The organism is Brevibacterium sp. CS2 (assembly GCF_005280295.1).
GTDB lineage: Bacteria > Actinomycetota > Actinomycetes > Actinomycetales > Brevibacteriaceae > Brevibacterium > Brevibacterium pityocampae.
In genome coordinates this window covers 172254-229660 of record NZ_CP040020.1, presented here as the reverse complement: position 1 = coordinate 229660, position 57407 = coordinate 172254, and the positions used below count along the sequence as shown (strand labels likewise).

50 protein-coding genes, 1 pseudogene and 1 riboswitch (2 of these 52 cut by a window edge) are annotated in these 57407 nt (G+C 71.4%); of the genes and pseudogenes, 40 read left to right on the top strand and 11 right to left on the bottom strand.

Annotation, left to right across the window (positions count from 1 at the left end):
• From FDF13_RS01065 to FDF13_RS01030, 9 genes and pseudogenes are all read left to right on the top strand, one after another.
• A protein-coding gene (locus tag FDF13_RS01065; protein WP_137318073.1) for a type III restriction-modification system endonuclease crosses the window boundary here: on the top strand, positions 1-1303 show its end. Its footprint begins 1775 nt before the window's first position; 1303 of the gene's 3078 nt are visible here — the last part of the coding sequence; its start codon lies off the left edge, out of view; it ends in the stop codon at positions 1301-1303.
• A gap of 188 nt (positions 1304-1491) precedes the next feature.
• Complete coding sequence (locus tag FDF13_RS01060; protein ID WP_175407007.1) at positions 1492-1947, top strand: MaoC family dehydratase; 456 nt, start codon at positions 1492-1494, stop codon at positions 1945-1947.
• Entirely contained in the window at positions 1944-2780 is an 837-nt protein-coding gene (locus tag FDF13_RS01055) for a CoA ester lyase (protein WP_137318071.1), read from the top strand. The genes FDF13_RS01060 and FDF13_RS01055 overlap by 4 nt, the downstream gene beginning before the upstream one ends.
• Positions 2781-2830: 50 nt before the next feature.
• Positions 2831-3352, top strand: coding sequence for a peptide-methionine (S)-S-oxide reductase MsrA (gene msrA / locus FDF13_RS01050; protein WP_137318070.1), 522 nt, complete (start codon positions 2831-2833; stop codon positions 3350-3352).
• Positions 3349-3936, top strand: a complete 588-nt coding sequence (locus FDF13_RS01045; RefSeq protein ID WP_254668847.1) for a nitroreductase family protein — start codon at positions 3349-3351, stop codon at positions 3934-3936. The genes msrA and FDF13_RS01045 overlap by 4 nt, the downstream gene beginning before the upstream one ends.
• Positions 3933-4736: pseudogene (locus FDF13_RS15065) on the top strand (MFS transporter); the annotation flags it as partial. The gene FDF13_RS01045 and the pseudogene FDF13_RS15065, both read left to right, overlap by 4 nt.
• Positions 4700-5401 (top strand): MFS transporter, encoded by a 702-nt coding sequence (locus FDF13_RS15060; protein ID WP_254668846.1) that lies wholly within the window; start codon positions 4700-4702, stop codon positions 5399-5401. The pseudogene FDF13_RS15065 and the gene FDF13_RS15060, both read left to right, overlap by 37 nt.
• Positions 5398-9183 (top strand): efflux RND transporter permease subunit, encoded by a 3786-nt coding sequence (locus FDF13_RS01035; RefSeq protein WP_137318069.1) that lies wholly within the window; start codon positions 5398-5400, stop codon positions 9181-9183. Before FDF13_RS15060 ends, FDF13_RS01035 begins: the two co-directional genes overlap by 4 nt.
• 5 nt (positions 9184-9188) lie before the next feature.
• Positions 9189-10091: a CPBP family intramembrane glutamic endopeptidase gene (locus FDF13_RS01030; protein WP_137318068.1), complete on the top strand. Its 903-nt coding sequence runs from the start codon at positions 9189-9191 to the stop codon at positions 10089-10091.
• 13 nt (positions 10092-10104) lie between these two features.
• Here the strand turns inward: FDF13_RS01030 and FDF13_RS01025 are convergent, their stop codons facing one another.
• Both FDF13_RS01025 and FDF13_RS01020 read right to left on the bottom strand, forming a co-directional pair.
• Entirely contained in the window at positions 10105-10746 is a 642-nt protein-coding gene (locus FDF13_RS01025; protein ID WP_137318067.1) for a VOC family protein, read from the bottom strand.
• Between the two features lie 205 nt (positions 10747-10951).
• Positions 10952-11488: an inorganic diphosphatase gene (locus tag FDF13_RS01020; protein ID WP_137318066.1), complete on the bottom strand. Its 537-nt coding sequence runs from the start codon at positions 11486-11488 to the stop codon at positions 10952-10954.
• A gap of 242 nt (positions 11489-11730) precedes the next feature.
• On the opposite strand from FDF13_RS01020, the gene dacB reads away from it, so the two are divergent.
• The 19 genes from dacB (at position 11731) to FDF13_RS00925 (ending at position 34297) form a co-directional block, all read left to right on the top strand.
• On the top strand, positions 11731-13182 hold the full coding sequence (dacB, locus tag FDF13_RS01015; RefSeq protein WP_175406792.1) for a D-alanyl-D-alanine carboxypeptidase/D-alanyl-D-alanine-endopeptidase: 1452 nt from the start codon (positions 11731-11733) through the stop codon (positions 13180-13182).
• Positions 13179-14396 carry a zinc-dependent metalloprotease gene (locus tag FDF13_RS01010; RefSeq protein ID WP_137318065.1) on the top strand — a complete coding sequence of 406 codons (1218 nt, stop codon included), beginning with the start codon at positions 13179-13181 and terminating at the stop codon, positions 14394-14396. Before dacB ends, FDF13_RS01010 begins: the two co-directional genes overlap by 4 nt.
• Before the next feature lie 56 nt (positions 14397-14452).
• Positions 14453-15622, top strand: a complete 1170-nt coding sequence (tilS, locus tag FDF13_RS01005; RefSeq protein ID WP_137318064.1) for a tRNA lysidine(34) synthetase TilS — start codon at positions 14453-14455, stop codon at positions 15620-15622.
• A 44-nt stretch (positions 15623-15666) separates the two neighbouring features.
• Positions 15667-16218 (top strand): hypoxanthine phosphoribosyltransferase, encoded by a 552-nt coding sequence (gene hpt, locus FDF13_RS01000; RefSeq protein ID WP_137318063.1) that lies wholly within the window; start codon positions 15667-15669, stop codon positions 16216-16218.
• A 209-nt stretch (positions 16219-16427) separates the two neighbouring features.
• Positions 16428-18761 (top strand): ATP-dependent zinc metalloprotease FtsH, encoded by a 2334-nt coding sequence (gene ftsH / locus FDF13_RS00995; RefSeq protein WP_137318062.1) that lies wholly within the window; start codon positions 16428-16430, stop codon positions 18759-18761.
• Between the two features lies 1 nt (position 18762).
• Entirely contained in the window at positions 18763-19326 is a 564-nt protein-coding gene (folE, locus tag FDF13_RS00990; protein WP_137318061.1) for a GTP cyclohydrolase I FolE, read from the top strand.
• A 4-nt stretch (positions 19327-19330) separates the two neighbouring features.
• Entirely contained in the window at positions 19331-20266 is a 936-nt protein-coding gene (gene folP, locus FDF13_RS00985; RefSeq protein ID WP_137318060.1) for a dihydropteroate synthase, read from the top strand.
• A complete protein-coding gene (folK, locus tag FDF13_RS14915) occupies positions 20266-21303 on the top strand; it encodes a 2-amino-4-hydroxy-6-hydroxymethyldihydropteridine diphosphokinase (protein WP_137318059.1) in 1038 nt (345 codons plus the stop codon). The genes folP and folK overlap by 1 nt, the downstream gene beginning before the upstream one ends.
• Positions 21300-21761: a DUF3180 domain-containing protein gene (locus tag FDF13_RS00975; protein WP_137318058.1), complete on the top strand. Its 462-nt coding sequence runs from the start codon at positions 21300-21302 to the stop codon at positions 21759-21761. Before folK ends, FDF13_RS00975 begins: the two co-directional genes overlap by 4 nt.
• Positions 21758-22231: a PH domain-containing protein gene (locus FDF13_RS00970; protein WP_137318057.1), complete on the top strand. Its 474-nt coding sequence runs from the start codon at positions 21758-21760 to the stop codon at positions 22229-22231. The genes FDF13_RS00975 and FDF13_RS00970 overlap by 4 nt, the downstream gene beginning before the upstream one ends.
• Before the next feature lie 6 nt (positions 22232-22237).
• Positions 22238-24367: a PH domain-containing protein gene (locus FDF13_RS00965; RefSeq protein ID WP_137318056.1), complete on the top strand. Its 2130-nt coding sequence runs from the start codon at positions 22238-22240 to the stop codon at positions 24365-24367.
• 37 nt (positions 24368-24404) lie between these two features.
• The gene (locus FDF13_RS00960) at positions 24405-24908 is read left to right on the top strand and encodes an Rrf2 family transcriptional regulator (RefSeq protein ID WP_137318055.1); all 504 of its coding nucleotides are present in this window, start codon (positions 24405-24407) and stop codon (positions 24906-24908) included.
• Between the two features lie 185 nt (positions 24909-25093).
• Positions 25094-26362: a globin domain-containing protein gene (locus tag FDF13_RS00955; RefSeq protein ID WP_137318054.1), complete on the top strand. Its 1269-nt coding sequence runs from the start codon at positions 25094-25096 to the stop codon at positions 26360-26362.
• Between the two features lie 87 nt (positions 26363-26449).
• A complete protein-coding gene (locus FDF13_RS00950) occupies positions 26450-27343 on the top strand; it encodes a Rossmann-like and DUF2520 domain-containing protein (RefSeq protein ID WP_137318053.1) in 894 nt (297 codons plus the stop codon).
• A 150-nt stretch (positions 27344-27493) separates the two neighbouring features.
• Positions 27494-29029, top strand: coding sequence for a lysine--tRNA ligase (gene lysS, locus FDF13_RS00945; protein ID WP_137318052.1), 1536 nt, complete (start codon positions 27494-27496; stop codon positions 29027-29029).
• A gap of 328 nt (positions 29030-29357) precedes the next feature.
• Entirely contained in the window at positions 29358-29651 is a 294-nt protein-coding gene (locus FDF13_RS00940; protein ID WP_137318051.1) for a hypothetical protein, read from the top strand.
• A 10-nt stretch (positions 29652-29661) separates the two neighbouring features.
• Positions 29662-29988 carry an Lsr2 family protein gene (locus tag FDF13_RS00935; RefSeq protein ID WP_302630562.1) on the top strand — a complete coding sequence of 109 codons (327 nt, stop codon included), beginning with the start codon at positions 29662-29664 and terminating at the stop codon, positions 29986-29988.
• A 403-nt stretch (positions 29989-30391) separates the two neighbouring features.
• Positions 30392-33016 (top strand): ATP-dependent Clp protease ATP-binding subunit, encoded by a 2625-nt coding sequence (locus tag FDF13_RS00930; RefSeq protein ID WP_137318049.1) that lies wholly within the window; start codon positions 30392-30394, stop codon positions 33014-33016.
• A gap of 747 nt (positions 33017-33763) precedes the next feature.
• Positions 33764-34297 (top strand): amino-acid N-acetyltransferase, encoded by a 534-nt coding sequence (locus tag FDF13_RS00925; protein WP_137320295.1) that lies wholly within the window; start codon positions 33764-33766, stop codon positions 34295-34297.
• Positions 34298-34346: 49 nt separating this feature from the next.
• On the opposite strand, the gene FDF13_RS00920 is transcribed toward FDF13_RS00925, so the two are convergent.
• A complete protein-coding gene (locus FDF13_RS00920) occupies positions 34347-35297 on the bottom strand; it encodes an A/G-specific adenine glycosylase (RefSeq protein ID WP_175406790.1) in 951 nt (316 codons plus the stop codon).
• Positions 35298-35775: 478 nt separating this feature from the next.
• Between FDF13_RS00920 and FDF13_RS00915 the strand changes: the two genes are divergently transcribed.
• Entirely contained in the window at positions 35776-36441 is a 666-nt protein-coding gene (locus FDF13_RS00915) for a hypothetical protein (protein ID WP_137318047.1), read from the top strand.
• Positions 36442-36459: 18 nt separating this feature from the next.
• Here the strand turns inward: FDF13_RS00915 and disA are convergent, their stop codons facing one another.
• The 4 genes from disA to FDF13_RS00895 form a co-directional block, all read right to left on the bottom strand.
• A complete protein-coding gene (gene disA / locus FDF13_RS00910) occupies positions 36460-37572 on the bottom strand; it encodes a DNA integrity scanning diadenylate cyclase DisA (protein WP_348983861.1) in 1113 nt (370 codons plus the stop codon).
• A 274-nt stretch (positions 37573-37846) separates the two neighbouring features.
• Positions 37847-39253 carry a DNA repair protein RadA gene (gene radA / locus FDF13_RS00905; RefSeq protein WP_137318046.1) on the bottom strand — a complete coding sequence of 469 codons (1407 nt, stop codon included), beginning with the start codon at positions 39251-39253 and terminating at the stop codon, positions 37847-37849.
• Between the two features lie 545 nt (positions 39254-39798).
• On the bottom strand, positions 39799-41361 hold the full coding sequence (locus tag FDF13_RS00900; protein WP_137318045.1) for an aldehyde dehydrogenase family protein: 1563 nt from the start codon (positions 41359-41361) through the stop codon (positions 39799-39801).
• Positions 41362-41529: 168 nt separating this feature from the next.
• Complete coding sequence (locus FDF13_RS00895) at positions 41530-42702, bottom strand: FAD-binding oxidoreductase (protein WP_137318044.1); 1173 nt, start codon at positions 42700-42702, stop codon at positions 41530-41532.
• A gap of 324 nt (positions 42703-43026) precedes the next feature.
• On the opposite strand from FDF13_RS00895, the gene FDF13_RS00890 reads away from it, so the two are divergent.
• The 4 genes from FDF13_RS00890 to FDF13_RS00875 all read left to right on the top strand — a co-directional run bounded on the left by FDF13_RS00890 (position 43027) and on the right by FDF13_RS00875 (position 46464).
• Positions 43027-43950 (top strand): LysR family transcriptional regulator, encoded by a 924-nt coding sequence (locus tag FDF13_RS00890; protein ID WP_247618257.1) that lies wholly within the window; start codon positions 43027-43029, stop codon positions 43948-43950.
• Positions 43951-44149: 199 nt separating this feature from the next.
• Positions 44150-44836, top strand: a complete 687-nt coding sequence (locus FDF13_RS00885) for a bifunctional 2-polyprenyl-6-hydroxyphenol methylase/3-demethylubiquinol 3-O-methyltransferase UbiG (protein WP_137318043.1) — start codon at positions 44150-44152, stop codon at positions 44834-44836.
• Positions 44837-45025: 189 nt separating this feature from the next.
• Positions 45026-45646, top strand: a complete 621-nt coding sequence (locus FDF13_RS00880) for a hypothetical protein (protein ID WP_137318042.1) — start codon at positions 45026-45028, stop codon at positions 45644-45646.
• Entirely contained in the window at positions 45643-46464 is an 822-nt protein-coding gene (locus FDF13_RS00875) for a class I SAM-dependent methyltransferase (protein ID WP_137318041.1), read from the top strand. Before FDF13_RS00880 ends, FDF13_RS00875 begins: the two co-directional genes overlap by 4 nt.
• A 187-nt stretch (positions 46465-46651) precedes the next feature.
• Here the strand turns inward: FDF13_RS00875 and FDF13_RS00870 are convergent, their stop codons facing one another.
• The 4 genes from FDF13_RS00870 to FDF13_RS00855 all read right to left on the bottom strand — a co-directional run bounded on the left by FDF13_RS00870 (position 46652) and on the right by FDF13_RS00855 (position 50712).
• Entirely contained in the window at positions 46652-47431 is a 780-nt protein-coding gene (locus FDF13_RS00870) for an energy-coupling factor transporter transmembrane protein EcfT (protein ID WP_137318040.1), read from the bottom strand.
• The gene (locus FDF13_RS00865) at positions 47428-48963 is read right to left on the bottom strand and encodes an ABC transporter ATP-binding protein (protein WP_137318039.1); all 1536 of its coding nucleotides are present in this window, start codon (positions 48961-48963) and stop codon (positions 47428-47430) included. The genes FDF13_RS00870 and FDF13_RS00865 overlap by 4 nt, the downstream gene beginning before the upstream one ends.
• Positions 48964-48971: 8 nt before the next feature.
• Positions 48972-49697 carry an ECF transporter S component gene (locus tag FDF13_RS00860; protein WP_137318038.1) on the bottom strand — a complete coding sequence of 242 codons (726 nt, stop codon included), beginning with the start codon at positions 49695-49697 and terminating at the stop codon, positions 48972-48974.
• 28 nt (positions 49698-49725) lie between these two features.
• Positions 49726-49830, bottom strand: a riboswitch (TPP riboswitch).
• A gap of 336 nt (positions 49831-50166) precedes the next feature.
• The gene (locus FDF13_RS00855; RefSeq protein ID WP_137318037.1) at positions 50167-50712 is read right to left on the bottom strand and encodes a DUF4916 domain-containing protein; all 546 of its coding nucleotides are present in this window, start codon (positions 50710-50712) and stop codon (positions 50167-50169) included.
• A gap of 224 nt (positions 50713-50936) precedes the next feature.
• Here FDF13_RS00855 and FDF13_RS00850 point away from each other — a divergent pair, with 224 nt between their 5' ends.
• From FDF13_RS00850 to FDF13_RS00820, 7 genes are all read left to right on the top strand, one after another.
• On the top strand, positions 50937-52433 hold the full coding sequence (locus tag FDF13_RS00850; RefSeq protein WP_137318036.1) for an MmgE/PrpD family protein: 1497 nt from the start codon (positions 50937-50939) through the stop codon (positions 52431-52433).
• 1 nt (position 52434) lies between these two features.
• Positions 52435-53340 carry a methylisocitrate lyase gene (prpB, locus tag FDF13_RS00845; RefSeq protein WP_137318035.1) on the top strand — a complete coding sequence of 302 codons (906 nt, stop codon included), beginning with the start codon at positions 52435-52437 and terminating at the stop codon, positions 53338-53340.
• Positions 53337-54461 (top strand): bifunctional 2-methylcitrate synthase/citrate synthase, encoded by a 1125-nt coding sequence (locus FDF13_RS00840; protein WP_137318034.1) that lies wholly within the window; start codon positions 53337-53339, stop codon positions 54459-54461. The genes prpB and FDF13_RS00840 overlap by 4 nt, the downstream gene beginning before the upstream one ends.
• Before the next feature lie 5 nt (positions 54462-54466).
• Positions 54467-55237 carry an enoyl-CoA hydratase/isomerase family protein gene (locus FDF13_RS00835; protein ID WP_247618266.1) on the top strand — a complete coding sequence of 257 codons (771 nt, stop codon included), beginning with the start codon at positions 54467-54469 and terminating at the stop codon, positions 55235-55237.
• 303 nt (positions 55238-55540) lie between these two features.
• Complete coding sequence (locus tag FDF13_RS00830) at positions 55541-56011, top strand: DUF3592 domain-containing protein (protein ID WP_137318033.1); 471 nt, start codon at positions 55541-55543, stop codon at positions 56009-56011.
• A 199-nt stretch (positions 56012-56210) separates the two neighbouring features.
• Complete coding sequence (locus FDF13_RS00825; protein ID WP_137318032.1) at positions 56211-57191, top strand: Ppx/GppA phosphatase family protein; 981 nt, start codon at positions 56211-56213, stop codon at positions 57189-57191.
• A gap of 148 nt (positions 57192-57339) precedes the next feature.
• Positions 57340-57407 carry the beginning of a sugar phosphate isomerase/epimerase gene (locus tag FDF13_RS00820; protein ID WP_137318031.1) on the top strand. It continues 907 nt past the right edge of the window, so 68 of the gene's 975 nt are visible here — the first part of the coding sequence; its start codon is at positions 57340-57342; its stop codon lies beyond the right edge, outside the window.

Below are 57407 nucleotides of genomic sequence, written 5' to 3'. Positions count from 1 at the left end.
CATCAACGAGTTGACCGTCGTCACTGACGAGTCCTACACCGACTTCGTGACCGGCCTCCAACGCGAAATCTCCGAGTCGCTCGCCGCCCGGCCGCGCAAGGCCAGCGTCAAGTTCTTCGTCGGCAAGACCATCCAGACCCTCTCGGGTGAGTCGGTCATCGAGGAAGCCGTCGCCCAGGCGCTCTACAAGTACCTGGTCAAGAACGACTACGTGAACGACGACGACACCATCTCCGACGCCTACAAGCAGGCCAAGGAAGACGGGACACTCGCCGCTCCGACCTCTGAGGTACTCAAGCCTGTCATCGACTTCGTGTGGCCGCTGATTGACGTTCTCTACCTGGACCTGCCGGTGCCCACCGATGACCGCAAGCCGAAGAAGGTACCGCTGAACGAGGCCAACTTTGCTCGCAAGGAGTTCCAGGCCCTGTGGGGCAGGATCAACCACCGCGCCGTCTACCAGGTTGAGTTCGACTCCGGTGAACTGATCCGCAAGGCGATCGACCACCTCGACAAGCACCTCAATGTCGCCGCGCTGCAATACGTCGCGCAAGCCGGCCAGCAGCGCGAGCAGTTGGAGGCGGACGACCTGACCAGCGGCTCCGGCTTCGCGGTGCAGACCACGCAGACGCACACCGAAACCGTCAGCGCAGGCTCGCAGGTGAAGTACGACCTGCTGGGTGAGATCACCGAGAAGACCCAGCTCACCCGTCGCACGGTCGCAGCGATCCTCCGCGGCGTCACGCCAGGAACGTTCGCCAAGTTCCGTCTCAACCCCGAGCAGTTCATCACCGAGGCAGCCCGGCTCATCAACGAACAGAAGGCCACCGTCATCGTCGAGCACCTCGCATATGACGCTCTCGAAGACCGCTTCGACTCCGCGATCTTCACCGAGAACCAGACGGCCCAAGACTTCTCGAAGGCCGGGTCGAAGCTCAAGAAGCACGTCTACGACTACGTGGTCACCGACTCCAAGATTGAACGCGAGTTCGTCACCGAACTCGACACCAGCCACGAGGTCGCCGTCTACGCGAAACTCCCGCGAGGGTTCTTCATCCCCACGCCCGTTGGCGACTACAACCCGGACTGGGCCATCGCGTTCACCGAGGGCAGCGTCAAGCACGTCTACTTCGTCGCAGAGACCAAGGGCTCGCTGTCCACGCTCCAGCTCAAGGGCGTCGAGGACGCCAAGATCGAATGTGCCCGCAAGTTCTTCGCTTCCCTCAGCGAGAAGAACGGCAACGACGTCACCTACGACGTGGTGACCGATTACACCGAGCTAATGCAGCTTGTTACGGCGTGATGCGAATCGCGGCTTCTGATCTTCCTTACCTCGATGATCAGAATGGGGGATGTGTTTCGTGACCGGGACTGCTTCTTGACTTCGTCCCGATACGATCGACCTAAGTGGTAGGACCCGGTTCGAGGAGGAACCCTGAAGTGAGCGACACCCCCAAGACCATCACCCAACGCGGGCTCTGGTTCGACGAGATGGAGGTCGGCACGGTCTACAAGCACGCGCCGGGCCGCACCATCACCGAGGCGGACAACACGTGGTTCACCGCGGTGACCATGAACACTCAGGCGCTGCACCTCGACGCGGCCTTCGCGGAGACCGAGCCGTTCGGCCAGCGGCTGGTCAACTCGATGTTCACGCTCGCCACGCTCGTCGGGCTCTCGGTCTCCCAGCTCACGCAGGGCACGATCGTCGGCAACCTCGGCTTCTCCGAGGTCTCATTCCCCAAGCCCCTGTTCCACGGTGACACCCTCTACGCGGAGACGACGATCCTCGACAAGCGCGAATCGAAGTCCCGCCCCAACCAGGGCATCGTCACCCTCGAACACATCGGCCGCAACCAGCGCGGCGAGGTCGTCGCCAAGGCCGTCCGCCAGACCATGGTCTTCACCTCCGCGCACGATCCGCAGAACCCGGAGGTTACCGCATGAGCGCCGCCGACACCCCGAACACCGGCCCCGCCGACTTCGACTTCGCACCGGCCTGGCTGTTCGTCCCCGCCGACCGCCCCGACCGCTACGCCAAGGCGGCCGAGCGCGCCGACATCGTCATCATCGACCTCGAGGACGCCGTCGCCCCCGCGGACAAGGCCGCCGCCCGCCAGTCGGTCGCAGAGAACCTCCTCGACCCAGCCCGCACGGTGGTGCGCATCAACCCGCGCGACACTCAGGAGTTCGCCGCCGACCTCGAACTCCTCGCCTCCCTGCCCTACACCCACGTCATGCTGCCCAAGGCGGAATCCGCCGCGGACTCCGCACCCCTGTCCGACTACCGCGTCGTCGCGCTCATCGAGACCGCCCGCGGCGCCGTCAACCTCTCCGAAATCGCCGCCGCCCCCGAGGTCGCCGGCCTCATGTGGGGCTCCGAGGACCTCATCGCCGACCTCGGCGGCGGCTCCTCCCGGCTGCCCTCCGGCGGGTACCGCGACGTCGCGCTCCATGTCCGCTCGCAGACCCTGCTCACCGGGCGCGCCCACGGCAAGTGGGTGCTCGATTCGATCTGGGCCGATATCCATGACCTCGACGGGCTCGCCGCCGAGGCGCTCGACGCGGTGGAGAGCGGCTTCGCCGGCAAGGTCTCCATCCACCCCAAGCACATCCCCGTGGTCCGCGACGCCTACCGCCCCACCCCGGAGCAGCTCGCCTGGGCGCGCGCCGCGCTCGAACTCGCGGAGACCTCGGCCGGGGCCTTCAGCTACGAGGGCAAGATGATCGACGCCCCGCTGCTCAAGCACGCCAGCCACATCGTCGCCCGCGACCGCTGACGCACAGCCGCCCACGGAATAATCACCGGGCCGCGGGTGTCCTACACGGTATGCAGACTCTCACTCTGGCCGCCGGGTGCTTCTGGTGCCTCGACGCGGTCTACCGCCGCACCCGCGGCGTGACCGAGGTGATCTCCGGATACACCGGGGGAGAGGTCCCCAACCCGGACTACTACTCCGTGTGTGCCGGCATCACCGGCCACGCCGAGGCGCTCCAGGTCACCTTCGACGAGACCGTCGTCCCCACCGAAGTCGTCCTGGGCATGTTCTTCACCGGCCACGACCCCACCTCGCTCAACCGCCAGGGCAACGACGTCGGCACCCAGTACCGCTCCGCGATGTTCTACCGCGACGAGGACGAGAAGCAGCGCTTCGCCGCCGCTATCGAACAGGCGCAGGAGCTCTTCGACCAGCCCATCGTCACCACTCTCGAACCCCTCGGCACCTTCTACCCCGCCGAGGAGGTCCACCAGGACTTCTACTCGCGCAACCCGTACAACGGCTACTGCACGTACATCATCGACCCCAAGCTCGCCCGGGCCCGCGCCGGCTTCGCGGAGTGGATGTCGTGAAGCACTTCGAGGACCCCGTCCTGCAGGCCATGGCCTCCCGCCGCTCGGTGTCGAAGGTCGGACCCGCCACCCCCACCGACGCGGAGATCGCCGACCTCCTCGCCGCCGTCACCCCCGTCGCCGACCACAAGGCGCTGCGCCCCTGGCGGCTCCTCCTGCTCCGCGGCGACGACCGGTTGCGCCTCGGCGAGGCCCTCGACACCGCCTCCGGCACCGAGCGCGCTCCCGGCGAGCACAACCCCAAGCCGCTGCGCGCCGAGCTCCTCATCGCCGTCGTCTCCTCGCCGACCGAGAACCGCAAGGTCCCCGCGTGGGAGCAGCACGCGACCGCCGCCGGTGCCGCCCACCTCCTCGAGCTCGCCCTGTTCCAGGCCGGGTGGGGCGTGATGTGGCGCTCCGGCGTCCAGGCGAACGCGCCGGCCGTCCGCGCCCTTCACGGGCTCACCGAGGACGAGCTCCTCATGGGGTGGCTCTACGTCGGCGACATCGACCCCGCCTTCCGCGAGAAGCTCGCCGCTTCCAACCGCCCGCCGCTCGATCCGGCACCGTTCCTCGGCCGCCTTCCGGACCCGACGCCGAGGTGACCCGCACCCGCCCGGACTCCGCCGTCGACGAAGCGAAGCTCCCCACCGACATCTGGGTGCTCGTCGCTGGGGCGTTCATCGTCGCGATCGGCTACGGGATCATCGCGCCCGTCCTCCCGCAGTTCGCCGAATCCTTCGGCCTCGGGGTGACCGCCGCGACGATCGTCGTGAGCTCCTTCGCGTTCTTCCGGCTCGTGTCCGCACCGGCCGGCGGCAGGCTCGTCAACCGGCTGGGCGAACGGCCCGTCTACGTCACCGGCCTCCTCATCGTCGCCGCCTCGACCTTCGCCGTCGCCCTCGCCCAGACGTACTGGCAGCTCCTCCTCTTCCGTGCCCTCGGCGGGCTCGGCTCGACGATGTTCACCGTGTCCGCGATGGCGCTCATCATCCGCCTCGCCCCGCCCACCGCCCGGGCGCGCGCCGCCGGCCGCTACGCCACCGCCTTCCTGCTCGGCAACATCGCCGGCCCCGTGGTCGGCGGCCTCATGGCCGGCTGGGGCATGCGCGTGCCCTTCCTCGTCTACGCCGCCGCCCTCGTCGCCGCCGCGGCCGTCGTGTACTTCCGGCTCGGCCGCAACGAACGCCTCCTCGCCGCCGAACAGGCCGCCCAGGACCAGGACGACCGCGAGCCGGCAGGCCGGGACCAGGCCACTGACGGCGGGGACACCGGGACCTCTGCCGCGGCGCCCGCAGCACCCCAGCCCGCCCCCCCAGCGCCGCCGAGCCCACCGCACCGGCCGAGCCCGCATCCGACCGCTCGGTCATGCGGTTCCGCGAGGCCTGGCGGGACTCCGCCTACCGGGCAGCACTTGTCTCCGGGGCCGCGCACGGCTGGACGTCCATGGGCATCCGGGTGGCGATCTACCCGCTGTTCGCCCTCCACGTGCTCGGCGCGGGTGCGGCCGTGTCCGGGCTCGCGCTCACCGTGTTCGCGCTCGGCAACACCTTCGCGGTGGCCGCGGTGGGCCGCTGGGCCGACCGCCTGGGTCGCCGCCCCTTCATCCTCACCGGCCTCCTCATCCTCGGGATCAGCACCCTCGCGCTCGGCTTCTCCGCCTCGATCACGATGTTCTTCGTGCTCTCCGTCATCGCCGGGATCGGCGCCGGGCTGCTCAACCCCTCCCAGCAGGCCGCTGTCGCCGACGTCGTCGGCTCCCACCGCGCCGGCGGCGTCGTGCTCTCCCGCTACCAGATGGCGATCGACACCGGCGCGATCTTCGGCCCGATCATCGCCGGCCTGCTCGCCGAATCGATGGGGTACTCCGCGGCGTTCATCGCCTCCGGCGTCGTCGTCCTCATCGCCTTCGCCGTCTGGCTCGGCGGCCGCGAGACGCTGCCCGCCCGCAACCCCCGCCCACCAGTAGGGAAACCCCGACCCGGAACCGGGGAGAACCCTGAGCGCGCGCCGAGCGCCCGACCCCTAGACTTGAGTGCGATCATCCCCGCCGGCGAAGGGCTCCCGTGAACCAGCTGACCCGCATCAGTCTCAAGAACCGGGCCCTCATCGCCCTCATCTCCCTGTGCGCCGTGATCTTCGGCGTGATCGGGGCCGGTGCGCTCAAGCAGGAGCTGTTCCCCTCCTTCGAGCTCCCGCAGTCGTTCATCTCCGCCCAGTACGAGGGCGCCTCGCCCGAGGCCGTGGAATCCGAGGTCGTCGAACCCCTCGAGGCCGCGCTCAACGGCGTCGAGGAGGTCGAATCGGTGTCCTCGGTGTCCTCGACCGGCTCCGCCCAGATCACCGTCGAGACCGCCTATGGCACGAGCTCCGACGACATCGTCCGCTCCCTCCAGCGCGCCGTGTCCCAGGTCGAGTCCCAGCTGCCCGACGGGGTCGAGCCCACGGTGATGTCCGGTGGGCTCGACGACTTCCCGATCATCGTCTTCTCCGTCGCCGGCGGGGAGGACACCGACCAGCTCGCCGCCGACCTCGAGGACATCGCGGTCCCGGAGCTGCGCGACATCGAGGGCGTCCGGCAGGTCGAGGTCGCTGGTGACCTCCCGCAGGAGGTCGCGATCACCGTCCGCGAGGACGACCTCGAGGACGAGGGCGTGTCCGTCGACCAGCTCGCCTCGATCCTCCAGGCCAACGGCGTGCCCACCTCGGCCGGTGCGCTCGAGACCGGCGAGGGGTCCGCCCCCGTGGAGATCGGCACCCGGATCCGCAGCGTCGAGGCGATCGCCGACATCGCTCTCGCCGGACCCGACGGCCCCGTGCTCGTCCGCGACGTCGCTGACGTCGAGCTCCGCGACGAGGAGGCCACCTCGATCTCCCGCACGAACGGCGAGCCCTCGCTCACCCTCTCGGTGTCGAAGAAGCCGGACGCGAACACCGTGGAGATCTCCAACGCCGTGATCGCCGCGCTGCCGGAGATCACCGACACCATGGGCGGCGACGTCGAGTTCGTCACGGTGTTCGACCAGGCGCCGTTCATCGAGCAGTCCATCGAGGACCTCATGACCGAGGGTCTGCTGGGCCTCGTGTTCGCCGTCGTCGTCATCCTCGTCTTCCTCTTCAGCGTCCGCGCGACGATCATCACCGCGATCTCCATCCCCCTCTCGCTGCTCGTCACCCTCATCGGCCTGTGGCTGGGCGGGTACACGCTCAACATGCTCACCCTCGGAGCGCTGACGATCTCGATCGGCCGCGTCGTCGACGACTCGATCGTCGTCATCGAATCGATCCGCCGCCGCCACTCCCTGGGCGGCTCGAAGTTCTCCAACATCCTCGCCGCCGTCGGCGAGGTCGCCGGCGCCATCACCGCCTCGACCCTCACCGCGGTCGCCGTGTTCCTCCCGCTCGTCTTCGTCTCCGGGCAGACCGGCGAGCTGTTCCGGCCGTTCGCGATGACCGCGACGATCGCGCTGCTGAGCTCGCTGCTCGTCGCGCTCACCATCGTCCCCGTCCTCGCCTACTGGTTCCTCCGGGCCCGCGAGAGCCGGGTCAGGCTCACCCGGGAGCAGAAGGCCCGCGTGAAGTCCGACCGGAAGTCCGCGCTCGCGGAATGGAAGGCCGAGCGGAAGGCCGCCCGCTCCCGTGAGGTCGACGTCGAGAACCCATCGGGTCGGCACTCGACGTCCGAGCTGCCCATCGTCGGCCCGCGGACCGACGACGAGGCCGCCGAGGTCGACGAGCTCGCGAGCCTCAAGTCGCCGGTCACCCGTCTGCAGAAGACGTACCTCCCGGTCATCGGGTTCACCACCCGGCACCCGGTGATCACCGTCGTCGCCTCGCTCCTCGTCCTCGTCGCGACCTTCGCGATGACCCCGCTGCTCAAGACCGAGCTGTTCGGCGACACCGGAGAGGACAGCGTCCAGGTCATGCAGACCTTCGAGCCGGGCACCGAGCTCGAACAGGCGGGCAGGGACGCCGAACCGGTCGAGCAGGTCATCGCCGACCACCCCGACGTCGAGTCCTACCAGCTCTCGATCGGCGGCGACCTCGCGTTCGGCGGCGGTGCGACGACCGGCAACTACTTCGTCAACATCGCCCCCGGCACCGACACCGGTGCGTTCGGCACCGAGCTCCAGGAGCAGCTCGACGAGCTCACCGATGTGGGCGACGTCGAGGTGCTCGCCGGCGGCACCATGCCCGGTGGCTCGACGATCGACGTCACCCTCACCGCGAACGACCCCGACGAGCTCGAAGCCGGCGCCGAGGCGCTCACCACGGAGCTCGAGGACCTCGCCGAGGTGCAGTCGGTGTCGACCGACCTCGAGGCCGTGCAGCCGATCATCGAGGTCGACATCGACCGCGAGGAGGCCGCGGACAACGGCCTGTCGGAGTCCGAGATCGGCAGCCTCGTCGCACGGGCGATGCGCGGCCAGCAGCTCGGCGACGTCGTGCTCGACAACATCTCCCACCGCGTGCTCCTCTACGACGGGAACGTCGAGACGGTCGAGGAGCTCCGCGACTTCGAGATCACCTTGCCTGCGCAGCCGGCCGCAGCTCCCGCTCCGGCAGCCCCCGCCCCCGGCGGTCCCGAGGGTGGGGCCGGCGGCCAGGCACCGGGGGGTCAGGCTCCCGGCGGCGGGGCGCAGGCACCCGGCGGTGCTCCCGCTGTGCCGGCCCCGGAACCGGAGCCGGAGACGATCACCCTCGACGAGGTTGCCGACGTCAACGAGGTCATGACCGCGCCGACGATCACCCACTCCGACGGTCTGCGCTCGGTCACGGTGAGCGTCACCCCGGCCGGCGACGACCTCGGCGCGGCGAGCACCGCGGTCACCGGTGCTCTCGACTCCGCCGAACTGCCCGACGCGGTGAGCGCAGACATCGGCGGTGCGACCGCGGAGCAGACCGAGGCGTTCACCCAGCTGGGCCTCGCGATGCTCGCCGCCGTGCTCATCGTGTTCGTCATCCTCGTCGCGACCTTCAAGTCGCTGCTCCAGCCGCTCATCCTCCTCGTGTCGATCCCGTTCGCCGCGACCGGGTCGATCGGGCTGCTGCTGCTCACCGACACCCCGCTCGGCCTCACCGCGATGATCGGTCTGCTCATGCTCATCGGCATCGTCGTGACGAACGCGATCGTCCTCATCGACCTCATCAACCACTTCCGCGCCCGCGGGGTGCCGCTGCGCACCGCGGTGGTCCAGGGGTCGCGCCTGCGCTACCGGCCGATCCTCATGACGGCGGCGGCGACGATCTTCGCGCTCGTCCCCATGGCGCTCGGCCTCACCGGCGGCGGCGTGTTCATCTCGAAGCCGCTCGCGATCACCGTGATCGGCGGCCTGGTGAGCTCGACGATCCTCACGCTCGTCCTCGTCCCCGTGCTCTACCAGCTCCTCGAGGGCATCAAGGAGCGCCGGGCGGAGAAGCGGGCGATCCGCGACCTCACCCGTGGGCAGGTCATCGACGAGGCCGAGGCCGCCGAGGACGCCCGCCGCGAGCAGGCGCGCTCCGAGCGGATCCGCGCCGAGGCCGCCGCGAGTGGCGGGGCTGGTGCGGGTACCGGGGCTGGCGCTGGTGCGGGGGTTGACGGTGCTGCGGGCGGCGCCGGCGACGATGGCACCGCCGGTGCGAGCACCGCGGCTGCTGGTGCCGGGGCGACCGGAGCACTCGGCGATGCAGGGAGGGCCGACGACTCCGGGTCCGCTGGAACGACGGATTCCGATGCCGCCGCCGGGCATGCGGACGACGGTCCTGTGACCCGGGATCGCACGGACGGGCCCGCAGCTCGGGATCGCACGGACGGCCCCGGCCACGACGGCGGGCGCGGCACCACCGGCGGCGGTTCGACCGCCCGGTGACCCCGATGGCCGACGAGACCGCTCACCCCGAGGTGGGAGGCCAGGCGGGCCCCCGCCTCGGGCGGCCGCGGTGGGGGTGGGAGCTCACTCTCGTCGCCGCGCTCGCCCTCGGCCAGTCGGCGGTGTACGCGCTCGTCCGGCTCATCGACATCTCCACCCGCGGACCGCTCACCGAGGCCCAGGCCCGGCTCAACGTCGAGGCATCCCCGCGGCCGTGGTTCGACCTCGTGTACCAGCTCCTCGGCATCGGGTTCGCGCTCGTGCCGGTGCTCCTCGTCCTGTTCCTCCTCAACCGCGACCGGGTGTGGGCGGCCACCGGTGCCGACCTCGGCGGCGGGCCAGTTGCCCTGCGGGGGCTCGGCTTCCGAGGGAGCCGGAAGGCGGACGCCGTGCGCGGTGAAGGCGCGGCGGACATCCGGCCGGCGACCACCCGCATGGGATTCGATCTGCGGCGTCCCGGCTGGGACCTCGGGACGGGCACTGCGCTGTTCCTCGTCATCGGGATCGGCACCCTCGGCGTGTACGCGGCCGGCCGGGCGGCCGGGCTGACCGCGGAGATCCTCCCGAACAACCTCTCCGCCTACTGGTGGACGGTGCCGGTGCTCCTGCTGTCGGCGGCGAAGAACGGGATCCTCGAGGAGGTGCTCCTCCTGGGCTACGGCGTCGACCGGCTCGAGAAGCTGCGCGTGCGCCCGTGGACGATCATCGTCGGCCTCGCGCTGTTCCGCGCCTCCTACCACCTGTACCAGGGGGTGGGGCCGTTCGTCGGGAACGTCCTCATGGGGCTGCTGTTCGGCTGGCTCTACCTGCGGTGGCGGCGTGTCATGCCGTTCGTCGTCGCCCACACCCTCATCGACGCCGTGGGCTTCCTCGCGCCGGGCATCCTCGCCGCCGTCGACCCGCTCTGAGAGCGCCGGCCGCTCAGAGGGTGATGGGGCCCCGGGGGGTCTCGAAGGTCACCGACATCAGCCCCGGGGTGCCGTGCGGGGCGGTCCAGGCGATGCTGATCTCCGGGATCGGCTTGGGCTCGTCGGTTCCCAGCCACTCGCGCAGCCGGTCGCGGTCGCCGGCGATCTCGAGTGCGGAGATCGTCACGCCGGACTCCGCGCCACGCGCCGAGGGGTGCTGGGTTGCGGGGGAGAGCCAGTGGATGAAGAACGGCAGCTGAGGGTCGGCGATGAGGCCCTTGACGCCGATCTGCTTCCACAGCAGCTCGACCCCGTCGTCGGGGGTGCGGTTGCCGTCGACGGCCTTGCGCTCGAGGCGGTCCTCGACCGGAGCGAGGTCGCTCACCGACACGCACCAACCCATCCAGCCGCCGCCGAGCTCGCTGCGGGCGCGCACGGCCTGGCCGAACGGGGTGCTCAGTGCGGCGGGGTGCTCGAGGGCTTCGACGACCTCGAGGTAGTGCCCGTCGGCGAGCGGGAAGATGAGGTTGCGGGTGCCGAACCGCGGATGGACTCCGCCGTCGTACGGTTCGATCCCGAGCTTCTCGGAGATCCGGGCCGCGGTGGCCTGCAGACCGTCGTGTTCGCTGGCGAAGGAGACATGATCGAGATGCATGCCACGAGAATCGCATATCGCGGACCGGACCGTGAGTTAGGTCACCCTAACTCGCTTTCTGTGGCGCGCGTCACTCTCTCGTGCGTGCCCGGCTGAGCACCTGCGCCCGGTTGATCCCTGAATGCGACTGAGGTGCCGATCCAGTGCGGATTCCCGTGGGAAACCGCACTGGATCGACACCTCAGCGGAGGAGCGGAAGCTCAGCTCACTCGACGTCGCGGCCCTGGCGGCCTTCGCGGTCGTCGGGCTCGGAGGGCTCGCCGGCGGCCTGGAAGCGCTCGAGCGAGGCCTTGACCTCCGCCTCGGCCTCCTCGCGGCCCACCCAGTTCGAGCCCTTGACGAACTTGTTCGGCTCGAGGTCCTTGTAGTGGACGAAGAAGTGCTCGATCGCGTCGCGGGTGAAGGAGTCGACGTCGTCGATGTCCTGGATCGCGTCCCAGCGGGGATCACCGGCGACCACGGCGAGGACCTTGTCGTCGCCCCCGGCCTCGTCGGTCATCTTGAACATGCCGATCGGGCGGACGTCCACGCCGCAGCCCGGGAACACCGACTCGGTGAGCAGCACCATGACGTCGAGCGGGTCGCCGTCGAGGCCGAGGGTGTCCTCGAAGTACCCGTAGTCCGTGGGGTAGGCCATCGAGGTGTAGAGGTAGCGGTCGAGCTTGACGTGACCGGTCTCGTGGTCGACCTCGTACTTGTTGCGCGAACCCTTGGGGATTTCGACGGTGGCGAGCAGTTCCATGCGGACTCCTAGAAATGATGTGCGAACGGGGTGCACGACGTGCTGTGTGCGGCGCCACGAGCATTGTGCGACTCCACTAGCATAATGAAGGGCGAGCCGCGGCCCGCAATCGGTCCACGCGCCGCGCACCGCGTCATCACAGCGGCGCAGGACCGGTGCCGCTCCCCGAGGTGCCCGCCGGGACCGCCCGGCCCGCACCACCGCACAGCACGCCAGCGCACACGACAGGACAGGACGGTCACGTGGAGGACACCCGAGGCAGCCGCCGCGACGCCCGGCGCCGCGACCGGCGCCGTTCGCGTGCCCTGCCGCTCACCGCCGGCGCCCTGGCTCTGGCGCTGGTGGGCTACGGGACCGCCGACGCCTTCGACGTGGCCCCCGGAATCCTCACCCTCGACCCGCCGATCACCGTCCAGGCGCTGCCGCAGCCCCAGGCCGACGCGGCCCCCGCCGAACCGGTGAGCACCCTGCCGGAGTCCGCCCCGATCCCGCAGGACCTCGCCTCGCGCATCGATCCGATCCTCGACCAGGACGGGATGACCGGCGGGTTGAGCATCGACATCCGCGACGCGATGACCGACGAGGTGCTCTACACGGCGGATGAGAACAGCGCCAAGACCCCGGCCTCCGTCACCAAGGTCCTCACCGCCGCCGCCGCGCTCGGCACGATCGGCGCCGACACCCGCTTCCGCACCGAGACCCGCCTCTCCGGCCAGTCCGACGCCGGCGCCACGGTGCACCTCGTGGGCGGGGGAGACGTGCTGCTGGGCACCGGGGAGTCGAAGCCCGACGGCGTCATGGGCCACGCCGGGCTCGGCACGCTCGCCGCGGACACCGCCGCCGCTCTCACCGAGGCCGGCATCGACACCGTCACCGTCGCCGCCGACCTCTCCCGCTACTCCGGGCCCGCGTTCAACCCCGGCTGGGACCGCGCGGACATCGGCAACGGCTACATCTCACCCATCGAACCCCTCATGACCGACTCCGGGCTCACCTCCACCCAGCGCGGCACCCCCCGCCAGGAGGACCCCGCCCAGGTCGCGCTCGACGCCTTCGCCGCAGCCCTCGAAGGCCACGGCATCGCCGTCGACACGGCCGAACCCGCTCCTGCACCCGAGGGCGCCACGGACCTCGCGTTCGTCGAGTCCGCGCCCGTCGCCGGGGTGGTGCGCCACCTCATGCTCGCCAGCGACAACGTCGTGTCCGAGGCGATCGGCCGGGAGGTCGCGCTCGCCCTCGGCCGCCATGGGGCCGCCGCCGAGGCGCCCGCCGCGGTCATCGACGCGCTCGCCGCCCAGCAGCTCGACACCGGCTCGATCGAGCTCTCCGACACCTCCGGACTCGACTACGCGAACCGCATCTCCGCGCACGACCTCACGACGATCCTCCAGGCCGCCGCGGCCACCGATGGCGACCTCTCCCTCCTCCTGCCGAGCATGCCGGTGGGCGGACTGTCCGGCACCCTGTTCGACCGCTACCTCGACGAGGACACCCGGGACGCCGCCGGGAAGGTGTCGGCGAAGACCGGCACCCTGCGCACAGTGACCTCGCTCGCCGGCGCCGTGCTCACCGCCGACGGCCGGCTCATCGTGTTCTCGATCCTCGCCGACGACCTCGACCCCGGCACCGCCGGCCGCGCCCGGCAGGTCGTCGACGAGGCGGTCACCGCGATCGCCGACTGCGGGTGCCCGTGAACCTCATCTCCGTCCCCGCCGTCACCGCTGCCGCCCGCGAGCTCATGCCGCCCGGCGCGCTGCCGGACCCCGCCGAGGCGCGCGCCCTCGTCCACGACCTCCGCGAGGCGGCGGAGACCTCGACCGACCTCGTCCTCGACGCGATGCGCCTGGCGCCCGCGGTCGAGGACGCCGCCCGGGTGCGCCTGGCCGCCGGGGAGACCCGCGTGGTCGACCGGCTCGGCTGGGTGCAGGCCAACGCGGAGACCTTCGCGAGCCTTCTCTCCGGCGCGCAGCCGGGCGAGTCCGGCGGGGCGCGGGAGCGCGGCACGGCGCGCGGAGGAGTGCCCACGCCGGGCGGCACCGCCGGGACCGGACCCAGCGGCTCGCGTGGAACCGGGCCCGAGGGTTCGCGCGGGACCGTGCCCCAGGGTTCGCGCGGGACCGTGCCCCAGGGTTCGCGCGGCCCCGGCATGCTCCGGCGGCTGCGGGACCGCTCGGCGCGCACTACGGCCTCGGTGGAGCTCGGCGGGGCGCTCGCGCTCGTCGGCTCCCGGGTGCTCGGCCAGTTCGACCCCTTCGCCGGGGAAGCTGGGGTGCTCTACCTCGTCGCCCCGAGCGTGTGGGAAGTCGAGCACGCCCTCGACGTCCCGCCGCGCGACTTCCGGCTCTGGGTCGCCCTCCACGAGCGCACCCACCACGTCCAGTTCGCCGCCGCGCCCTGGCTCGCCGATCACCTGCGCTCCCGGATCGACGGACTGCTGAACCCGCTGCTCGGCGCCGAGGCCGGCGACGAGTTCCTTGACAGCCTGCGCGCCCTGCCCGATGCGCTGCGCGAGGGCGAGAGCCTCCTCGATGCGGTCGTCGGACCGGAGCAGGCCGCCGCGGTCGAGGAGATCGGCGCCCTCATGAGCCTCCTCGAAGGCCACGCCGACGTCCTCATGGACACCGTCGGCCGGAAGGTCATCCCGCGCGTGGGCCGGATCCGCCGGGCCTTCGACGCGCGGAGGCGTTCGGCCACCGGGATCCGCGCGATCGTCTCCACGCTGCTCGGCATCGACGAGAAGATCGCCCAGTACGCCCGCGGTGCCGCGTTCGTCCGCGCCGTCGTCCGCGATCGCGGCCACGACGGGCTCGCCGCCGTGTGGGAGGCCCCCGAGCTCCTGCCGAGCGCGGCGGAGATCGCCGAGCCCGCACTCTGGCTCGCCCGCGTGCCCCGCCCCGGCGACGCCTGAGGCTGCTCCGATGGCAGGACCACGGCCGAGGCGGCGGCGATGACGGGACCGGCAGGATGACCGGGTCGGCAGGAAGTCGACTGCCGCGCCTGGACAGGGCCACCGCGGAGATCCGCAACGCGGTGCGCGCCCTGCTCGCCGAGGCGCCCGCCGACTCACCGGATCACCCCGCCGTCGCGGCCCCGGCCCCGCCGCACGAGCAGGAGCCCGCACCGGAGTTCGTCCTCGCGGTGTCCGGGGGAGCGGACTCGATGGCGCTCGCCGCCGCCTGCGCCCACCTCGGCACCCGCCCGGACCCGGGACCGAGCCTCCGCTCAGGAGCTGGCACCGCTGTCGGCACCCGCCCGGACCCGGGACCGAACTCCGCACCAGCAGCACCCGCTCCCCGCTTCCACGCCGTCGTCGTCGACCACGGCCTCCAGGACGGCTCCGCCGCGACCGCCGCCGCAGTCGTCGAGCGCCTCACCGCCCTCGGCCTGTCCGCCGAGTCCATGCGCGTCGCCGTCGACCCCGCTCACGGCGGCATCGAGGCCGCCGCCCGCACCGCCCGCTACTCCGCCCTCGAACGCATCCGCGCCACCCGGGGAGCAGCGGCGATCCTCACCGGGCACACCCGCGACGACCAGGCCGAGACCGTGCTCCTCGGGCTGCTGCGCGGCTCCGGTGCCCGGTCCCTGGCCGGCATGCGGTCCCGCTCCGGGTACCTGTGGCGGCCGCTCCTCGACATCACCCGCGCACAGACCCGGGCCTCCTGCGCCGCCTCCGGCATCCCCGTATGGGAGGACCCGATGAACGCCGACCCCCGGTTCGCGCGGGTCCGCGCCCGCACCCGCGTCCTGCCCGTGCTCGAGGCCGAGCTCGGCCCCGGCGCCGCCCGCGCGCTCGCCCGCACCGCCGCCCTCCTCGCCGCCGACTCCGACGCACTCGAGGCGCAGGCGGCGGCCGCCCGCCCGGCCCATACCTCGGGCCCGGAGGTGCACGCGAGCGCTTCCGGACTCCCGCAGGCGGTGCGCACCCGGGTGCTGCGCGACTGGCTGCGCGAGCACGCCGGCACCGCGCAGGAGGTCGGCGCCCACCACGTCGAGGCGGTCGACGATCTGCTCACCGGGCGGCGCCGCGGCGCGGTCTCGGTGCCCGGCGCCGCGGAGGTGCGGCGGACCGCCGGCGGAGGGCTGATCTTCACCCTGCTCGGCCTGCCGGCCCCCACCGGTTCTGGGATACGCTGAGACCGGACCCCGAGCATCGCGCACAGCACCGAGGAGCTGACACAGTGGATCAGAACGACCTGGGCACCGACATCGAGAAGGTGCTGGTGACCGAAGCGCAGATCGCGCACCGCCTCACCGAGATGGCCTCCGACATCGACCGCGATTACCAGGGCAGGGACGTGCTCCTCGTCGGCGTGCTCAAGGGTGCCGTCATGGTCATGGCCGACCTCGCCCGCGCACTCCACTCCCGGGTCCGGATGGACTGGATGGCCGTGTCCTCCTACGGCTCGGGCACCAAGTCCTCCGGCGTCGTGCGGATCCTCAAGGACCTCGACACCGACCTCAAGGACCAGCACGTGCTCATCGTCGAGGACATCATCGACTCCGGCCTCACCCTGTCGTGGCTGCTGTCGAACCTCCGCTCCCGCGGCGCGGCCTCGGTGGAGATCTGCACGCTGCTGCGCAAGCCGGAGGCCGTCAAGGTCGAGCTCGACGTGCGCTACGTGGGCTTCGACGTGCCCAACGAGTTCGTCATCGGCTACGGCCTCGACTACGCCGAGCGCTACCGCAACGTCCCCTTCGTCGCGACGCTCGCCCCGCACGTCTACCAGTGACCCGCCGCGGCCGCGAGCCGCGGCACGAGGCCGAGGCGCGAGGCCGAGGCACGGTGCCGAGGCGCGGGCGCCTCGGCACCGGTGGCCCACCGGCGCTGCGGTCCGCCGCCACCTGGCGGCTCCAGCCCTTCCGCTCCGTCACAGGGATTCCCAACCCACTCGGGTAGGCTGACCGTGCTCCGAACCGATCCGTCTGCCTGAGAGGACCCATGGCCGAGACCAAGAAGAGCGGCACCGACGTCAAGAAGCTGGCGCGCGGGCCGCTGATATGGATCATCCTGGCCATCATCATCGTGTCCTTCGGCACCATGCTGCTGTCCGGTGGCGGGTTCCAGCGGATCGACACCGATCAGGGGCTCAAGCTGCTCTCCGACGGCAAGGTCGAGCAGGCGAAGATCGTCGACAACGACCAGCGCGTCGACCTTGTTCTCACCGAGGACTTCACCGTCGACGACCGCGAGTACGGCACGCAGGTGCAGTTCTACTACGTCGAACCCCGCGGCGAGGCCGTCGTCGAAGCCGTGGAGCAGGCCGCCCCGGAGCAGGGCTACACCGACGAGGTGCCCCGCCAGTCGTGGCTCACCACCCTGCTGCTCAACATCGTCCCCTTCATCATCATCATCGCGATCTTCTGGTTCCTCCTGTCCCAGATGGGCGGCGGCGGCAAGATCATGAGCTTCGGGAAGTCCCGCGCCAAGCTCGTCAACAAGGAGAACCCGGACGTCACCTTCGCCGACGTCGCCGGCGTCGACGAGGCCCTCGAGGAGCTCGAGGAGATCAAGGAGTTCCTCGCCGAGCCGAAGAAGTTCCAGGACGTCGGGGCGAAGATCCCCAAGGGCGTCCTCCTCTACGGCTCCCCGGGCACCGGCAAGACCCTGCTCGCGCGCGCCGTCGCCGGCGAGGCCGGGGTCCCGTTCTACTCGATCTCCGGCTCCGACTTCGTCGAGATGTACGTCGGTGTGGGCGCCTCCCGCGTGCGCGACCTGTTCGAGCAGGCGAAGAACAACTCGCCGTGCATCATCTTCATCGACGAGATCGACGCCGTCGGCCGCCAGCGCGGCGCCGGCATGGGCGGCGGGCACGACGAGCGCGAGCAGACCCTCAACCAGCTCCTCGTCGAGATGGACGGCTTCGACGCGACGAGCAACGTCATCCTCATCGCCGCGACCAACCGCCCCGACGTCCTCGACCCCGCGCTGCTGCGCCCGGGCCGTTTCGACCGCCAGATCTCCGTCGAGGCCCCGGACATGAAGGGCCGCCAGCACATCCTCGAGGTCCACTCCCGCGGCAAGCCGCTGGCCCCCGACGTCGACCTCGCGATGGTCGCCAAGCGCACGCCCGGGTTCTCCGGCGCGGACCTGGCCAACGTCCTCAACGAGGCCGCGCTGCTCACCGCGCGGATGAACAGGACCGTCATCGACAAGTACGCCGTGGACGAGGCGATCGACCGCGTCATCGCCGGCCCGCAGAAGCGCACCCGGCTGATGAACGACAAGGAGCGGCTCGTCACCGCCTACCACGAGGGCGGGCACGCGCTCGTCGCCGCGGCGATGAACCAGACCGACCCCGTCACCAAGGTCACGATCCTGCCGCGCGGCCGGGCCCTGGGCTACACCATGGTCATGCCGACGGAGGACAAGTACTCGACCACCCGCAACGAGCTGCTCGACCAGCTCGCCTACGCGATGGGCGGCCGTGTGGCCGAGGAGATCGTCTTCCACGACCCGACCACTGGGGCGAGCAACGACATCGAGAAGGCGACCGGGATCGCGCGGAAGATGGTCACGCAGTACGGCATGAGCGAGAAGGTCGGCATGGTCAAGGTCGGCGAGGACAACTCCGAGCCGTTCGCCGGCAAGGGCTACGGCCACGGCGTCGACTACTCCGAGGACACCATCAGGGTCATCGACTCCGAGGTCCGCAGCCTCATCGACGAAGCCCACGCCGACGCCTACTGGGCGCTGACGACCAACCGCGACGTCCTCGACGCGCTCGCCCACGAGCTGCTCGAGAAGGAGACGCTCGACCAGCACGAGCTCGCCGCGATCTTCGCCCCCGTCACCAAACGCCCCGTGCGCGAGGTGTGGCTCGCCAACGACGACCGCCCGGTGTCCGAGCGCGGCCCCATCCCGATCCCGGAGCGCCGCCTCAACCCCTTCGAGCCCGAGGTCATGGCCGGCGGCTCGCACGCGCCGGGTGCCGGTGGTCAGGGCGGCCCCGGTCCCGACGGGCCGGGCGCCCCGGGTGCCGGCGGTCAGCCGCCGGTGCAGCCGGGCCCGACCCCGCCGGGCGCCGACCCGCAGCCCCCGCACGAGGGCCACGGCGGCGTGCCCCCGCAGGGCCCGACCCAGCCCCCGGCCGGACCCGCAGGCCCCGGCACCGTGCCGCCGCACGGCGGGCCCACGCCTCCGGACACCCAGGGACCCGTGCCGCCGCAGGGCCCGGTGCCCCCGCAGGCCGGGCCGCAGGGACCGGACGCCGGGCCGCAGGGACCCCAGGGCCCCGTGCCCCCGGAGAGCGGACCCCAGGGCCCGGTGCACTGACATGGTCGACCAGCCGCGCATCGAGGCCGCCGTGAGGGAGATCCTCGCCGCGATCGGCGAGGATCCCGACCGCGACGGCCTCAAGGGCACCCCGGCCCGCGTCGCCCGCGCCTACGAGGAGATCTTCTCCGGCCTCGGCCGCGACGCCGCCGAGGTGCTCGGCGTGTACTTCGACGTCGGCTACGACGAGATGGTGCTCGTCCGCAACATCGAGATGTACTCCACCTGCGAGCACCACCTCGTGCCCTTCCACGGTGTGGCCCACATCGGCTACATCCCGGGCACCGACGGGTACGTCACCGGGCTGTCCAAGCTCGCCCGGCTCGTCGACATCTACGCCCGCCGCCCGCAGGTGCAGGAGCGGCTCACCGCGCAGATCGCCGACGCGATGGTCACCCACCTCAACCCCGCCGGCGTCATCGTCGTCGTCGAGGCCGAGCACCTGTGCATGTCGATGCGCGGCGTGCAGCGCCCCGGCGCCTCGACGATCACCTCCGCGGTGCGCGGCCAGCTGCGCGACGGGGCCTCCCGCGCCGAGGCCATGAGCCTGATCCTTGGGAAGTGAGCCGATGCGGACGCAGATCATGGGCGTGCTCAACGTCACCGCGGACTCGTTCTCCGACGGCGGCCGCTGGCTCGACTTCGATCAGGCGGTCGGCCACGGCATCGCGCTGCTCGAGGCCGGTGCGGACATCATCGACATCGGCGGGGAGTCCACCCGCCCCGGCTCCGTCCGGGTGCCCGAGGACGAGGAGCTCGCCCGCGTCGTCCCCGTCACCCGCGAGCTCGCCCGGCAGGGTGCGGTGATCAGCGTCGACACCATGCGCGCCGCCGTCGCCCGGGCCGCACTCGACGCCGGCGCCCGCATCATCAACGACGTCTCCGCCGGGCTCGCCGACCCCGCGATGCTCGGCGTGGCCGCCGAATCCGGCGCCCCCATCGTTCTCATGCACTGGCGCGGCCTCCTCACCGACGCCCACGCGGAGTACACCTACGACGACGTCGTCGCCGAGGTGCGCACCGAGCTCAGCGAGCGGATCGACGCCGCGCTCGCCGCCGGGATCGCCGAATCCGACATCATCCTCGACCCCGGCCTGGGGTTCTCGAAGAACGCCGAGCACAACTGGCAGCTCCTCGCCGGCCTCGACGCCTTCACCCGGATGGGCTTCCGGCTGCTCGTCGCCGGCTCCCGCAAGCGCTTCCTCGCCTCCCTGCTCGACCCGCAGGACCCGGCCGGCGTGACGAACACCGACCGGGACTCAGCGACCGCCGCGATCAGCGCCTACTGCGCCCGCGCCGGGGCCTGGGCGGTGCGCGTCCACGAACCGCGCAGCTCCCTCATCGCCGTGCAGGTCGCCGAGGCGCTCGCCGAGCACGCCGCCCGCGCACCCGAGCTGCCGCTCGACCCGGCCGGGGCGGAGGACTCCCCGCGCCCGGAGGCGGCAGTCGGGCCGGGGACCTCCCGCCCGGCCCCCGGCACCCGACCGGACTCCGAGGTCCCCTGATGGACCGGATCCGGCTCACCGGGCTGCGCGCGTTCGGACACCACGGGGTGTTCGACCATGAGCGCACGGACGGGCAGGAGTTCCTCGTCGACCTCGAGGTGCCCGGAGACCTCTCCACGGCCGGGCGCGGCGACGCGCTCGCCGACACCGTCGACTACGGGGTGCTCGCCGAGGAGGCCGTCGCGGTGATCACCGGGGAGCCCTTCGACCTCATCGAGAGCGTGGCGGAGGAGATCGCCCGCCGCTGCCTGGCCCACTGCGCGCAGATCACCGTCACCGTCCACAAGCCGCAGGCCCCGATCCCGCACGCCTTCGCCGACGTGTCCGTCACCGTCACCCGCTCCCGAGGTGCGAGCAGCGCCGGCAGCCGGCCCGCCGGGACCGGTGAGGCGCAGGCCGGGATCGCGCGCGGCGGAGACGCGGCGGGGGAGGGATCGGCGCGCGCTGTCCTCGCCCTCGGGGCGAACCTCGGCGAGCCGCTCACCGCGCTCCGCACCGCGGTCGCTGCGCTCGAAAGACACCCGCACATCACCGTCACCGCGGCCTCCCACGTGTACCGCACCGCACCCGTCGGCGGGGTCGAGCAGCCCGACTTCCTCAATGCCGCCGTCCTCGTCGACACCGCACTCACCCCGCTCGAACTCCTCGGCGTCGCCCAGGGGATCGAGGTCGCCGCCCACCGCACCCGCGACGTCCGCTGGGGCCCGCGCACCCTCGACATCGACCTCATCCGGTATGCCGCACCGGGTGCCGAGCTCGACGACCCGGCGCAGCAGACGCGCCTCGCGCTGCCCCGCCTCGACCTGCCCCACCCGCGGGCCGCCGAGCGCGCCTTCGTCCTCGCCCCCTGGGAGGAGATCGCCCCCGGCGCTCGGGTGGAGGTCGCCGGTGCGGCCGTCGGCCTCGCCGAGGCGATCGCCCGTGCCGCCGACGCCGGCGGGGTCGAGCGCACCGCGGACACCCTGGGGCCTGCGGTTCCGGAACCGCCCACCTCCCCGGCACCGCAGCCGGCTCCCGGGAGTGAGGAGGCGCGATGAAGCAGACCACCTCGACGCAGCTCTTCAGCTGGGGGTTCGTCGGACTCCTCGCCTCGCTCGCGTTCCACTACGTGTGGGAGTCGCTCGGCCAGGCGCTGCCCGGCCTGCCGTGGCCGGCGATCCTCGGGATGATCGTGCTCTCCCTCGTCCTCCTCGTCCTCGGCTGGCCGATCAAGAAGTGGAACGACGGCGACCGCAGCCGCGACATCGACCACGTCGCCGCCGCTCGCACGGCGATGCTCGCCAAGGCCGCCTCGCTCACCGGGAGCCTGCTCACCGGCTGGTACCTCGGCGCCGCCGCCTACCTGTTCATCAGCGCCGCCGGGGTGCGGGCGAGCGCCGCACTCGGCATGCTGCTCGCCGTCGCCGCCTCGGCGATCCTCATGATCGTAGGGCTCATCGTCGAGTCCTACTGCACCCTGCCACCCGACGACACCGCAGGAGCCGATCCCGCATGACCGACATCGAGTTCGTCCCCGTCAGCCGCAAGCTCATCTGGGTCCACCTCATCGGCCTGCTCATCGGGATGCTCCCCTTCCTCGTGCCGATGGTCGTGCTCGGCGTGATCTTCGAGGCCGTGCGTCCGTGGATGTGGGCCGCCGCCGCGGTGTGGCTCGTCATCCTCGTGTGGAGCGCGATCGTCCTCATCCGCCAGGTCGGGCGGCTCGGGTACGCCGAGCGCCCCGACGACCTGCTCATCCGCCGCGGCATCCTCTTCCGCTCGACCACCGTGGTGCCGTTCGGGCGGATGCAGTTCGTCGACGTCAAGTCCGGGCCGATCGAGCGGCTGTTCGGGCTCGCCACCGTCGAGCTCCACACCGCCTCCGCCGCCACCGACGCCTCGATCCCCGGACTGCCCGCGGCGGAGGCCGAGCGCCTCCGCGATGCGCTCGCCGCCCGCGGCGAGGCCCGGCTCGCAGGGCTGTGATCGCCGATGACCGGAACGCCTGAACCCGGACTGCCCGAACCGCGTGTGCCCGAGCCCGGAGCGCCCGCCCGCGAGGTGCCCGCCTCCGGAACGCCTGAACCGGGGTCCTCGGCCCCCGACTTCACCGAGTGGCGGCGCGTCCATCCCCTGACCCCGGCACTCAAGAGCTGGCTGTTCATCCTCGCCGCGATCGGCGTGCTCCTGGCGCAGAGCCAGCAGTTCCTCCAGGAGCTCGTCACCGGCCGGTTCACCGGGACCAGCGGGCTCCTCGAGTGGCTGTTCGCCCACCCGCTCGCGGTGCTCGGCATCCTCGGCGGCCTCATCCTGCTCCTCGCACTCATCGGGTTCCTCAACTGGCTCGTGTGGCGGCGCACCGGCTACCACATCGACGACGAGGCGATCTACCTGCGCAAGGGCCTGCTCAACCGGCAGCTGCGCACCGCCCGGCTCGACCGGGTGCAGTCGATCGACATCAACCAGCCCCTCGTGCCGCGCCTGTTCGGGCTCGCGAAGCTGCGCTTCGACGTCGCCGGCGGCAAGGACTCCTCCGTCGACCTCGAATACCTCGGCCGCGACCGCGCCGAGGCGCTCCGGGACGCGCTCCTCGAACGTGTGCGGGCGCTCCGTGCGGCCGAGGACAGCCGCCTCGCCGGCGGCCCGGCCGGTGCCGGTCCTGGTGCTGGACATGGCGTCGGTCCCGGCACCGCTTCCGGCGCCGGCCCCGGAGGAACGTATCCCGGCGGTGCCGACCGCCCCGACGCCGTGAGTGCCGGGGGCGGGGTCCCCGGCGGCCCGGGAGCCGGCCCACCGGCCGCCGGGGCACCGACCGACCCGCACCTCGGCCCCGGTGGCGGCCCCGGTGGCGGTCCCGGAGCCCATCCGGGAGGCCACGCGGCGGGTGCTACGGGCAGCGCGCATGCGCCGGGTGCCGGACACGGCCGGGCGAGTGCCGCCTCGGCGCCGGGGGCGAACCTCGGCAGCCGGCTCATGGCGCGGATCGAACCGACCGCGGCCGGAGTGATCGGCGACATCGGCGGCACCCTCACCGACGTGCTCAGCCCGTACCGGGTGCGGGCGGGCGCCGACGACGACGGCCGGATCCTCCGCATCCCCGCCCACACCGTGCTGCTCTCCGGGCTGCTGTCGACCGGCACCCTCGTGACGCTCCTGTTCGTCCTCGCGGTGCTCGCCGGGTTCGTCGTCCTCGCCGTGCTCGGCCGCTGGGAGGCGATCACCGGAAGCGTGGTCGCGATCATCCCGCTCTTCGCGGCCGCCTACGGCATCGTGAAGAAGTCCTTCGACGAATCGAACTTCTCCGTCGCCGTCACCCGCGACGGGCTCGCCGTGACGCACGGGCTCACCACGACCACGCGCCGCATCATCCCGCTCGACCGGATCCAGGCGGTGCGGCTCTCGCAGCCGCTGCTGTGGCGCGGCCCCGGCTGGTGGCGCGCCGAGTACACGATCGCCGGGCAGGAGGGGGAGAAGAACTCGACGACCCTGCTGCCCGTCGGCTCGCTCGACCAGAGCCTCATGATGCTCGGGCTCGTCCTCCCGCACCCGGACGTGCCCGACGGCGTGAGCGGCCGCGAGCTCATGGTCGAGGCGATGTACGCCGGCCCCGCGCCGGGCGCGGATGCCGAACCGTCGGATGCCGACGGTCCGGGTGCCGAGAAGCCGGACGTCGAGGGGCCGCATGCCGAGCAGGGGAATGCCGGGGCGCGCGCCGCCGCCGCGCTGTTCCACCACCAGGACCGGGCCTCGCGCTGGCTCGACCCGCTGACCTTCCGGCGCAACGGCTGGGTCCGCACCGGCAGCATGCTCGTCATCCGCTCCGGCCGCTTCGACCGGCGCGTCGACTGCGTGCCGCATGCCCGCGTGCAGTCGATGCGGATGTTCGCCGGGCCCATCCAGCGAGCGCTCGGACTCGCGAGCGTCGATCTCCACTCCACCGCCGGCCCGGTCAAGCCGCAGGTGAGCCACCAGACGGCGGCGACGGCGGAGGAGTTCTTCTTCGAGCACGCGGAGATCACCCGGCAGGCCCGCGCCGCGCTCGACGCGCACACGGGCGGGCCGGATGTCATGGAGCCGCATAGCGGAGGGCCGAATGCTGTGGAGCACGGCCCGCTCCGTTAATTGGAGTTACAGACTCCGAATTAGGTACGGTGGAGCCATGCAGGTATCCCGGTTCACCGACCTCGGCCTCCGCGCACTCATGATGCTCGCCACGGCCGAGGCCGGGACGCGCATGACCACCGCCGAGCTCGCCCTGCGCCTCGAGGCCTCGGAGACGCACCTGGCGAAGGCGATCTCCCGACTGTCCGGGACCGGCGTCATCGCCTCACGGCGCGGGCGCACCGGAGGGCTCACACTCACCGAGGAGGGCCGCACCCGCCCGATCGGCTCGATCGTCCGCGAGCTCGAAGGGGTCGGCGCCGTCGTCGACTGCTCGACCTGCCCGCTGCGGGGGAACTGCCGGCTCAAGAGCGTTCTCGACCGCGCGGAGCAGGCGTTCCTCGCCGTCCTCGACGAGGTCTGCCTCAGCGATCTCGTCGACTCCCCGACCGGACCCGTGCTGCTGACCCTGCTCACCGGCTCGCCGGGCGACCCCGGGCCTGCGGTGCCTCCCTCCGAGCGTGCCGGCCCGGACTGCGGAAGACCGGCAGCGGTGTCGTGATCCCGGCCCTGCCCTGCCTTGCCCGACCCGATGCCCGCGCACCGACCGCCTCGGGCCCGGCCCGGTCCGATGCCCGGGCACTGACCGCCTCGGGCCCGGTGCCCGCGCGCTCCCCACAGATGTTCCACCAGCTCAGGCATGCCGCCGGCGGCGGTGTGTGAATCCGCAACAGTTCAGGAGAATCCATGAGCACGTCCGACCTCTACCTCGACGAGAAGGAACTCGACTCCATCGGCCTCACCCCGGAGCACGAGGAGATCATCAAGGCGACCCTGCCGCTCGTCGGGTCGAAGATCAACGAGATCACCCCGATCTTCTACTCCCGCATGTTCGAGGCCCACCCCGAGCTCATCGCCGACACCTTCAACCGCGGCAACCAGAAGCAGGGTGCCCAGCAGCGTGCGCTCGCCGCCTCCGTGGCGACCTTCGCCACCATGCTCGTCGACCCCGAGGCCCCGGCCCCGGTCAACCTGCTCTCGCGGATCGGGCACAAGCACGTGTCCCTGGGCATCACCAAGGACCAGTACCAGATCGTCCACGACAACCTCTTCGCCGCGATCGTCGAGGTGCTCGGCGAGGACGTCGTCACCCCGGACGTCGCCGCGGCCTGGGACTCCGTGTACTGGCTCATGGCCGACGTCCTCACCGACTTCGAGTACGACCTCTACCGCTCGGCCCGGGTGGAGCCCGGCGACGTGTTCCGTGCGACCACTGTGGTCGATCGCCGGGACCTGCCCGGCGACATCGTCCACTTCACCGTGCGCGCCGCCGAGGGCTCGGCGGACCTGCCCGGGCACCTCCCGGGGCAGTACGTGTCCGTCGGCGCACGCCTGCCCGACGGTGCCCGCCAGCTGCGCCAGTACTCCCTGGTGCGCGGCGGCAGCGCGGCCGGCGAGCTGTCCTTCGCCGTCAAGCGGATCCGTGCCACGGAGAGCGCCCCCGAGGGCGAGGTGTCCAACTGGCTCGGCGAGAACGTCCAGGTGGGCGACTCCCTCGAGGTCACCCTGCCCGCCGGCGACCTCGTGCTCGACGCGCAGGCGACGAACCCGGTCGTGCTGATCTCCGCCGGGATCGGCGTGACCCCGATGCTCGGGATGCTCGACAGCCTGGCCGCGAGCGGTTCCGCCCGCACCGTGGTCGCGCTCCACGCCGACGACTCCGCCGAGGTCGACGCGTTCGGTGCCGCCCGCACCGGGTACGCCGCCGGTCTGGCCGAGGGCTCCGCGATCACCTGGTACGGCACCGGGACCCCCGACGCCGAGCTCCAGGGCGAGGTCCGCGAAGGCCTCATGGACCTCAGTGCGGTCGAGCTGCCGGAGGGCGCGAGCGTCTACATCTGCGGCTCCAACGGGTTCCTCCAGTTCATCAGGACGCAGCTGGACGAGCGCGGCGTCGCCGCCGCCGACGTCCACTACGAGCTGTTCGCTCCGAACGACTGGCTGCTCGACGCCTGAGTCGCACCACGGCGACTGCGTCCGTCGGCGCCCGGTAGCCTGTGTGGACTGGGCCCGGCGGACGCTCCGGGCAGGGGAGGGAGTGCGATGAATCTCGAGGATCAGACCCGGCTCGGGGTCGGCATCGTCGGCTGCGGGAAGGTCGGTGCGGTCATCGGCCGGGCGCTGCGGGCCGCCGGTCACGCCGTCGTCGGCGTCACCGCCACCTCCGAGGCGAGCCGCGACCGCGCCGAGGCGATGCTCCCCGGTGTGCCCGTCCTCGACATCGAGACCGTCGTCGAGCGCGCCGAGCTCGTCCTCTTCACCGTCTCCGACGACGTGCTCGGCGAGCTCGTGTCCGGGCTCGCCGCACTCGGCCGCTTCAAGCCCGGGCAGATCATCATGCACTGCGCCGGCCGGTTCGGCACCGAGGTGCTCGAGCCCGCCGCCCGGGCCGGTGCCATCACCATCGCCCTGCACCCCTCGCTGTCCTTCACCGGTACGAGCATGGACCTGCCGCGACTGCAGGAGGCGACGATCGCCGTCACCGCCGCCCGCACCGTGCTGCCGATCGGGCAGGCGCTCGTCGTCGAGATGGGCGCGGAGCCGATCGTCGTCGCCGAGGCCGACCGCCCGCTCTACCACGCCGCGATCGCGCACGCCTCGAACCACACCGTCGCGGTCGTCGGCCAGGCGCTCGAGGTGCTCGCCGGGCTCGGCATCGACGACGCCCCGCGGGTGCTCGCATCGCTGCTCCGCGCGAGCGTCGACAACACGCTGCAGTCCGGGCCGGGTGCGCTCACCGGGCCCGTGAGCCGCGGCGACGTCGACACCGTGCGCGCTCACCTCGAGGCGCTCTCCGAGCAGGCCGTCGAGGCCGGCTCCACCGAGGTGGGGGACACGTACCGGGCGCTCGCCCGGGCGACCGTGGCCCGTGCCCTGCGCAATGGCACGATCGACGACGCCAAGGCCCTGCAGATCATCGAGCTCCTCGAGAGCTGAGAAGCTCTGATTCCGGCCGGGCGGCCGGGACTGCGCGTGGTCTGCCGGGCCGGCGGGCGCCTCGGGACCCGCGGATTCCTGCCAGGCCGGCGGGCGCCTCGGGAACCGCGGATTCCTGCCGGGCGCACCGCACGCGGTAGCCTTGGAGCCATGCCAGAACTCGATCCCGCCCAGGCCGGTGCTGCCCCGGCCGACGCCCCGGACCACCTCGACCCCGAACAGCTGCGGATCCGCAAGGACAAGCGCGTCCGGCTGCTCGAGGAGGGGCAGGAGCCCTACCCGGTCCACGTGCCCCGCACCCACACCCTGGCCGAGGTGCGCGAGGCGTACCCCGCGCTCGAGGACGGGGAGGAGACCGAGGACGTCGTCGCCGTCGCCGGCCGCGTCGTGTTCTTCCGCAATACCGGCAAGCTCTGCTTCGTCACCCTGCAGGCCGGGGACGGCACCCGCCTCCAAGGCATGCTGTCGCAGAAGGAGGTCGGCAAGGAGCGGCTCGACGCCTGGAAGTCCGACGTCGACCTCGGCGACCACGTGTTCCTCCGCGGCCGGGTCATCAAGTCCAAGCGCGGCGAGCTCTCCGTCATGGCTTCGGAATGGCAGCTTGCGGCCAAGGCCCTGCGTCCGCTGCCCGCGCTCCACACCGAGCTCACCGACGAGACCCGGGTGCGCCAGCGCTACATCGACCTCATCACCCGCGACGCCGCGCGCCAGGCGGTCAAGCTCCGCTCCGACGTCATGATCTCCCTGCGCCGCACCTTCGCGGACACCGGCTTCATGGAGATCGAGACGCCCATGCTCCAGACCCTCCACGGCGGCGCCGCCGCCCGGCCGTTCTCCACCCACATGAACGCCTACGACATGGAGCTGTTCCTGCGGATCGCCCCGGAGCTGTTCCTCAAGCGGGCGGTGGTCGGCGGCCTCGACAACGTGTTCGAGATCAACCGCAATTTCCGCAATGAGGGCGCGGATTCCACGCATTCCCCGGAATTCGCGATGCTCGAGGCCTATCAGGCATATGGCGATTATCATTCGATCGCGGATCTCACGAAGACGCTCATCCAGAATGCCGCCCGCGATGCCACCGGTTCGCTCCAGGTCACCCTGTCCGACGGCACGGAATACGATTTCGGCGGCGAATGGGCCGTCGTGAGCATGTACGATTCGCTGTCCGAGGAGGTCGGTGAGAAGATCACCGCGGAGACCACCGTGGAGCGGCTCGCGGAGATTGCGCAGAAATACGATATCGATCTCGAAGGAGTGTTCCGCAGCCACGGCAAATACGTCGAGGAGATGTGGGAGCACTTCTATTCCGACCGGCTGTGGGCGCCGACATTCGTCGTCGATTTCCCGCTCGACACCTCGCCGCTCACCCGTGAGCACCGCTCGAAGCCGGGCGTGGTGGAGAAATGGGATCTCTATGTGCGCGGATTCGAGCTCGCCACCGGCTATTCGGAGCTCATCGACCCGGTGATCCAGCGCGAGCGCTTCGAATCGCAGGCCCGCGACGCCGCGCGCGGCGACGACGAGGCGATGGCGGTGGACGAGGAGTTCCTCATGGCCATGGAGTACGGCATGCCGCCCAGCGGCGGCATGGGCATGGGGATCGACCGTCTGCTCATGGCGCTCACCGGGCTGGGGATCCGGGAGACGGTGCTCTTCCCGCTCGTCAAGCCGCTCGAGAAGTGAGCGGACTCCGCTTCATCGTCAGATGGATCGCCCTGTGGTCAGCGACACTGCGAATTCCGGTTATCCGGTTCTGCGTTCTGCGGTGACCCGCACAACTGCGAGGTGATCGATGGTGGCGGCCGATATCCCGCGCAGAGTGCATTCGCCTCAGGTGCGGTTTATCGGCGCGATCCGGGCCGGATGCGGCGTTCCATGATATGCACATTCGAGCATATGCGGCGCGCGGTCACATGAAGTGCTCATCACGCGGTGGGAGAATAACCGTGTTGTCCAGATCATATTTCAGCTCTCTATTCGCCGCGGCGGTATTCGTCGGTTAGGATTCATTATGGAATACGTCAAAGTCCTCCTTCCTTCGATCTGTGTCGGACTGCTCTTCTGGTACGTCATCCGTTCCGTGGTCCGCGCCGACAGCATCGAACGGAGGGAGATGGACCGTTTCTATTCGGAGAACGAAGATTCCGCGGGTGAGTCCCCGGAATCCACGGGTGATCCGAATGATCTCCGTTCGTCCGGAGCGGATCCGACTCACGACGCACTGAATGCATCCGATTCGCCTGCGCACGACTCCACCGTGCCGGTCGAATCGACCTCCCGAAAGGACCCCGAACATGGCTCGTGAAATGAAACTCATGCTGACTGACGACATCGATGGCAGCGAGGCCGCGGAGACCGTGAGCTTCTCGCTCGACCAGCACAGCTACGAGATCGAACTCTCCAGCGCCAACGCCGCCAAGCTGCGCGAGGCCCTCGCCCCGTACATCGAGAAGGCGCGCCGCGTGGCCTCCCGCCAGCGTTCCACCGGTCGTCACCGCACCGGCGGCGGTGCAGGTGCCTCCTCGCGCACCGGCGCGGACACCTCGACGGTGCGCGCCTGGGCCAAGGCCAACGGCCACGACGTCTCCGACCGCGGCCGCATCCCGGCCGAGGTGTTCGAGGCCTACGACGCCGCGCACTGAATTACGCGCAGTACTTGAACCGCAGCGCCACCGCGGACGGTTCATCGAACGGGTCGGTCCTCCTCGCGAGGGCCGGCCCGTTCGTCGCCCCTCCCTGCGCAGTGCCTCGTCGAACTGCGGAGTATCCGAAACGGAACGCGCAATTGCGCGTCGATCCTCGGATACTCCGCAGTACGGCGGGTTGCGGTCTGTGCCCGAGCCGGCCCGCGCCTCGGGAACGGCGGATCACCCACGCCCACTTCGCGCTCATCCCACGATCACCCCGCGCGGTCATGCGGATTCCCGCCGCCGCACCCGGCGATTACGCCGTGAGCCGAATCCCTTTCGGCTGACCGCGAAACCGCAATAAATCGCCGCGAGCGGTGGTTAGAGTCGAAGGAATCAACAGACCGAGGAGGGGCAAATGTTCGAACGGTTCACAGATCGTGCCCGTCGCGTAGTGGTCTTGGCGCAGGAAGAGGCCAAGCTGCTCAAACACAACTACATCGGCACCGAGCACATCCTGCTCGGCCTCATCCACGAGGGCGAGGGCGTCGCCGCCAAGGCGCTCGAAGGCATGGGCATCTCGCTCGACCAGGTCCGTGAACAGGTCACCGAGATCATCGGCCAGGGACAGCAGGCCCCGAGCGGCCACATCCCGTTCACCCCGCGTGCCAAGAAGGTGCTCGAGCTCAGCCTCCGCGAGGCACTCCAGCTCGGCCACACCTACATCGGCACCGAGCACATCCTCCTCGGCCTCATCCGCGAGGGCGAGGGCGTCGCCGCCCAGGTGCTCGTCAAGCTCGGCGCGGACCTCGGGCGCGTGCGCCAGGAGGTCATCAAGCTGATCTCCGGCTACCAGGGCAAGGAGCCGGTGGCCGCCGGCGGTCGCGAGGAGGGCACGCCCTCGGGTTCGCTCGTCCTCGACCAGTTCGGTCGCAACCTCACCGCCGCCGCCCGCGAGGGCAAGCTCGACCCGGTCATCGGCCGCAAGGAGCAGATGCAGCGGGTCATGCAGGTGCTGTCGCGCCGGACCAAGAACAACCCGGTGCTCATCGGCGAGCCCGGCGTCGGCAAGACCGCCGTCGTCGAAGGCCTCGCCGCCGCGATCGTCAACGACGAGGTGCCGGAGACGCTCAAGGACAAGCAGCTCTACACGCTCGACCTGGGCTCGCTCGTCGCCGGATCCCGCTACCGCGGTGACTTCGAGGAGCGCCTGAAGAAGGTCCTCAAGGAGATCCGCACCCGCGGCGACATCATCCTGTTCATCGATGAGATCCACACCCTCGTGGGTGCCGGCGCGGCCGAGGGCGCGATCGACGCCGCCTCGATCCTCAAGCCGATGCTCGCCCGCGGTGAGCTCCAGACGATCGGTGCGACCACCCTCGACGAGTACCGGAAGAACATCGAGAAGGACGCCGCGCTCGAGCGCCGGTTCCAGCCGATCCAGGTCCCGGAGCCCTCGCTGTCGGACGCGATCAAGATCCTCGAGGGTCTGCGCGACCGCTACGAGTCGCACCACAAGGTGACGATCACCGACGGTGCGCTCGCCGCAGCCGTCAACCTCTCCGACCGCTACGTCAACGACCGGTTCCTGCCGGACAAGGCGATCGATCTCATCGACGAGGCCGGCGCGAAGCTGCGGATCTCGCGGCTGTCGACCCCGCCGGAGATCAAGGAGCTCGAGGAGCAGATCGTCGAGGCCCGCCATCGCAAGGAGGCGGCGATCGACGCGCAGGACTTCGAGCTCGCCGCCAACGAGCGCGATGCGGAGATGAAGCTCCAGACCAAGCACGACGAGGCGGAGAAGGAATGGCGCTCCGGCGCCAAGAACGGCTCCGCGATCGTCGACGAGGAGCTCATCGCCGACGTGCTCGCTTCGGCGACCGGGATCCCGATCTTCAAGCTCACCGAGGAGGAGTCCGCGCGGCTGCTCCGCATGGAGGACGAGCTGCACAAGCGGATCATCGGTCAGCAGGACGCCATCAAGTCGGTGTCCCGGGCGATCCGCCGTACCCGCGCCGGCCTCAAGGACCCCAAGCGGCCTTCGGGCTCGTTCATCTTCGCCGGGCCCACGGGCGTCGGCAAGACCGAGCTCGCCAAGGCGCTCGCGGAGTTCCTGTTCGGCGACGAGTCCTCGCTGATCTCGCTCGACATGAGCGAGTTCTCGGAGAAGCACACGGTGTCGCGGCTGTTCGGCTCGCCTCCCGGCTACGTGGGCTACGAGGAGGGCGGGCAGCTCACCGAGAAGGTGCGGCGCAAGCCGTTCTCCGTGGTCCTGTTCGACGAGGTCGAGAAGGCGCACGCGGACATCTTCAACTCGCTGCTCCAGATCCTCGAGGACGGGCGTCTGACGGATTCGCAGGGTCGTGAGGTGGACTTCAAGAACACCATCATCATCATGACCACGAACCTCGGCACGCGCGACATCGCCAAGGGTCAGCAGCTGGGCTTCCAGATCGAGGGGGACACCTCCACTTCGTACGAGCGGATGAAGCAGCGCGTCAACGACGAGCTCAAGCAGCACTTCCGGCCGGAGTTCCTCAACCGCGTGGACGACACCATCGTGTTCCCGCAGCTGAGCAAGCCGGAGATCGTGCGGATCGTCGACCTGTTCCTCGCCCGCCTGGACGAGCGCCTGGCGGACAAGGGCATGAAGGTCGAGGTCACCCAGGAGGCCAAGAACCTGCTGGCCGAACGCGGCTACGATCCGGTGCTCGGTGCGCGCCCGCTGCGCCGCACCATCCAGTCGGAGATCGAGGACCAGCTCTCGGAGCGGATCCTGTTCGACGAGCTGCACTCGGGCCAGACGGTGTTCGTCGATGTCGAGGGCGAGGGCGCGGACGCCAAGTTCACGTTCGACGGCCGCGACACCGAGCGGGTGCCGGTGACCGTGGGCGCGGACGAGTCCGAGGACGTGAGCGGGGCCATCCCGGAGGCCGGTGTCGCGAACGCGGCGGCCACCTCGCACGCGGACCCGGATGCGGATGACTCCTCCGAGGGTCCCGCCGGAGGGGCCGCGGCCGGAGGCGCCGAGCGCACCCTCTGAACCGGCCCACTGAGGTCCGTCGGCTGAGTCCGGCCGATTGAGTCTGGTCGGTTGAGCTCGGCCCGCTGAGCTCGGCCCGCTGCGTCCGGTCGGCTCGCGGTTCATACAGCACAATCCTGCGGTTCCTGAGAACGGAACCGCAGGATTCTGCTGTGTCAGGACGGCGTTGGGGCGTCGGTGCTGCGTATCGGGTGGGTCTACTGAGTGCCGGGTACGGCGTCGGTGCTGTGTCGAGGGCGATTCGGTGGGTGCTGCAACGGGTGGTGCGTCCGCGCTGTGTTCGGTGCGCGCGGTGGATGCGGCAGCGGGTGCGGCCGATCCATCACCGACCGACTGCGGAGTATCCAGAACGGAGCGCGCAATTGAGCGTCGATCATCGGATACCGCGCAGTCGGCGGAGCCGGCACGGCAGCGACGGCCCGGCGTCGACGTTCCGTCGCTGCTCGCCGGCCCGAGCTCAGGCACCGTGACCTTGCGCTATTTGGCGGATCCGCTCTCAGGAACCTTGGGAAATTGCAGTCTCGGGTGTTGAATGGAGGAATGCCTGCCGACCCCGCGACGCCACCGATCTCCGGTCCCGAGCGGACCACCGTGCCCGAGGCGACCACGGCACCCCAGGCGACCACCGCCACCGAGGCGCCCACCGTGTCCGAGGCGCCCACCACGCATGAGCGGGCCACCACGCATGAGCGGGCCACCGCCTCCCAGGTGACCGCTGCGGCCGGGTTCGACCCCGGGACGCCGCCGTTGCCCGAGGCCCGGGAACTGCCGAGCGGACTGTTCATCCGCCGCGCGCGCACCCCGGACGTCAAGGCGATCCGCGGGCTGGTCGAGCCGCTCGCCGAGGCGCGGATCCTCGTCGCGAAGGACCCGGTGAACTACTTCGAGTCGCTCCAGGAGTTCCGCCTCGTCGTCGACCGCTCCGGGCCGCAGGAGGTCGTCGTCGGCTGCGCGGCCCTCCACGTGCTGTGGGACGACCTCGCCGAAGCGCGCACCGTCGCCACCCACCCCGACTACCGGGGGCGCGGCATCGGCCGCTCGCTCATGGAGCAGATCCTCGCCGACGCCCGGGACATCGGGGTCTCCCGCGTGTTCTGCCTGACCTTCGAGACCCGCTTCTTCCAATCGCTCGGCTTCGAGGAGATCTCCGGCACCCCGGTGTCGCCCGAGGTCTACGTCGAGCTCCTCCACTCCCACGACGAGGGCACCGCCGAGTTCCTCGACCTCGCCCGCGTCAAGCCGAACACCCTGGGCAACTCACGGATGCTCAAGCACCTCTGACCCGTACGCGCCTGCCCGCACCCGCCTGCCCACGCGCCTGCCCGCACCGCTACTGCGGGAGGTGGAGGACGCCGCCGGACTCCGCGGCCAGTCCCTCGGCGACGAGCGCGCGCACCAGCCGGTCCACCCGCTCGGAGTCCCCGAGCTCCCGCACCCGCAGCACCGCCGCCTCGACCCGGTCGGGCAGCGCGGCGAGCGCCTCGGCGTCGAGGTCCGCAGTGCCCGCGGTGAGGAGCGCCCGCGCCACGCCGCTCACCTTCTCCGCCCCGGCCGGCGCAGTCTCACTCGCGGCTGCTGCATCGGATCCCGCCGCCTCGTTCGCGCCGGCTGCGGTGCCAGCCTCGGCCGGCGCGCCTGAACCGTCAGCGCCTGGCGGCCCGGCGGCGCGGAGCACGGCCATGATCGCCCCGCGCAGCTGCCGGTCCGTGCCGTGCCAGGCCTGGGTCGTGGGCTTCCGCCCGGCGTCCGCCGGCCGCCCGGCGGCGAACCACCGGCACTCGGCCTGCAACGGGCACTCTTCGCACGCGGGGTTCCGCGAGGTGCACACGAGCGCCCCGAACTCCATGAGCCCGGCGTTCCACTCGACGTGCTCCTCAGTCGGCACAAGGGCCGCGGCCCAGTCGCGCTCGGCCCGGGTGGGTGCGGGAGTCGGGTGCGAGCGGCCGGCGAACACCCGGCCGAGCACCCGCCGGATGTTGACGTCGAGCACGGTTGCAGGCTGTCGGTGCGCGAACGCGGTGACCGCCGCGGCGGTGTAGTCGCCGACCCCGGGCAGTGCACGCAGCGCCGCCTCACCCACCGGAACCGCGTTGTCGTGGTCGTCGGCGATCGCCCGCGCGGTGTCGCGCAGCCGCAGGGCGCGCCGCGGGTAGCCGAGCGAGTCCCAGGCGAGGAGCACCTCGGCGGGGGAGGCGTCCGCGAGGTCCGCCGGGGTGGGCCAGCGCCGCATCCACTCCGTCCAGCGCGGCGCGACCCGGACCATCGGTGTCTGCTGGGACATCACCTCGCTCACGAGGATGCCCCATGCCGAGGTGCCCTCCGCCCGCCACGGCAGGTCGCGGGCGTGCGCGGCGAACCAGTCGACGACGGTGCGCCGGACCCGTGCGAGCTGGGATTCGTGCGGGATCCGGAGTGTCTGGGCGGTGTTCGCGGCCCGGCGTTCTACTCTCGAGATGATGTCTCCTTCGACCCGTGGTCCTGGTTCCGAACCCCCGCGCTCATCCGGCTCCTCCGGCGCCCGGCGCCGCGGGGGTCAGTCCGCTGCCGGCGGATCGCGCCGCGGCACCGGGAAGGCGAGCGGCACCGGCCGGAGCAGCGGCTCGGCAGGCGGGCGCTCCCCCTCAGCGCAGTCTAGTGGCCGCACGTCCACCGGCCCCCGTTCGCCCGGCGCCGGACCGGCCGCGAACCGGGCCCGAGGTGCGCGCACCTCGGCGACCGGAGGCGGCTCGGGCAGCGGGCGCGGAGGCGGCGGACAGGGCATGGATGCCGTGTACCGTCGCCGCCGGATGACCGTGGCCGTGCTCGGTCTGATCATCCTCGCCGTCGTCGTCGGTGCGACCATCGTCATCGTCCAGGCGCTGCGGTCCCCGTCCGAGGATCCCGCCCCCGTCGCGGAGCCGACGGAGACCGCGGAGCCCACCGCGCCCATGCCCACCGGCGACGACGCGAGCGGAGCCTGCCCGACGGAGGCGGTGACCGTGGGGGCGGCGACCAATGAGAAGTCCTACGACCCCGGGGCGAGCGCCACCCTCGAGCTCATCGTCACGAACACCCACGACGCCGCCTGCCGGATCGCGGTCGGCACGAGCGAGCAGACCTTCACCGTCCGCAAGGACGGGGAGACGGTGTGGAGCTCGGAGTATTGCGCGGACCCCGAGGCCGACGGCGACGCCGCCGAGGCCGAGGTCGTGTTCGCCGCCGGGTCGGAGAAGCGCGCGGCGCTCAAGTGGACCGTGGAGCCCGTGGACAAGAACTGCAACCGCATGGCCGAGGGCTTCGAGGGCGGGAAGTACGAGCTCGTGACCTCGCTGGGGGAGACGGAGAGCGAACCCGTCGAGTTCGAGATCACCGCCCCGGAGCCCACCGAGGAGCCGTCCGAGGAATCCGTCGAGGAGGACTCCGGCGAGGAGGACACCGGCGAGTGACCGGAGCCGCGCCGGGCCTCAGCTCTCGGTCGCCTCTTCCACGATCCGGTTGAGGCCCTCGCGCACGATCCGTGCCCGGTGCTCGCCCACGCCCTCGACCGATTTGAGCTCGGTGACGTCGGCGGCGAGGAGCTCGGTGAAGCGACCGAAGTGCTCGGCCAGCCGCTCGACGACGAGCGAGGGGACGCGTCGCATCGAGGACAGCACCCGGTAGCCGAGCGGGTAGACGTGGCGGTCGAGCGATTCGCTCGCCGCCGAGGAGCCGATCGAGCGGGCGACGACGTCGATGTCGACGAGCTCGCTGCCGGACAGGCGGGAGAGGTTGCGCATGACGTCGTCGATCTCCCCGTGCTCGGGGATCGCATCGATGTAGTCGCGCAGCAGGTTGAACTGGACGTTGCCGAACGAACCCATGAGCTCCTCGTGCTGGAGCGTGACGAGCCGTCCGTCCTGCCCGAGCTCGAGGATGTAGGTGGAGATCTCCGCGGAGATCCGGCGCACCATCTCCTGGCGCTGGAGGACGACGAGGACGTCGGCGAGCGTGGCGCGGTCGACGACTTCGAGGTAGGTCAGCGTGCCGGTGACCTCGTCGAGCCGCGCCTTGTAGCGCTCGAGCGTGTCGAGGGCCTGGTTGGCGTGGGACAGGATCCGGTCGGACACCTGGAGGACGTGCCGGGAGTTGTGGACGTAGATCTGCACGATCTGCATCGACTGGCTCACCGAGATCACCGGGAACCCGGTCTGCTTGGCCACGCGCTCGGCGGTGCGGTGGCGGGTCCCGGACTCGGTCGTGTCGATCGCCGGGTCGGGGAGCAGCTGGACGCCGGCGGAGTGGATGCGCGAGGCGCCGCGGTCGAGGACGATCGCCCCGTCCATCTTCGCGAGCTCGCGCAGCCGGGTGGCGGAGAACTCGATGTCGATGGGGAAGCCGCCGGTGGAGATCGACTCCACGGTGCGCGAGCTGCCGAGCACGATGAGCGCACCGGTGCGCCCGCGCAGGATCCGCTCGAGGCCGTCGCGGAGCTCCGTCCCGGGGGCGGCCGCGGCGAGGGTGGAGAGGAGCAGATCGCCGCTCGCCCGGTCCTCCTCCGACTGGGGGTCGAGGATGTGCGGATTGGAATGGGTGCGCACCGGCAAGGCCTTTCGGAGCAAGGGGGAGGACCCCTCCAGCCTATCGATCAGGGGTGCGGCACGACCGGTGCTGCAGGTAACGAATGGGGTTCGAAACTGTATCGATACCGACAACCCGGCTTGCGGTCGGCGGCGGCACGCGAGCGACCACCCCGCTGGGGTCGGGGTCGGAACTCAAGCGCGCACCCACGACTTCTGCGCCCGGCGCCACGCCTGCGCTCACACCTCCTGCGCCTGCGCCCACCTACACCGCGCCCACCTACACCGCGCCCACCTACACTGGTGCCTCCTGTCCCGGTGCGCGGCTGCCCTTCCACACCGGCCGGGTCTCCTCGGCGCCGGTGAGCACGACGTCGATCGCATCGATGACCGTCTCGCACTCCTTGACCCGCATCCCCGCCGGGACCGGGACGTTCTCCAGCGCCCCGCGCGCCACGACGGCGTTCGTCACCCCGAGCCGGGCGGCCTCGGCCAGCCGGAGTCCGACGTTCGGGACATTGCGGATCTCCCCGGACAGGCTGATCTCACCGATCGCCACGAGTCGCGAGTACAGCGGGCGGTCGACGGCGGCGGATACGAGCGCCAGGCACACCGCGAGGTCCGCGGCCGGTTCGCTCACCCGCACCCCTCCGACGGTCGCGACGAACACGTCGTGCTTGCCGAGCTTGGTGTACTTCGAGGTCACCGCGATGTTCATCGCCACCCGGTTGCCGTCGACACCGCTCACGGTGCGCCGCGGATTGCCCGCCGCGGACTCCTCGACGAGCGCCTGCACCTCGACGACCATCGGCCGGCGGCCCTCCTGGCTCACCGCCAGGCACGTGCCCGGCGCACGCGTGTTCGACCGCGACAGGAACAGCCCGGAGGGATCGGCGAGGCTCTCGATCCCGGTCTCCGTCATGTCGAAGCAGCCGACCTCGTCCGCGGGGCCGAACCGGTTCTTCGTGGTCCGCAGCAGGCGCAGCCGCGAATGCCGGTCGCCCTCGAAGGAGCACACGACGTCGACGAGGTGCTCGAGCAGGCGGGGCCCGGCGACCGTGCCCTCCTTGGTGATGTGGCCGACGAGGATCGTCGGGATGCCGTGGTCCTTGGCCGCGCGGATGACCCCGGCGGCGACCTCGCGCACCTGGGTGACACCGCCGGGCACGCCCTCGACATCGCTCGAGGCGAGAGTCTGCACCGAGTCGATGACGAGGAGGTCGGGCTTCTCCGAATCGATCATCCCGAGCACGACGCCGAGGTCGGTCTCCGCGGCGAGGAGGAGCGAGTCCTCAAGTGCGCCGATCCGCTCCGCGCGCAGTCGCACCTGCCCGGCGGACTCCTCGCCGGACACGTAGAGCGCCCGGGCCGAGGCGCGCGCCGCCCGGGCGGCCACGTCGAGCAGCAGGGTCGACTTGCCGACCCCGGGCTCGCCGGCGAGCAGGATCACCGCGCCGGGCACGAGGCCGCCGCCGAGCACCCGGTCGAACTCGCCGACCCCGGTGGGCCGGGCACGAGCCAGGGTGCCGTCGACCCCGGTGATGGGGGCGGCGCGACGGCCGGCCGGGGCGGCCTTCGCCTTCGTGCGCACGGACGTGGCGGCCGGGCCGGTCTCCTCGAGGGTGCCCCAGGCCTGGCACTGGGGGCAGCGGCCGAGCCACTTGGGGTTCGAATGACCGCATTCGGTGCAGGTGTATGCCATGGCCCTCAGTCTGGCACGCACCCCGGACACGGCACCTCGGCTCGGGCCCGGCGACCACCTTGCAGCGACCCGCCGCGGGCGAGGCGACCACCTCGGACCCGGCGATCCGCCTCGGGGACGGGGGCCAACGAACTCGGTGGTCCACCTCGGACTCGACAGCGCACCCGGACACGACGATGCCGCCGCTCCCGGACGGAGCGGCGGCATCGGTGGGCCGCAGAACGCAGCGGCGTCAGGTGTTCCTGAGTCGGTTCAGTGCGCTTACCGGCGAGTATCCGCACTGGTGTGACTCGGTAATCGTGGAACCGCACTGGAGTGACCCTGGAATCGGGGAACCGCACTGGAATGACCCGGTAACCGGGGAACCGCACTGGAATGCCCCGGAAGCCCCGCCTACCCGGGAACCGGGAGCCCTCCTACCCGGGAACGGGGCAACCGCGCCCGCCTGCCTGGGGACGGGGAACCCCTCCTACCCGGGAACGGGGCAACCGCGCCCGCCTGCCCGGGAACGGGGCAACCGCGCCCGCCTGCCCGGGAGCCCCGGCTCAGAGGAACTCGACGCCCTGGGCCAGCGGCAGCTCGCCGGAGTAGTTGACGGTGTTCGTCGCCTGGCGCATGTAGGCCTGCCAGGAGTCGGTGCCGGACTCGCGCCCGCCGCCGGTCTCCTTGTTGCCGCCGAACGCCCCGCCGATCTCCGCACCCGAGGTGCCGATGTTGACGTTCGCGATCCCCGTGTCCGAGCGGGCGATGAACCGCTCCGCCTCGGACAGGTCGGAGGTGAACACCGCCGAGGACAGCCCCTGCGGCACCGCGTTGTTGAGCTCGATCGCAGCATCGAAGTCGGTGTACTCCATGACGTAGAGGATCGGCGCGAAGGTCTCGTCCTCGACGATCTCCGTCTGACCCGGCATCCGCACGACGGCGGGCTCGACGTAGTAGGCGTCGGCCGCGGCATCGGCGAGCACGCGGGTGCCGCCGCACAGCACCTCGCCGCCCTGCGCCTGTGCGGCTTCGAGCGAGGCCTGCATCTTCTCGTAGGACGCCTGGTTGACGAGCGGTCCGACGAGCACGCCCTCGGCGGTCGGGGAGCCGATGCTCAGCGTGCCGTAGGCGGCGACGATCTTGTCGACGAGCTCGCCGGCGATGTCGGAGTGGACGATGAGGCGGCGCAGCGTCGTGCAGCGCTGCCCGGCGGTGCCGGCTGCGGCGAACACGACGCCGCGCAGCGCCAGATCGATGTCCGCGCTCGGGGTGACGATCGCGGCGTTGTTGCCGCCGAGCTCGAGCAGTGAGCGGCCGAACCGCTGCGCCACCCGCGGGCCGACCTCGCGGCCCATCCGCACCGAGCCGGTCGCCGACAGGAGCTCGACGCGCGGATCGTCGACGAGCGCCTCGCCGATCGCGCGCTCGCCGACGAGCAGCCCGTTGAGGCCGGCCGGGCCGCCCTTCTCCTCGATCGCGCGGGTCAGCAGCGCGTTCGCCCCGACCGCCGACAGCGTGGACACCTCCGAGGGCTTCCACACCACGGAGTCGCCGCAGATCAGGGCGAGCGCGGTGTTCCACGAGTAGACGGCGACGGGGAAGTTGAAGGCGGAGATGATGCCGACCACGCCGAGCGGGTGCCAGGTCTCCATGAGCCGGTGGCCGGGCCGCTCGCTCGGCAGGGTCTTGCCGAACAGCTGCCGGGACTGGCCGACGGCGAGCTCGCAGATGTCGATCATCTCCTGCACCTCGCCCGCAGCCTCGGACGGGGTCTTCCCGGCCTCGAGGGTGACGAGCTTGGCGAGGTCCTCCTTGTGCTCGGTGAGGAGCTGGCCCCAGCGCTGCACGACCATGCCGCGCACCGGGGCGGGCACGTCGCGCCAGGCGAGGAACGCCTCGTGCGCCTTCCCGATCGTGTCTGTCGCGGACTCCGCGGTGTCCGCGGCCATCTGCCCGAGCACCTGGCCGGTGATCGGGGAGCGGAGCGTGATCGTGGACGACGCCTCGGCGCCGCCGGCGAGCAGCGCGTCGAGGTCGGCGCCGCACGCGGACAGGCCGCTGCGGGCGAGGTCGATGATCGCGTCCTCGGTGGGGAGGGCGGTCGTCGTGGAGTCGGGAGCGGTCATGGTGTGTCCTCTCTGGAGCGGTGTGCTCACGGTCGTGGAGCGGTCTGCTGTCATCGTGTCATGGCTCACAGGGAGCCGGTTCGGGGTGCGGGATCACCGGCGCCGAGGTGCCCTGCCGGTGGGGCACCTCGGCGCCGAGGTGCCCCGCGGCTCGGCCGACCCGGGCGCTCACACGATGTTGAGCTCGACGCGGAGCTCATCGGTGCTGAAGCGGCCGACGCCCATCGGGCTGACGTCGACGAAGGGCTGTCGGCCCAGGTAGAGGTCGCGCATGACCTCGCCGACGGCCGGGCCCTGGAGGAAGCCGTGGCCGGAGAACCCGCAGGCGTAGAGGAAGCCGCTGACCTCCTCGGCCGAGCCGATGAGTGCGTTGTGGTCCGGGGTGCACTCGTAGAGGCCGGCCCAGCCGCTGCGCGCGCACACGTCCTCGAGCGCGGGGGCGCGGCGGCTGATGAGCCCGGACAGGTGCTCCGCCCACTCGGGATCGCGGTGCATGTCGAACTCGCGCACGTCAGCGACCTCGGGCGCGCCCATGAGCAGCCCGTCGCCCTCGGAGTGGAAGTAGAACGAGGTGGAGAAGTCGATGGTGAACGGCAGCGACCGGGCGTCGAAGTCGACCGGCTCGGTGACCATGATCTGGCGACGCAGCGGCGTCACCGGCAGCTCGACGCCGGCCATCGCCCCGAGTGCCTGCGACCACACGCCGGCGGCGCACACCACGGTGTCCGTGGCGATCGGCCCGCGGCTCGTCTCCACCCCGGTGACCGCGCCGTCCTCCACGAGGATGTCGGTGACCTCGGTGTGCTTGCACACGGTGACCCCGCGGCGGCGGGCGGCGCGGGCGAACCCGGCGACGGCCGCCTCGGGCGTGCAGTGGGCGTCCTCCGGGTTGAAGGCCCCGGCGACCAGGCCGGTGGTGCTGATGATCGGGGACAGGGCGGCCGCCTCGGCGACGGAGACCATCCGCGAGGCCTGGCCGAGCGACTGCTGGAGTGCGACATTGCGCTCGAAGGCGGCCGCGTCCTCGTCGTTGTCGAGGAGGAACAGGTAGCCGCTCGTGACGAGGTCGATGTCGTGGTCGAAGTCCGTGGCGAACCGGCGGAACGTCTCGAGGCTGCGCGCCCCGAGGGCGATGTTGACCTCGTCGGAGAACTGCGAGCGGAGCCCGCCGGCCGCCTTCGAGGTCGAGCCGCTGCCGAGCTCGTCGCGTTCGACGAGGACGACGTCCTCGACTCCGGCCTCGGCGAGGTAGTGCGCTGTGGCCGCGCCCATGATGCCGCCGCCGATGACGACGACGGAGGCATGGGACGGGGCCACCTGGGGTGTCGATCCCGTGGTCATCGGTCCTCCCGCTGCGAAGGGAACTGTGCGCGGCGACCGGGTGCGGTCGTGCGCTGCTCGGATCCCGTGCGGTGACGGAGATCCGTGGTGCACAGCGATCCATGCCACCCGGAGCCGTCTCCTGTGACGGAGATCACTGTTCCTTCATCGTGCGGTCTCGGCGAGGTTCAGACAAGCGATAGAACGTCAACAGTGCTATCAGTGATACTGAATCGCGCATAGGATTGATGCAGGGTCGGCTGGTGGGCGGTGGCCGGTGGGCAGTCCCCGTGCCGACGCTTGATGGATAGGGTGTCGCCCCCTGGGTGGTCAGAAGGAGCGGGGATGGCGCAGAGCACGATGCAGGGCTCGATGAACTGGACTCTCGGCCAGCTGCGGACCTTCGTCGCGGTGGCCGACCACGGCACGATGACCGCTGCCGCCCGAGTGCTCGGCTACACGCCCGGGGCGGTGAGCCAGCACATGAGTGCCCTGCGGCGGGTCGTGGGCACCGACCTCGTCGTGCAGTCCGGCCGCGGGCTCGCGCTCACCGAGACCGGGCAGCTTCTGCTCGGCCGGGCGCGCGCCGTGCTCGCCGCCGAGGAGCAGGCGGCCCAGGCGGTGCGCGGACGGGTGGAGGGCAGTCTCCACGGGGTGACGCTCGGGGTGTTCGGCTCCGCCTCGGTCGTGGCCTTCGGCCCGGCGGCCGCCAAGCTCTCCGGCTCCGGCATCAGCCTGCAGGCGCGCGAGGTCGACGTCGAGGTCATGCAGTCGGCCGTGCTCGAGGGCCGGATCGACGTGGGCATCGGGATCGACTACCCGTCCTCCCCGCTCGCCCCGCAGCGCGGACTCCTCATGCACACCATGCGCTCCGAGCGGTTCGGCGTCGTGGCCGCCGCCCACCTCCCCGACCCCACCGTGGAGGAGCTCGCCGCCGCGTCCTGGATCCTGCCGCGCAACGAGTCGACCTTCGGCCGCGCGATGCGCTTCGCGTGTGCGGAGCTCGGTTTCGCGCCGCGCGAATCCCACATCGTCGTCGACTCCGCGGTGGCGCTCGCGATGGTCGGCAGCGGCATGGGCTACACGCTCGCGACCCCGGTGATGATGTCGCTCGCGCCGAGCACCGCGCGGCTGGTCCCGGGGATCGCCGCCGGCGGCCGGCGGATCGTCATCATGGTGCACGAGCGGATGGCCGAGCAGCCGGCGATCGCCCACGTCGTCGACGTGCTCGGCGAGGTCTTCACCGAGCTCAGCCTCGCCGCCGACTGACCCGCCGCGCTCACCCGGCCCGAGGCGAGGGCAGGTTGGGCCTGGGTCGAGTGCGGCCTGGGTTGCCTGGGTTGAGGTCAACCCGAGGTGAGGGCGGCCTGGGTTGAGGGCGGGAAAGGGCGAGGGCAGGACGGGGCGCCGTGCGCAGCCGGCCCGCACGTCCCTCGGCGGTGTCCGCGGGAGTCCGTAGGATGGCGCCATGAGCTACACGCACAGGTGGGACGAGATGCGGGAGCGGGACCCGGAGCACTCCGCGCGCTACGTCCAGCGCTGGCGGGACCTCGCCGCCCAGGGGCTCGACCTCGACGGGGAGGCGCGGTTCGTCGACGCGCTCGCCGAGCGCGGCAGTCGGATCCTCGACGCCGGCTGCGGCACCGGCCGGGTGGGCGGATACCTCGCCGAGCGCGGTCACGAGGTCGTCGGCGTCGACCTCGACGACTACCTCATCGCCGAAGCGCAGGAGACCTATCCCGGCGCGGACTGGTACGTCGGGGACCTCGCCCGCTTCGATTTCGCCGCGCTCGACGAGGGGCGGGACATGCGGGACCTCGGTGCACATGCCTCCACCGACCTCCTCGGACGACCGGAGGCCGCCCCGGAGAGCGACCGGCCCGGCTTCGACGTCATCGTCTCCGCCGGCAACGTCATGACCTTCCTCGACCCGACCAGCCGCTCGGCGGTGATGGGCAACCTCGCCGGTGCGCTGCGCCCCGACGGCAGGCTCGTGTGCGGGTTCGGGGCCGGCCGCGGCTACGACTTCGACGACTTCGACGCCGACCTCGCCGCCGCCGGGCTCACGCTGGTCCAGCGCTTCTCGACATGGACGCTGCGCCCCTTCACCGACCCGGGCGACTTCCTCGTCGCGATCGCCACCCCCGGACGCTGAGCGGGTCGGAAGCCCGTCCGCACGAGCGGCCGCCGCGCCTGCGGGGCGGCTCCCGCGGCTCCTGCACCGCAGCCTGCAGCATCCCGAGCCGCAGTGCCCATCCCGGGGCGCCCGTCCCCCGGCTCCCAGCGCCCGGCCCACAGTGTCCGTCCCACGACGCCTCTCCCACTCCACGGAGGACCGCACGCCATGACCACCCGGCCCGGCAGCACCGCCGCCATCGAATCCGCCACCGGCCTGCCGTGGTCGGAGATCAGCGCCGCCCTCGATGCCGCCGGCGGTGCGGACACCGATCACGCCGGGCTCGCCGCGGCCGCCCACACGCTGTTCCGGGGGAAGGTCGACAACGCCGGCTGGTGGGCGCAGAGCGCCGCCGTCGCCTTTGAGCAGCAGATCGGCCGCCGCCTCCCGGGCCAGGTGAGCGACGGCACCTTCCAGGTCAGCGTGTCGAAGACACTGCCCGGCGACCCCGCACAGGTGCTCGCCGCCGTCGAAACCCTCATGGCCGGCCGCACCGGGCTGGGTGGGGTCGACTTCGCGGAGGAGCCCACCACCTCGGGCACGGAGAAGTGGCAGTACTGGCGGGCGAAGCTCGCCGACGGCACCCGCGTGACCGCGACGATCGGCGCCACGGCCCCGACCCGCGATCGGAAGCAGGCCGAGGGCGCAGCGGGCGAATCCGGCCGGGAGGCTGTCCGCAGTGCGGATGTGCGGAGCACTGCGGCCTTCCAGATCAGCAGACTGGGCAGCGCAGGCGCCGTCGAGGAATGGCGGGCCTGGTTCAAGGACCTGCTGAAGGAGCTGCGATGAGCGCACAGCCGAAGTACACCCACGGGTACGCGGAGTCGGTGATCCGTTCCCACTCGTGGCGCACCGCGCAGCGCTGCGCACCGGACCTGCTCGCACGCCTCGAGCCCGGGATGCGGATCCTCGACATCGGCTCCGGCGCCGGCACGATCACCTGCGACCTCGCCGGGCACGTGGCGCACGTGACCGCGGTGGAGCGGGCCGAGGAGAGCGCCGCCCTCACCCGTGCGGAGGCGCAGCGGCGCGGCGTCGACATGATCGACGTCGTCGTCGCCGACTGCCATGAGCTGCCCTTCGAGGACGCCTTCTTCGATGCCGTCCACATCCACCAGGTGCTCCAGCACGTCGCGGATCCGGTGACCGCACTCGCCGAGGCGATCCGCGTGGTCCGCCCGGGCGGCACCGTGTCCGTCACGGAATCCGACTACGCCGGCTTCCGCTGGCACCCCGAGTCCCCGGAGATCAGCCGCTGGCTCGAGCTCTACCGGGAGACGGCCCGGCGCAACGGCGGCGAGCCCGATGCCGGGGTGTTCCTCCGCGCCTGGACGAACGCCGCGGCCCCGCGGGTGCTCGGCCACGGGCCGGCCGCGGTCGACTACCTGTCCCGGCCGTGGGTGTTCGCGAACCCGGAGGACTGCGGCTGGTGGTCGCAGACCTGGGCCGACCGCGTCTCACGCACCGCGCTCGCCGAGGACATCGTGGCCTACGGGTTCGCCTCCCAGGAGGAGCTCGAGCGGATCGCCGACGGCTGGCGCACCTGGGGCGAGGGCCCCGACGCCTGGTTCACCGTCGCCCACAGCGTCGCCCTCATCACCCGTTAGGGCGACCGCGCCCGCCACCCGGGGACCCGCGCCCTCACCTGGCCGCTCACTCGCGCGCCCTCACTGTCGAACTGCGGAGTATCCAGAGCGCGACGCGCAATTGCGCGCCTGCTTTCGGATACTCCGCAGTTCGGTCAGCCGCGCCTCACCGCCCGCGCCCCCCACGCCCCCGCGCCCCGGGCGCATCTCACACGATGAGGTTCCAGGAGCCCGTCGCGATCGCCGCGCCCACGGCGGTCGCGGCCATGAGCAGTGCCCCGGCGAGGAGCCCGAGGTCGCGCGCGGCGAAGCGCGAGGTCCTGGCCCAGGTGCGGCCCGGGGCCCCGAACGCGCGCCCCTCCATCGCCATCGCCAGGCGGGTGCCGCGACGGATCGCCTGGACCAGGAGGGCGAACATCACCGGGAAGAACGCGCCCAGGTGGGACAGCGGCCCGGAACCGCCGACCCCGCGCGCCCGCCGCGCCATCCGCAGCACCTGCCACTCCGCGATCCACAGGGAGACGAGCCGCCCGGCCGCGAGCGCCGCGAGCGCGAAGCGCTCCGACACGCGAAGCTTCTGGATGAGCCCGTCGGCCAGATCCGTGGGGTCGATCGTGGCGAGGAGCACGACCGCCGGCAGCGCGAGCGCCATGGTGCGCAGGCCGATCGCCGCCCCGGCCGTGAGCGAGTCCGCGGTGAGGAGCACCGGACCGAGGTCGACGACGGTCGCCCCGGTCTTCTCCGCCAACAGCGCAGTGCTCCAGCCGCCGGTGAGCGCGATGATCGGGAGGAACCACGTCCGGCCCACGACGGTGCGCCACGGCAGGCCGGCGAGCGGCAGGAGCGCGAGCTCGAGCAGGAGGAGCACCCCAGCGGACACGACGTCGACGCTGAGCAGGACGGCGAACATGAGGATGAACCCGGCCGCGAGCTTGGTCACCGGGTTGCAGCGCACGAGCGGCGTGGCCCGGGGCACGCGTGTGCTCATGCCGCGCCCACCGCCGTGCGCGCCCCGACGGGGTGCTCGTGCGCCCCGAGCGCTGCGATGAACGGCTCGTCGTGGGACACGAGGAGGATCCCGGTCCCGCGGTCGAGCTCCGCGGTGAGCAGCAGGCGCAGCCCCTCCCAGGTCGCGGCATCCTGCCCGAACGTCGGCTCATCGAGGACGAGCAGGGGTGGGGAGCAGGCGAGCATGCACGCTACGGACAGCCGCCGCTTCTCCCCACCGGACAGGGTGTGGGGGTGGGCGCGGGCGAGGTGCGCGAGGCGCAGCACGCCGAGCAGCTCCTCGACCCGGTCCCGGATCCGCGCCTCGGGGAGCCTGGCCCGGTGGAGTCCGAAGGCGAGCTCGGAGGCGACCGAGTCGGTGAGGAACTGGTGCTCGGGCTCCTGGAACACCGAGCCGATGCGGGTGACGAGCTCGCGCGAGCGCCACGCGGCCGGTTCCCTGCGGCGGGGGACCGGCCGGTGGGTGCGGAGCAGCGCGTCGGTCGCCCAGACCGCGCCGGCCGCCGGGCGCAGCAGCCCGCCGAGGGTGAGCGCGGTCGTCGACTTCCCCGCTCCGTTCGGCCCGACGAGCGCGGTCGCCGTGCCGGCGCAGAGCGTGAGGTCGATGCCGCCTGCGACGGGTTCCCGCCGGCCGGGACGGGTGACGGCCAGGTCGCGGGCGGTGAGCAGCGCCTCCCCTCCGGCGGCGGGCCGTCGTGCCGGTGGCGGGGGAGTGCCGGGGATGCGGACGCCTGCGGTGCGCAGCAGGTCGCGGAGCCCGGGGTCGGTGAGGAGGTCCGGGGTGCCATCGGCGACGATCCGCGACCGGTCGAGGACGACGACGCGGTCGACGTGATCGCACCACAGGTCCACGCGATGGTCGACGACGAGGAGGGTGGCCCCGGTGACCGCCTGCGCGCGGAGCGCGGCATCGCGCAGCACCGGGGCCGAGGCGGGGTCGATGTTCGCCGTCGGCTCGTCGAGTGCGATGAGCCCCGGTTCCATCGCGAGCACCCCGGCGAGCGCGAGGCGCTGCTTCTGCCCGCCGGACAGGGTGCGGGTGAGCCGGGCCCGCGCCTCGGCAACGGTCCCTCCGCCCGGACCGAGGCCGACGGTGCGCAGCGCGGCGTCGACGCGCGGCCAGATGTCCGCGGGGTCGACCCCGAGGTTCTCCATCCCGAAGGCCGCGTCGTCCCCGGCCCGGGCGAGGATCACCTGGGATTCGGGGTCCTGGAGGACGAGCCCGGAGCGGCCGCGCGCCGGATCGGGGCGACGGCCGTCGACGAGCAGCTCCCCGGTGTGGTGCCCGGAGTCGGCCGGCAGCACCCCGGTGAGCGCGTGGAGGAGCGTCGACTTCCCCGAGCCCGAGGCGCCGACGAGGAGCACCCGCTGACCGGCGGGCACGGCGAGGTCGATGTCGGCGAGCGCGGGCGCCTTCCGGCCGGCGTGCCGCCAGCCGTAGCCGCGGGCGGTGATGACCGCAGGCCCCCGGGAGGTGCTCACTGCCGGGGCCGGGCGGCCGGTGGTGCGCATCGGCCGGCTCACACCTCGGCGGCGGTGCGGCCGGAGGCGAGCGGGGCGAGCACCCCGGTGCGGCGCAGCGCCCGGACAGCCAGCAGGGTGCCGCCCCCGGCGAGCACGAGCCCGGAGACGCCGGCCGCGGCGAGGTAGACGAGCTGCCAGGCCGGCTGCCATTCGGTGTTGTACATGAGGTTCTCGCCGAGGCCCAGGAACAGTCCGGCCCCGAGTCCGGAGAGCAGGGTGACGACCGGTCCGAAGCGGCGGTAGAGCAGGAGGAGGACGACGAGCTCGGCGCCGAGGCCCTGGAGCGCGCCGGAGATGAGGACCTGCATGCCCCACTGGGTGCCGAGCACGGCGGACACGGCGGCGGCGAGGATCTCGCAGTAGAGTGCGGCGCCGGGCCGGCGGATGATCATCGCGCCGAGCGGACCGGCGAGCACCCACACGCCGGTGAGCAGGCCCGCGGCGGGCGGGAAGGCGAGGAACGGCAGCGAGAGCGTCGACCAGGCCGTCGACCACACCCAGAACACGACGCCCACCGCGACGCCGAGCACCGAGGCGACGACGATGTCGACGACCCGCCAGCGCAGACGGCTCGGCGGTGCGGGGTCCGGTTCAGGGGTGGGCGAATGCGCGTCTGCGTTCGAGGCCGGGGACGGAGCCGTGTCCGCGGGAGCAGTGTCCGCGGGAGCAGTCTCCGCGGGAACCCGGTCCGCGGGTTCGGGGAATGACGATGAAGGTGCCATGGTGGATCCTCCTGTGAATGGCAGGAGGGGATGAAGAGACTCGACTTCCTCCGGCGGTATGAACCGCGTCAGGTTCGAGGGTCTGCGATGCTCGCACTCTCAGCGCCCTGGTGGCGCTCCCCTGTCGTGAGGACGAGCATAGCGCAGGGACGCAGCACCCGCAGTCCGTGCGCGGACCCATGGACGAGAAAGCCCATGCACGAGTGGACCCATGGACGCGTGGACGAGAGGACCCGTGGACGAACTGCGCGGTATCCGGAACCTGACGCGCAATTGCGCGCTCGATTTCGGATACCGCGCAGTTCGACGGGGCGGGCTGCGCACGAGGGCGCCGGGACCCTTGTGCCAGGCCATCAGCCGACGGACCAATAGCCCTCAGGACCTCACGACCTCAGGCCGCCAGGCCACCAGGCCACCGGGCCATCAGTCAACAGGCCACCAGACCTTCAGACCCCGGCGCCTCAGAGCCTCAGGGCAGGATGCCGAGGTGGGCCAGGGCGGCGCGCACGATGTGCTCCTGGCCGTGGCACATCTCTGCGACGACGTCCTCGCGGATCGCCTCGGCCGGGGTCAGCCAGTCGAGGCTGAGCGCATCGCGGCGCGGGGAGCACTCGCCCTGCACCGGCAGGATGTAGCACAGGGCGACCGCGTGCTGGCGCGGGTCCTGATAGGGCGAGGGCCCCATCTGCGTGGGGAAGTACTCCGCGACGTGGAACGGGGTCAGCGCCGGGGGGATCTGCGGCAGCGCGAGCGGGCCGAGGTCCTTCTCCACATGGCGCACGAGCGCCGAGCGGAGCGGCTCGTGGTAGCGCACCCGGCCGCCGACGATCTCCCGGCCCAGCGAGCCGTCGTCCTCGAGCGTGCGCAGCAGCAGGCCCACCTTCGTCACCTGACCGTGGTCGCCGAGCTGCACCGGCACCGCGTTGACATAGGTGATCGGCATGCGGCGGCGGATGCTCGCGAGCTCGTCCGGTTCGAGCCAGTTGTCGTCGTAGTCGAGTGCGGTGCGCGTCATGGTTTCATGCTGTCACACGCGACCGCCGCGGGGAAGGAAGGCGGTTCCCCTGGGCCCCGGCGGGGTTGCCGAGTCGCCCGCGCACCAAGTATCTTGATATCGAGATACATTGTTGCCCGGAGCACACCCGCCTGCACCCAGGGCATAGAGTGGAAGGGACGGCCGCTCGCCGAACACCCGCGCCCGCCCTGTCCGCGGTCGACGTCGACACGAGGAGAATCTCCATGATCAATCACGAAGTCCGGACCTACAAGAGCTCCGAGGACCTGCCGCGCGAAGAGCAGCTGGCCTGGAAGATCGCCGAGGTCGCCTCTGACCCGGTCGCGGTCGACGCAGACGTCACCGACATGGTCATCAACCGCATCATCGACAACGCCTCCGTCGCGGCCGCCTCGGTTCGGCGCGGTGCCCCCACCCACGCGCGCGAGCAGGCGCAGACTCACCCGACGAAGCCCGGTGCCCCGGTCTTCGGCCTGCAGCTGAGCGAGCGCGTTTCACCGGAGTGGGCCGCATGGGCCAACGGCGTGGCCGTGCGCGAGCTCGACTTCCACGACACCTTCCTCGCCAAGGAGTACTCGCACCCCGGCGACAACATCCCGCCGATCCTCGCCGTCGCCCAGCACGCGGGCATCGGCGGCAAGGACCTCATCAACGGCATCGCCACCGGCTACGAGATCCAGGTCGACCTCGCCAAGGGCATCTGCCTCCACGAGCACAAGATCGACCACGTCGCGCACCTCGGCCCGTCCGCCGCGGCCGGCATCGGCGCGCTCCTCCACCTGCCCACCGAGGTGACCTTCCAGGCCATCCAGCAGGCGCTCCACGTCACCACCGCCACCCGCCAGTCCCGCAAGGGCGAGATCTCGACCTGGAAGGCCCACGCCCCAGCGTTCGCCGGCAAGATGGCCGTCGAGGCCGTCGACCGGGCGATGCGCGGCGAAGGCGCCCCGAGCCCGATCTACGAGGGCGAGGACGGCTTCATCGCCTGGATCCTGTCCGGGCCCGAGGCCCGCTACACCGTGCCGCTGCCGGGCCGGGGCGAGGCCAAGCGCGCGATCCTCGACACCTACACCAAGGAGCACTCCGCGGAGTACCAGGCGCAGGCGCTCATCGACCTCGCCCGCCGGATGGGAGCGCAGATCGAGGACAAGTCGAAGATCCGCAAGATCACCATCCACACCTCGCACCACACCCACAACGTCATCGGCACCGGGGCGAACGACCCGCAGAAGATGGACCCGAAGGCCTCGCGCGAGACCCTCGACCACTCGATCATGTACATCTTCGCCGTCGCGATGGAGGACCAGGGCTGGCACCACGAGAAGTCCTACGCCCCCGAGCGCGCCGGCCGCCCGGAGACCGTCGAGCTGTGGCGCAAGATCGTCACCACCGAGGATCCCGAGTGGACCCGCCGCTACCACTCGACCGACCCGGACGAGATCGCCTTCGGCGGTCGTGTGGTCGTCGAGATGGAGGACGGCTCCGTGATCGAGGACCAGATCGCCGTCGCCGACGCCCACCCGCACGGTGCGCGTCCGTTCGCCCGGGCGAACTACGTCGAGAAGTTCCGCACCCTGGCCGACGGCATCGTGTCCGACGTCGAGCAGGACCGGTTCCTCGACCTCGCCCAGAACCTCGAGAACCTCGGCGCCGACGACGTCGCGCAGCTGAGCTTCGCGGTCGACGGCCTCGAGCACACCGGATCGAAGGGAATCTTCTGAGATGCTCGGAGCCACCACCACACCCGCCGACCGGCGCAGGCGGTTCCGCGAACTGCTCGCCGGCAGTGAGATCGTCCAGTTCCCGGGTGCGATCAACCCGATCAACGCCCAGATCATCGAGCAGATCGGCTTCGAGGGCATCTACATCTCCGGCGGCGCGTTCTCCGCGGCGCAGGGGCTGCCCGACATCGGCCTGACCACGCTCACCGAGGTCGCCGACCACGGCCGGGCGATCTCCCGGGTGACGAACCTGCCGACGTTCATCGACGCGGACACCGGCTGGGGCGAGGCGATGAACGTCGCGCGCACCGTGCAGGAGTTCGAGGACGCCGGCCTGGCCGGCATGCACCTCGAGGACCAGGTCAACCCCAAGCGGTGCGGCCACCTCGACGGCAAGGAGGTCGTGGGCACCGCGGAGATGGTCAAGCGGATCTCCGCGGCCGTCAAGGGTCGGCGGGATGAGAACTTCGTCATCTGCGCCCGCACCGACTCCCGCGCCGGCGAGGGCCTCGACGCCGCGATCGACCGGGCCAAGGCCTACATCGATGCCGGGGCGGACATGATCTTCCCCGAGGCGATGCGCGACCTCGGCGAGTTCGAGACCTTCGCGCAGGCCGTCGACGTGCCGATCCTGGCGAACATGACCGAGTTCGGCAAGAGCGAGCTGTTCACCACCGAGCAGCTCGCCGACACCGGCGTGCGCCTGGTGATCTACCCGGTCACCACGCTGCGCCTGGCGATGGGCGCGATCAAGTCCGGACTGCAGACGATCCGCGACACCGGCACCCAGGTGACGCTGCTCGACGGCATGCAGACCCGGGCCGACCTCTACGAAACCATCGACTACGCGGCGTACAACGACTTCGACGCCGCCGTCTTCAACTTCTCTCAGGAGGGTCACCAGTGACCGATCAGGACATCAAGAAGGGCCTCGCCGGCGTCGTCGTCGACACGACGAAGGTCTCCAAGGTCGTGCAGGAGACCAACTCGCTGACCTACCGCGGCTACCCCGTGCAGGAGCTCGCCGCGAACTGCTCGTTCGAGGAGGTCGCGTACCTCATCTGGCACGGCGAGCTGCCGACGCCCGAGCAGCTCGCGGAGTTCACCGCCCGGGAGCGCGGCCAGCGCGCGATCGACCAGAAGCTCATCGATCTCATCCTCTCCCTGCCCACCGACTGCCACCCGATGCACGTCGTGCAGACCGCGGCGGCCTACCTCGGCGCCGTGGACCCGGAGGCCGATGTCGAGGGGCCGGAGGCGAACCTCGCCAAGGCCGAGCGGATGTACGCCCAGCTGCCGACGATCGTCGCCGTCGACCACCGCCGTCGCCACGGCCTCGACCCGGTCGCACCGACCGAGGACCTCGGCTACGCGGCCAACTTCTTCAAGATGGTCTTCGACGAGGTGCCGGCCGAGGAGGTCGTGCGCTGCTTCGACGTGTCGATGATCCTCTACGCCGAGCACTCCTTCAACGCCTCGACGTTCACCGCCCGCGTCATCACCTCGACGACCTCGGACATGTACTCCGCGGTCGCCGGTGCGATCGGCGCCCTCAAGGGACCGCTGCACGGCGGTGCCAACGAGGCCGTCATGGCGATGCTCGAGGAGGTCGGCACCGCCGACAATGCCTCGGCGTGGATCGACAAGGCGCTCGAGAACAAAGAGAAGATCATGGGTTTCGGCCACCGCGTCTACAAGAACGGCGACTCGCGCGTGCCCACCATGCGCAAGGCCTTCGAGGACATGGTCGAGGCCAAGGGCGCGACCGATCTCCTCGACCTGTACAACGCCTTCGAGGAGGACTTCGTCGGGCGCAAGGGGATCTACCCGAACCTCGACTACCCGTCGGGCCCGGCCTACCACCTCATGGGCTTCGACACCCCGCAGTTCACGCCGATCTTCGTCATGGCCCGCATCACCGGCTGGACGGCGCACATCATGGAGCAACAGGCCTCCAATGCGCTGATCCGCCCGCTGTCGGCCTACGACGGCGAGGAGCAGCGCTCGGTCCCGACGAAGTCGGACTGAGCAGCGTGAACGATCACGCACTGGTCGAGGGTTTCGATCTCACCGTCTCCGGTGGGGTCGGGACCCTCGTCCTGTCCCGCCCGGCCAAGCGCAATGCGCTCTCGCGCGAGATGTGGCTGGCGCTGCCGGACATCATGGCCGCGATCGACGCCGACCCCGGGATCGAGGTGCTCATCCTCACCGGGGCCGGCGGGCACTTCTCCGCCGGGTCCGACATCGGGGATCTCGATGTGCCTCTGGCGGACTTCTGGGCGGCAAACGCCGAGGCCGAGGAGGCGCTCGCCGCCGTGGATGTCCCGACGATCGCCGCGATCGAGGGCAACTGCGTGGGCGGCGGCACCGAGCTCGCCGCGGCCTGCGACGTCCGGATCGCGGCACCCGGAACGATCTACGGGGTCACCGCCGCGAAGCTCGGACTCGTCTACCCGCCCGGACCCACTCGGCGGCTCGCCGGGATCATCGGGGATGCCTGGGCGACGTACTTCCTGCTCACGGCGGAGATCATCGATTTCGACCAGGCGCTCAACCTCGGGTTCATCCATCGGGTGAGCGACACCCCGCTCGATACGGCACGGGAGATGGCGGCGACGATCGCCGGCCGCTCCGCGCTGAGCCAGACCGGGGCCAAGCGGATCCTGCGCGGCGAGGACCCGGATCCCGCAGCCGGCGGATGGCTGGCCGAGGCGTATGCGAGCGAGATCGTCCGCGGACAGGAGGGCTTCTTCGCCAAGCAGCCCCCCGAGTTCACCTTCGCCCGCCACGACTGGCGCTCCTGAAGCCGGGATCCCGCAAGACCATTCCGGACGTCAATTTTCGAAGGTTCCTGAGAGCGGATCCGCCAGAGTTCGCAAGGTCAGATCGCCGTGAGGGGCGCGTGCGCGGTGCGTACCGCACTGCATCGCTGCAGACTCGCCGAACTGCGCGGTATCCGAATTCCGACGCGCAATTGCGCGCCTCGATTCGGATACTCCGCAGTTCGGCGCAGCTTCGGCCGGGCGCAGCTTCGGTCTGGCGACCCGCGCCTCGGCGACCTGTGCCTCGGTGTCCCGCTCCCCATTGACCATCCGTAGACTGAGCCCATGATGCGACGCCCTCCGACCGAGGCCCGCCGCCGCGGGACGAGCGTCGGCCTTATCCTCGCGTTCTACGGCATCGCCGCCGCGCTCACGCTCATTGCCGCCGCGATCACCTTCGCCGCGCTCAGCGCGCGGGAAGTGGGCGCCGTCGAAACCACCGGCACGATCACCGCGAGCGAGGAGCGCCGGGTGCACGACAGCGTCGGCCCGCCGCGCACCGTGCATCGACCGACCATCGAGTTCACCGACGAGTCCGGCACCCGTCACACGATCCGCGGGGATGACCAGGGTCGGCCGGCGACCGTGGGGGACCCTGCCATCGTCCACTACCACCCCGACGATCCCGCCGACGCATGGCATGCGGACAAGCGCAACGAGATCGTAATCCCGTTCATCATCCTCCTCTTCACCGCCGGGTTCGTCATCGCCGGCCTTGTCCACCTCCTCAAGGAGCTCCTCCGGCGCAGCCGCTGAACCCGGATGCTCCGAACTGCGCGGTATCCGAAAGCCGACGCTCAATTGCGCGCCTCGATTCGGATACTCCGCAGTACGAGCACGAGGCGCGCCCATGCCCCCCGTCCCGCCCGCGCTCCCGCCCCCGCTCCCGCTCCCGCTCCCGACCGCATGCCAGTCCGCGGTCCGCGTCCCCGCACCCTGCCAGTAGACTGACCTCGTGCGCCTCGCAGTCCTCGACATCGGATCCAACAGCGTCCACCTCCTCGTGGTCGACGCCCGGGTGGGAGCCCCACCCCTGCCCGCGACCTCCCACAAGGAGGTCCTCCGCCTCGCCGAGCACCTCAAGGACGACGGCTCGATCTCCGGCTACGGCCAGAACCGACTCGTCGAGTTCTGCCGCGAGGCGATCACCGTCGCCGAGGAGCAGGGCTCCGAGCAGATCCTCGCCTTCGCCACCTCGGCGATCCGCGGCGCCCCCAACGGCGAGGAGACGATCGCCCGGATCCGCGAGGAGTCGGGGATCACCCTCAACGTCATGAGCGGCGAGGAGGAGGCACGCATCACCTTCCTCGCCGTCCGCCGCTGGTTCGGCTGGTCGGCCGGCAGCATCCAGCTCCTCGACATCGGCGGCGGCTCCCTCGAGATCGCCGCCGGCATGGACGAGTACCCCGACGCAGCGCTGTCCGTGCCGCTGGGCGCCGGCCGCATGCACTCGCGCTTCCTGTCCGCAGACACTCCGAGCGCTGACGACATCGACGCCCTGCGCCGGCACGCCCGCCACACGATCGGCCGCGTGGCCGGCGAGATCAACCGGGTGGGCCGGCCGGAGAAGGTCGTCGGCTCCTCGAAGACGTTCCGCTCGCTCGCCCGGATCGGCGGGGCGGCGGCGAGCAGCGAGGGCATCTACGCGCCGCGGATGCTGCGCCGCGCGGACCTGCCCGACATCATCGAGGCGCTCGCGAGCCGCAGCCCCAAGGAGCGGGCCGAGCTGCCGGGCGTCTCCCTGGCCCGCGGCGGCCAGGTGCTCGCCGGGGCGATCGTCGCCGAGGCGGCATTCACGATCTTCGGGATCGAGGAGATGCACATCTCGCCGTGGGCGCTGCGCGAGGGCATCATCATGCGCAAGCTCGATCTGCTCGACACCTCGGAGGAGATCTCGCTCCCGGGCGTCCCCGCGACCGAGGTCCTCACCGACTGAACCCGACCGTCGCCGAGGCGCGGGCGCGGTCCGCATCACGGAGTCGCCCGCGTGCCCCGGCGGGCGGGACCGGGCGCTGACGACTGCCTGCACCCCCGTGCTCCGCCCGAGCCCTGCGCCGGCCGGTCCGGGGGCTAGACTCGGTGCCGTGAGTGCGAAGAAGCGATCCCCCCGCAAGGTGCTGACCAAGAAGAACTCGGCGCGCGCCGACTCGCG

What these genes read in the sequence shown, in the direction of transcription:
- FDF13_RS01060 (WP_175407007.1), top strand. Translation starts at nt 1,492, where the DNA reads ATGGAGGTCGGCACGGTCTACAAGCACGCGCCGGGCCGCACCATCACC.
- FDF13_RS01055 (WP_137318071.1), top strand. Translation starts at nt 1,944, where the DNA reads ATGAGCGCCGCCGACACCCCGAACACCGGCCCCGCCGACTTCGACTTC.
- msrA (WP_137318070.1), top strand. Translation starts at nt 2,831, where the DNA reads ATGCAGACTCTCACTCTGGCCGCCGGGTGCTTCTGGTGCCTCGACGCG.
- FDF13_RS15060 (WP_254668846.1), top strand. Translation starts at nt 4,700, where the DNA reads ATGCGGTTCCGCGAGGCCTGGCGGGACTCCGCCTACCGGGCAGCACTT.
- FDF13_RS01030 (WP_137318068.1), top strand. Translation starts at nt 9,189, where the DNA reads ATGGCCGACGAGACCGCTCACCCCGAGGTGGGAGGCCAGGCGGGCCCC.
- FDF13_RS01025 (WP_137318067.1), bottom strand. Translation starts at nt 10,746, where the DNA reads ATGCATCTCGATCATGTCTCCTTCGCCAGCGAACACGACGGTCTGCAG.
- FDF13_RS01020 (WP_137318066.1), bottom strand. Translation starts at nt 11,488, where the DNA reads ATGGAACTGCTCGCCACCGTCGAAATCCCCAAGGGTTCGCGCAACAAG.
- tilS (WP_137318064.1), top strand. Translation starts at nt 14,453, where the DNA reads ATGACCGGGTCGGCAGGAAGTCGACTGCCGCGCCTGGACAGGGCCACC.
- ftsH (WP_137318062.1), top strand. Translation starts at nt 16,428, where the DNA reads ATGGCCGAGACCAAGAAGAGCGGCACCGACGTCAAGAAGCTGGCGCGC.
- folE (WP_137318061.1), top strand. Translation starts at nt 18,763, where the DNA reads ATGGTCGACCAGCCGCGCATCGAGGCCGCCGTGAGGGAGATCCTCGCC.
- folP (WP_137318060.1), top strand. Translation starts at nt 19,331, where the DNA reads ATGCGGACGCAGATCATGGGCGTGCTCAACGTCACCGCGGACTCGTTC.
- folK (WP_137318059.1), top strand. Translation starts at nt 20,266, where the DNA reads ATGGACCGGATCCGGCTCACCGGGCTGCGCGCGTTCGGACACCACGGG.
- FDF13_RS00975 (WP_137318058.1), top strand. Translation starts at nt 21,300, where the DNA reads ATGAAGCAGACCACCTCGACGCAGCTCTTCAGCTGGGGGTTCGTCGGA.
- FDF13_RS00970 (WP_137318057.1), top strand. Translation starts at nt 21,758, where the DNA reads ATGACCGACATCGAGTTCGTCCCCGTCAGCCGCAAGCTCATCTGGGTC.
- FDF13_RS00965 (WP_137318056.1), top strand. Translation starts at nt 22,238, where the DNA reads ATGACCGGAACGCCTGAACCCGGACTGCCCGAACCGCGTGTGCCCGAG.
- FDF13_RS00960 (WP_137318055.1), top strand. Translation starts at nt 24,405, where the DNA reads ATGCAGGTATCCCGGTTCACCGACCTCGGCCTCCGCGCACTCATGATG.
- FDF13_RS00955 (WP_137318054.1), top strand. Translation starts at nt 25,094, where the DNA reads ATGAGCACGTCCGACCTCTACCTCGACGAGAAGGAACTCGACTCCATC.
- FDF13_RS00950 (WP_137318053.1), top strand. Translation starts at nt 26,450, where the DNA reads ATGAATCTCGAGGATCAGACCCGGCTCGGGGTCGGCATCGTCGGCTGC.
- lysS (WP_137318052.1), top strand. Translation starts at nt 27,494, where the DNA reads ATGCCAGAACTCGATCCCGCCCAGGCCGGTGCTGCCCCGGCCGACGCC.
- FDF13_RS00940 (WP_137318051.1), top strand. Translation starts at nt 29,358, where the DNA reads ATGGAATACGTCAAAGTCCTCCTTCCTTCGATCTGTGTCGGACTGCTC.
- FDF13_RS00935 (WP_302630562.1), top strand. Translation starts at nt 29,662, where the DNA reads ATGCTGACTGACGACATCGATGGCAGCGAGGCCGCGGAGACCGTGAGC.
- FDF13_RS00930 (WP_137318049.1), top strand. Translation starts at nt 30,392, where the DNA reads ATGTTCGAACGGTTCACAGATCGTGCCCGTCGCGTAGTGGTCTTGGCG.
- FDF13_RS00920 (WP_175406790.1), bottom strand. Translation starts at nt 35,297, where the DNA reads ATGTCCCAGCAGACACCGATGGTCCGGGTCGCGCCGCGCTGGACGGAG.
- FDF13_RS00915 (WP_137318047.1), top strand. Translation starts at nt 35,776, where the DNA reads ATGGATGCCGTGTACCGTCGCCGCCGGATGACCGTGGCCGTGCTCGGT.
- radA (WP_137318046.1), bottom strand. Translation starts at nt 39,253, where the DNA reads ATGGCATACACCTGCACCGAATGCGGTCATTCGAACCCCAAGTGGCTC.
- FDF13_RS00900 (WP_137318045.1), bottom strand. Translation starts at nt 41,361, where the DNA reads ATGACCGCTCCCGACTCCACGACGACCGCCCTCCCCACCGAGGACGCG.
- FDF13_RS00895 (WP_137318044.1), bottom strand. Translation starts at nt 42,702, where the DNA reads ATGACCACGGGATCGACACCCCAGGTGGCCCCGTCCCATGCCTCCGTC.
- FDF13_RS00890 (WP_247618257.1), top strand. Translation starts at nt 43,027, where the DNA reads ATGGCGCAGAGCACGATGCAGGGCTCGATGAACTGGACTCTCGGCCAG.
- FDF13_RS00885 (WP_137318043.1), top strand. Translation starts at nt 44,150, where the DNA reads ATGAGCTACACGCACAGGTGGGACGAGATGCGGGAGCGGGACCCGGAG.
- FDF13_RS00880 (WP_137318042.1), top strand. Translation starts at nt 45,026, where the DNA reads ATGACCACCCGGCCCGGCAGCACCGCCGCCATCGAATCCGCCACCGGC.
- FDF13_RS00875 (WP_137318041.1), top strand. Translation starts at nt 45,643, where the DNA reads ATGAGCGCACAGCCGAAGTACACCCACGGGTACGCGGAGTCGGTGATC.
- FDF13_RS00870 (WP_137318040.1), bottom strand. Translation starts at nt 47,431, where the DNA reads ATGAGCACACGCGTGCCCCGGGCCACGCCGCTCGTGCGCTGCAACCCG.
- FDF13_RS00865 (WP_137318039.1), bottom strand. Translation starts at nt 48,963, where the DNA reads ATGCGCACCACCGGCCGCCCGGCCCCGGCAGTGAGCACCTCCCGGGGG.
- FDF13_RS00860 (WP_137318038.1), bottom strand. Translation starts at nt 49,697, where the DNA reads ATGGCACCTTCATCGTCATTCCCCGAACCCGCGGACCGGGTTCCCGCG.
- FDF13_RS00855 (WP_137318037.1), bottom strand. Translation starts at nt 50,712, where the DNA reads ATGACGCGCACCGCACTCGACTACGACGACAACTGGCTCGAACCGGAC.
- FDF13_RS00850 (WP_137318036.1), top strand. Translation starts at nt 50,937, where the DNA reads ATGATCAATCACGAAGTCCGGACCTACAAGAGCTCCGAGGACCTGCCG.
- prpB (WP_137318035.1), top strand. Translation starts at nt 52,435, where the DNA reads ATGCTCGGAGCCACCACCACACCCGCCGACCGGCGCAGGCGGTTCCGC.
- FDF13_RS00830 (WP_137318033.1), top strand. Translation starts at nt 55,541, where the DNA reads ATGATGCGACGCCCTCCGACCGAGGCCCGCCGCCGCGGGACGAGCGTC.